Below are 55,151 nucleotides of genomic sequence, written 5' to 3'. Positions count from 1 at the left end.
CCAGTCGAAGCAGGACAGGTGCATTCCGACGGCGGTGTTCGGAGCGTACTTGTGCGCCATCGAGATCAGGCACTGGGCGAGTCCGGCGGCGCTGTTCTCCTGCGATCCGCAGTCCGTCGGGTCCGCGGCCTTGACCTGTGCGGCGACCTGGTGCGGGTCGCCGAGCGACCGGACGTAGCCCCAGAAGTCGGGCTCGAGGTCGATCATGTCGTGCGAGGTGCCGATCTTCTGGAGGAAGAAGCGGTAGTCGTTCAGGTACCGGGTGAGCAGGTCGGCCCTGTTGATGGCCTGGACCTCGCCCGGACCGTCGCCCTGGCCCGCCGCGTCGCCGAGGTCGCGCAGCGAGTACCAGGTCCAGAGGAACTTCTGCGGGCGCGGCTTGCCCTGGTAGGTCTCCTGAGCGGCCTTGGCGTCCCGCCAGGTCACGTACGTGCCGGGCGCCGTGGTGCTGCCGTTCCAGCAGCCCCACCAGCCCGTCCACCCGTCCTGGCAGCGGGCCGCCGTGTAGTAGTCCGAGGAGGGCGCGGGCTGGCTGTGCACGTAGGCGTACTGCACGTCGAACGGCGCGGCGTTCGCCGATGCGTCGGACATCGAGCCGCCGATGAGCACCGTGTTGCTGCCCATGAAACTCTTCGCCGAGTTGTTGCCGCCGCCGGCCGGAGCCGCCGGCGGTGCCGACGCCGGGTGGTTACCGCTCGGGGCCTGGCTCGTCGGAGCGCTGCCGCCCGGCGTGGCGGGTTTGGCGGGCGTGGCGCTGCTGCCGGAGCCCCCCGTGTTCCCGGGGCCTCCGGCGGTGCCTCCGGCGCTGCCGACCGGGACGAGCTGCCACTGCTGGTTGGCGCCGTTCCAGTCGTGGTACTGGGCGATCTGGCCCCCGTCGGTCTTGGAGCCGAGCGGGACCTCGACGGCCTTGCCGTTGAAGGTGTTGATCAGACGGACGTAGCCGTCCGACGACTTTTCCAGGTGGAACTGCTGGTTGGTGCCGTTCAGGTCACGCCACTGCCTCACCTGGGAGCCTTCGGCCTTCGACCAGCCGTAGTCGTCCAGCACCTTTCCGGAGTACCGGTTCTGCAGCCGGTAGTTCCCGTCACCCGCGTCGAGGAACTTCCACTGCTGGTTCGCCTCGCCGGTGCGGCTCCACTGCACCACCGGGGCGCCGTCGTACGCGCCGTAGCCGTAGTCGTCCAGCACCTGGCCGGTGCTGCGGTTGACCAGCAGGTACCAGGGGTTCGTGTCCACGGACACGGTGCCCGCCGAGGCCGTGTTGACCACGGCCACGGAGGCGCCCACGACCGCCAGGCCGACAGCCGCCCAGAAACCCCGGCGCTGGTACAGCCGGCGGGCGCGATGCGACGGACGGCCTCCGCGCCCGTGGCCGCCCGCCCGTGCGACGCCACTGACGACGTCGGGTGGGCGAGGGACATCTCTGTGCTCTCGTTCAGGGGACACGTCTGTGCTCTCTTTCAGCCGTCGCATCTGACCGAACCACTTGGCCGGACACCACTGAGTGGCCGCGGAGGCCGGAAAGGTTGCCGCGAAGAGCCGGAAGTACGTCACGTACCCGTGTCGGGAAGGAGGAAGGTGACCGTCCGCCGTTCCGTCGGCACCAAACGGCACGAAAATGCCTTCGAAGCGAGCTGCTTCGAGGGCATCGTGCCTGTTCAGGCGATGTGGCCAGGGCCGGGGTCGAACCGGCGACCTTCCGCTTTTCAGGCCAAGCCGGGGCGGTGGAATGCCCCGGTTTGAGCGCTTCCGCCGTCTGCAGAAGTGCGGCTTCGGACGTCATCGTGCACGCCGGTTGGCGTCAGCGTCGGCGTCAAGCGGCGGAGCTTCGCAGGTGCTGGGTGTGCTCAGCAGGGGAGCAGGCCGGTCGTGATCAGCTCGAAGTCGAACGGCTCCGGGATGTGGACGGTCTCGCCGAACGCGATGTCCTCGCGGCGGTGGTACTTCGTGCCGTCGGGTCGGCTGAAGAGGGTGACCGCCTTCTCCCTTGCGTCGATCACGAGGCGGAGAGGGATCCTCATGAGCGGGTAGTCCCGTCCTTCCCCACCCAGTCGTTCTCCGGGTTGGACGGTGAGACCAGTTCGACGGCGATCGCCGCAACCTCGGCAGGAACCTGGTTGTCCCTGGTCGTGAGTGCATCCTCCGGCAGGTACGTCAGGTCGGGATTGCGGCTCTTGCCGACATTGGGCGAGCCGCAGCGGAAGGGGCCCGGGTTTCAAACCTCTGGTCCCGTCCCCGCCGGCGGCTCGCTACGCTTGGTGCGGTGAAAGCAGCACGAAGCCTTGCGATCTGGCTGGCCGACCGTACTCCTGCGCAGCTGACGGAATTGCTGGAGCAGCGAGAACTTCCCCACGCGGCCAGGGTGGCGAGCCTGACCGACCTGGCCGTCCACCTGCTGACGGACGCCTCGACGGCCCTGGGGCTGAGCGAGATCAGCCTCGGGGACCTTCAACTGCTGTTCTCTGTGGCGACCTTGGCCGAACGGTTGCACGGTCCGCTACCGGCCGTCCCGTCTGCTCATCACCTGTTCATGGGCTACGGCGGCCGTTCACCGCGGCTCGACGAACCTGCGGTCGACCCCGCTGACCGGTCCGTGACCCGGGACCAGCTCTTCCGATTCCTGCACCTCGACGGCGCGGGTCGGTCCGCGGCTGAGGCCGCGCTGTCCCGGCTGACCGAGCGGGCCCTGGTGCTGCCCTCGTCCGGAAGTAGGTTCACCGTTCCGATCCTGGTCCACCGTCAGGCGGGCGAAGGCGGCGGTTACGGCCGGCCCGCCGAACAACTGCTCACCGAGGCCTTCAACGCTCCGGAGATCCACCGCATCGCGCAGGGGCTGGAGCTCGCGAAGGCGCGGACTCGAGACGAGGCGCAGCGGCAGATCGTGGACGTGCTCAGGGATGCGAAGCGCGTGCGCGCCATGGCCGCCGAGGCGCCGCCCGCGGCCTTGGACCTGCTGGACAAACTGGTTCCGGGCCCGCCACTGCTGCGCACGCACTGCTTCGTCTCCCGGTACGGCGGCGGCTTCTACCCGGGCTCCGCAGGAAAGTTCACCTTCCGGGAAGGCGGATCGGGAGATCCCGGCACGGACTGGCTGGCCGCTCGCGGCCTGGTCGTTCCGGTGGATGAGGACCTGGTGGAACTGCCGCGCGAGGTGGCCGACGCGTTGCGCGACCACGACCGCGCGCCGAGCTACCAGCCTGCCCCGCCCCCGGTCGAGGGCACGGTGGAGATCCCGGGTGGTGCAGCCGAGGGCCAGGCGCAGGCGGCGTTGGCCGAGGCGGCCTCCCGGGTCGAACTGATGCTCCGCCAGATCGCTGTGCAGCCGCTCGCTGTGCGCAAGGCGGGCGGGATAGCAGTCCGGGACACCCGCCGACTGGCGAAGGCGGCCGGCATGCCGGAGGAACAAGCCCGGTTGTGGCTCGACCTGGCGAACAACGCGGACCTGATCACCCCTTGCGCCGAGGAACCGGAGGCCCCGGCGAGAGGGCGGGGCCGCGCGCGTCGGCCGGAACCCCAGCCACCTGCCCGGATGCTGCCCACCGAGCGGTACGACGAGTGGCTGGCGGCTCCACCCGCTCAGCGGCTGCTGCCTCTCGTCGCCACCTGGGCGGTGGTGCCCGAGGTGTTCAGCTACTGGCCGGACGAGAACGGCACCCCGGTCGCGCTGGTCACGCCGGAGGACGGAGAGGCTGTCGATCTGCGCTATGCCGTGCTGGAGGCTCTGGCCACCCTCCCGGCCGGGCGCGGAGTCGCCACCGGCAAGTCCGCTCACGCGCGGGCGACCGCTCTCGCCGGTCTCATCGCCACGGCGGCCTGGTTCCGTCCGACTGCCCTCGCCCAAGGTTCGTGGGAGGCGGAGCGGGTCGAGGCGACTCTGACGGAGGCAGAGCTGCTCGGGGTCGTCGCCCACGGAGCGCTGACTCCGCTCGGGCACGCCGTGCTCGGGCTCCTGAGGGCGGGTGCACACCGCCACTTCCCAGCCGTTCCGGGCGCCGGGCCGGCGCTGCGCGACCGTCCTGCTCTGGACGACGCGGTTCGGCAGTTGTCCGCGGCCCTGGACGCGCTGCTGCCCGCGCCGCAGACCACCGCCCGGTTCCAGGCGGATCTTACGGCCGTGGTCGCCGGAGCTGCCGCAGCGGAGCTGACCGACCTGCTGGCCGCCTGTGCGGACCGGGAGTCGGAGGGCCATGCCGTGGTGTGGCGGATCACCCCTGCGGCGGTCCGCCGGGCGCTGGACTCCGGATGGGACGCCGCCGACCTGCTGGCTCGGCTGGCCGACGTTTCCGAGGGCGGGCGGCCGCTTCCGCAGCCCCTGGAGTACCTGATCAAGGACACCGCGCGGACCCACGGCCGGATGCGAGTGGTGCGCTCAGCCTGCTGCATCCGCTCCGACGACGAGGCACTGGTGCTGGAGCTTTCCAAGGCCCGTGCGCTGGCCAAGCTCGGGTTGCGGAGGATCGCGCCGACCGTGCTGATCAGCACGGGTGAGCCCGAAGCAACCCTTGCCGCGCTCCGGGCTGCCGGCTACGCCCCCGTGCTGGAGGCGGAGACCGGGACGACGGTCGTCGAGAAGGCCCGCCAGGACCGCGGTCCCAAGCGCATGCCGTCACTGTCCGGAGCGCGACCGCGCCACGGCAAGGGACCGAGCACCGCATCGGCGTTGGCGAGCGCGCTGCTGGCCGACCGCTGACCCAACGAGCGTGGTCCGGTCGAGGCGGTCGCCGCCCCCGAAGGTGTGTCAGGTCGGGCTGCGGCACCCGGTGACTGCACGTGCCGTCAGTTGATCACTTCGATGACGCACCGCACACCGGAGCCTCGCTGTAGCTTGGCGTCGCCGGTGACCAGCGGCACACCCAAGTGCTCGGCAAGAGTGATGTAGGCGGCATCGTACGCGGTGAAGTTGCCTCGCAGTTCCCAGATTCGCGGCAGGAGTTCCGTGTGTTGGGCGCGCTGGATCGGCACTGACGGCAACAGTCGGAGGGCGCGATCCGCGTCGGCGGGCTCGACCTTCCGGCCGAGCAGCAGTCCGCGGATCGCGCTCGCGGCCTCGACGTCGATCAGCGCGGGGGCGGCGAGGCGCTCTCCGGAGATCCGGCTCGCGCAGGCCTTGCCGACAGGGCCCCGATCCACCAGCGCTGCCACGAGTACCGAGTTGTCGACGACGATCACTCGCCCCGGCCCTCCCGCTGTGCGGCGAGGATGTCTGCCATCGAGACGCTGCTCGACAGGTTCTCCCGGGCGGCAGCCAGCACTTCCTCGACAGTGGGCTGCGCGGCTTCCTCCTCGAGTCGGAGCCGCAGATACTCCTGTAGCGATCGTCCCGACTCGTCCGCGCGCCGACGCAGTATCGCGTAGGCCTCGTCGTTCAGGTTTCTGATCTGGACTGTAGCCATGCATGCATAGTAGCGCTGATGAGCTTGAAACTCGGCGCTATGGATCCCTGGGGAGTGACCGTCCGCCGCGCCGTGGGCGTCAAACGGCACGAAAATGCCCCCGAAGCGAGCTGCTTCGAGGGCATCGTGCCTGTTCAGGCGATGTGGCCAGGGCCGGGGTCGAACCGGCGACCTTCCGCTTTTCAGGCCAAGCCAGGGCGTCGGGATGCCCCGCTTTGGGCCCTTCTGCCGTCCGTAGAAGGCTGCCGTCGGGCGCCATCGTTCCGGACGGTTGGCGTCAGCGTTGGCGTCAACCGGGGGCCAGTCCGAGGCCTGGTGGCCGGTAGGACGGAGGCTCGAGGTGCCTCTACGAGTCCTTCTGCGAAAACAGCCAGGTCTCGAAGCCGGACAGGAACTCACCCATCGCCCCGAGCGATGACGGGTCTGCCTCGTACTGGATCGACAGGTTGACCTCGTACAGCTTGTACGCGGGCCGTGCGTCGCGCGCTGCTGCAGCGGCGGCTGCCAGCGCACGGACCGCGTCGTCGCGCCGGCCGGCCTCGACTGACTCGACGAGCTCGGGCCAGAGGTTGTCTCCGATGTGGTCGAAGAGCTCCATCAGGTGCAGGCCGGCCTTGTGGGCACGGTTACGGATGGCTTCCTGCTCGGCCCTCCAGTGCTCCTCAGCCCATTGGTCATCCTGCTCGTCCGGCTCCGACCAGTCGGCCATCTCGTTCTGGAACTGGCGGTCGAGGTCCTCCTGGGTCAGCCGCGGGTGCTCGAAGGCAGGCGTTTCCTCGGCCTTGAACAGCTCGGTCGGCACCGAGAGGTCGGGGGTGGGTGTGCCCTCCAGGAGCGCGGTCAGCAGCAAGACCGCGTCGATCTTGGGAAGGATCTCAGCGACGTTCACGAGGCCCCCGAGGGTTCCAACCGCCTGCTCGACAGCCGAGTAATCGTGCTCGGCGATCTGGTTGTCGAGGTCGAAATGGAGGTCGAGGATCTCACTGCCAATGCTGTGAAGTTCGTCCAGATGGTCGGCGATCTCGGTCTCCACACGCTCGACGGTTCGCCGAAGCTCGCGAGCCTCGGCGGCCTGCTCCTCGAGTTCGGCTACCGCTTTGGCGATCTCACTCACACTGTGCCCCCTGGCCCGTAAAGCTCCGACTCAACTTCCTGGACTGGCAACCCTATTACCAGCCGCGGACCTTGCGTCCGTACTCGGTCTCGGGGTGCAGCAGGGCGTCGGCGACCCGACCGCCGGCGTCCTTGGCGCCTCCTCCGAAGTTCAGGACGCCAGCGGCATTCGCGCTGGCAGCGATGCCGTCCCAGAAACGGGCGTCCCGTTCCCAGCGCACGGAATCCAGCAGGCCGGTCAGCTGGTCCTCGGTGAGCCGCTGACCGGAGGCGGCCCAGCTGGTGGCCTGGTGAGCGGCGACGCCGAGGCCGGCCAGGACGGCCGGGGCGGACACAGCGCTGCGGGCGGCGAAGTGCGGGTAGAGGCGGGCGATGAGCCGCGAGAGCAGCGGAACGAGCTGCTGCTCGATGTGCTCGGTGGTGACGCCCTCGGGCAGGGCGTCCTCATGCACGGTCGCGGACGACAGGCCGAGCCCCCGCCGCCCGTGCAGGCTGGTGATCACCAGCGCTCGGAGGGCGGAGAGGGTCACGACCTCCGGATCGGTCTTCGTCAGCTGCCGCTTGCGGGCCTGAACAAGCTTGGCGAACGGAATGATCTTCCCGTCGTGCTCGATCTTGACGGCGCTCGCGACGCGGTGGGCGAGCTGGGTGCCGATGTCGCGCTGGTCCATGGACATGGCCAGGTTCTTGGCGACGGGGACGCCCTCGACGTTGCGGTCGTAGAAGATCTGCCGGGCGTCCTCGACGCTCAGGCCGAAGTACATCTCGAACGGCACCCGGACAGCGCTCAGCTTCTGGTACGTAGTTCCGAAGCGCTCCGGGTTGTCATACAGCTCGTGCCAGGCGGTGACCTGGGTTTCGCCGTCGATGGCAACGACGGGGGAACCCGGGAGGACGGTGACGGTGCGGATGCCACTGCCGGGCACCAACTCTTCGCTCACGGCTCCGGGGTGCCCGTCCAGCCACAGGGTGATGGGCGGGGTCGACCAGGCGCAGCCGTGGTCACCGTTGATCCCGGAGGCGATGTAGGAGGCGTACGAGACGACGTTCCGGCCCTTCTGGGACGCCTTCAGCATCCGCTGGACCAGTGCGCGCACCTCAGCGTGCCGGCGCAGGGTGCCGGAGGCGTACTTCAGGGCCCGCGTGTCCTCCTCGGCCTTCGGGGAGGGCACGAGCTGCAGGAGGGTCGGCAGTGCCATCGTGCCGATCACCGCATCCGGGCGGAACGGGGTCACGGTCAGCTGGATGCCTTCAACGGTGGCGGTCGGCATGGTCAGGCTCATGGGGGCGGCTTCCTCTCGGTGCGACAGGCGGTGGGGCACAGCGGGGTCCGCGGTGCTGGTCCGAACGACGAGTGGTGCGATCCGAGAGTGACGATGCCGGCCTGACTTAAACCAGTTGGTGCTTGATAACCAGGGTTATCAGCCAAACAAGCAGAACCGTCCAGGGGGGCGTCCTAGAGTGGCCGCATCCGAAGCACCGAGAGTCGGCGAACGGCTCAACCCCAGGCCGCTTCGCGACCAGCCGAGAGAGGAGATCAGTGCCATGTCCGCCGAGTCGTTAATGCCCGGCACCGCGATGGTGAATGGCAGTGTGCTGCTGGTCTCCATGGCTGAGATCGCGGAACTGGCACAGGTCAAGCGGCCCGTGGTCTCCACCTGGCGTCGGAGATACGCCGACTTCCCGGCGCCCGCTGCCCACGACGCCGGCCACCCGCTGTTCGATGGTCAGCAGGTGGTCGGGTGGCTCATCGCCACCGGTCTGGGCAACACCAGGCCGGGGCAGCTGCACGCAGAGATCGTCCTCCACGGCATCGCCGCCCAGGCCGACCGAACCGACCCTTTGCGCACTGTCGAGACCCTCGGTGCCCTGCTTTGTCTGCGCCACCTGGACGAGCGGCCGCTCGCCGACGATGCGACGGTGAGCACGCCCGAGGAAGCCCGCGTTGCTCTCCTGCGCCGGGCCGAGCGTATGGACCCGGAGGATGAGTTCGTCCTTCGCGAGCTGCGGGCGGCCGGTGCCGACGTAGTCCGGCTCGCCCACCTCGCCGAAGGCATCGTCGAGGCCGCCTATGGAGAGCGAGGAGCGCATGAGTGGCTGCTCGCCTCACGTTCCCGGCTCCGCCTGCCCGCGCTGACCGCCGATGCCCTGACCGCCGAGCTCCAGAGTCTCCTCGTCGATCTCACCGACCTGCGAGGCCGCCTCGACCGACAAGGCTCGGTCACGCTTGCCGATCCGCATGCCGGCGCGGGCGATCTGCTTGTCGCCCTGATCCGCGAGGCCGATGCGCCCGACGCCATCACGGCCCTGGCCGCCGACCCGGACGAGCGGCTGGCCCGTATCGCCCGGCGCCGCCTGCTGCTGGCCGGCATCGACGAATTCTCGCTCGACGTCCAGGTCGGCCAAGCTCTTGAGGAAAGCCTCGCGGATCCTGACCTGATCGTCACCCAGCTTCCCTTCCAGCCCGGCGAAGACCGGTCGGTGCTCGCCGCTCTGGAGGGCATCGAGCGCGTCGCCGACCTGCTCGGTCCTGGTTGTACTGCCCTTGCCCTGGGCCCGGCTGACGCACTCATCGACGCTCTGCCCGGTACAGCGGAGTCCCAGCTGCGCTCCGCCCTTCTGCGAAGCAAGGTCGTGGAGGCTGTGGTCGCCCTGCCCGGCGGCGTGCTGCCCTACCGGCCCGGCTACCGCGCGGCGCTGTGGGTCCTCACCCGCGGCCAGGTCTCGACGGCGGAGGGCAACGTGCTGCTCGCCGACATCAGTGCCGAGCCCCTGTCCGAGGCGGTACGGATGCGGCTGGCCGAAGACATCCTTCTGTGGCGTGCCGAAGGCTTCCGTGCCCTTGACGGCCACGACCCTCGCTACGGTCGCGCGGTGCGCGTCGTCGAGCTGGACCGCGCCTTCGGCGGCCCGCTCACCCCGCCGGGTCCGCCTGCCTCTCAGATCCTGGCCCGCACGGTTACCGAGCGTCCCGCCCTCATCGGCGAGGCCGAGGGCAGCCTGGAGCGCGCTGCCAAGGCGGCCAGGTCGTACGACGACGAGTACGGCCCCTACCGGGGTGGTGTCGTCCGCCGCACCGGCCCGCGTCCGCGGCGCACCACCCTCGGCGCGATGATTGCCGAGGGCCGGGTCGCCAAGATCAAGGGCCACCGCCTCGAACAGCGGCACTTGACCGGAGGCGGCCACCATGTCGTGCTCGGACCCGAGGAGGTCACCGGACGCAGGGCCGTCGGGGCCCGGTGCATCGACCGGCTGGTGCTGGCGACGGCGTACGAGCACGTAGCGCTCACCGAACCGGGGGATCTCGTCTACACCCTGGCACCCGAACTCGGTCTGTTCATCAACCACGACGGGTTCAGCGTTGCCGCCTTCCCGGCGCGCGTGCTGCGCGTCAACCCGCACGCCGAGCGCCCGCTTACCCCGCGCGTGCTGGCCGCCTTACTTGGAGCAGCCCGAGGCACCGGTCGCAGCCCCAGCGCCGTACGCCCCGCCCACCGCATCGAGGAGTACGAGCTTCCCGATCTCGACCGCGACGACGTGGAATGCTTCGACGCGTTGCTGGCCGAGGGCGAGCGTCGGGAGCGGATGCTGCGTACACAGACCGATGCGCTCGCCGAGGCACGACGACTGACCGTCGCGGGCTTGGCCGACGGCACCCTCACCTTCGGTGATACCCGGCACGTACCACCGTGTTCCCTGCCAGACTGACCCATCGAACCCACGGACCAGGAAGAAGGAACGATGCCCCCGCGCAAGCGAGCCACCACAGCCCAGGGTGAACTGCCCGGCGTCTCCAGCACCAAGGAGATTCAGGACATTCTGTGGAAGGCCGCGGACAAGCTCCGTGGCTCCATGGACGCCGCCCAGTACAAGGAGTTCGTCCTGGGCCTGGTGTTCTTGAAGTACGTCTCCGACGCCTTCGCCGAGCGCCGCGCGGAACTGGCCGCCGATCCCGAGCTCGCCGAGATTCCCGAGCACCGGCGGTCTGCATTCCTGGAGGAGAAGGACGAATACACCGAGAAGAACGTCTTCTGGGTGCCGCCCACCGCCCGCTGGGACTACATCGCGGAGAACGCGACCAGCGCGGAGGGCGGCGTCGGCAAGCTCCTCGACGACGCCATGGACGAGGTTATGAAGGCCAACAAGGCCCTCACCGGCGTCCTTCCGAAGATCTTCAACCGCGACAATGTCGACCGGAAGCGCCTGAAGGAGCTCGTCGACCTCATCAGCGATGCCCGCTTCACCGGGCACGGCGACCGTCCGGCTCAGGACGTGCTCGGCGAGGTCTACGAGTATTTTTTGGAGAAGTTCGCGAGGGCTGAGGGCAAGCGCGCCGGCGAGTTCTACACCCCCGCGAGCGTGGTACGGCTGCTCGTCGAGGTGCTGGAGCCGTACGAGGGGCGTGTCTACGACCCGGCCTGCGGCTCGGGCGGCATGTTCGTTCAGGCGGAGAAGTTTGTGCTGCGGCACCGAGGGCGCGACCACAGCCACGACATCGCCGTGTACGGCCAGGAGGCCAACGAACGCACCTGGCGCCTGGCCAAGATGAACCTCGCCATCCACGGCATCGACCCCAAGGGCGTCGGCGACCGCTGGGCCGACACATTCGCCGACGACAAACTGCCCGACCTCAAGGCCGACTTCATCATGGCCAACCCTCCGTTCAACATGTCCGACTGGGCGCGTAGGACGGATGACCCGCGGTGGGCGTACGGCGTCCCGCCGCAGTCGAACGCCAACTATGCCTGGCTCCAGCACATCGTCTCTAAGCTGGGGGACCGAGGCAGCGCCGGTGTGGTCCTGTCCAACGGCTCGATGTCTTCCAAGCAGTCGGGCGAGGGTGAGATCCGCGCGGCGCTCGTCGAGTCCGACCTGGTCGCCTGCATGATTGCCCTCCCGGGCAACCTGTTCCGTACGACAGCTATCCCGGCATGCCTGTGGTTCCTCACCCGAGACAAGACCCCGCAGGGCGCCAAGGCGCTGACCGACCGGCGCGGCGAGGTGCTGTTCATCGATGCCCGGGCGATGGGCACCATGATCGATCGTACCGAGCGCATCCTCACTCCTGAGGATCTGGAGAAGATCTCCGACACTTACCACGCGTGGCGCGGCACCGAATCGGCGAAGAAGAAGGGGATCACATACCAAGACGTCCCCGGATTCTGCTCCAGCGCCACGCTGCAGGAGATCGCCAAGCACGACCACGTGCTCACGCCGGGGCGGTACGTCGGTGCGGCTGAGGTCGAGGACGACCCGGATGCCGAGCCGGTGGAAGAGCGCGTCGCACGCCTGACAAAGGAACTCTTCGCGCAACTTGATGAGTCGGCACGTCTGGATATGGTAGTGCGTGAGCAGTTGGGGAGGATTGGATGAGTAATCACACGCTAGAAGATCTCTGCGCACTCATTGTTGACTGCAAGAACCGCACGCCTCCTGAGGCGCCGCACGGGAAGGGCGTTGCCTTCGCTATCGGAACTCCGAACATTATCGATGGGCGCATTCGACTGCAGGGCGCTAAGCCGGTTACTCAGGAAACCTTCGAGACTTGGACGGCTCGTGCAGTTCCGCGTGTAGATGACATCGTGCTGACGAGAGAAGCCCCTGTAGGTCGAGTGGGCAGAGTCGAGGAAGGCATGGAGGTTTGCCTCGGGCAGAGGACGATGCTCCTGCGCGCCGACTCGAGTGTTGCCGATGCGCGATTTTTGCATTATCTCCTCCTTGGCGATGTCGTACAGTCGACCCTTCATTCCCACGCCTCAGGCTCCACGGTCCCGCACCTGCGAGTGGCTCAGGTGCGCTCGCTTCCAATCCCTGCGATTCCTGCACTGGGTGCTCAGCGGGCCATCGGGGCAGTGCTCGGGGCGCTTGACGACAAGATCGCAATCAACGAGCGCGTCGCAGCCACAGCTGACCGGCTTGCCGACTCGATCTTTGAGCAGCGCACACGAGGGCTTCGGTTGGCTCCCATGTCGGCGTTCATGTCGCCTGTCCTTGGTGGGACTCCCGATCGCAAGGTTGGTTCGTACTGGGGCCCTGGAGTTCCCTGGGCTTCGGCTAAGGATGTGGCTAGCGCCAAAGCGGGCGTTGTTGCGGATACCGAAGAAGAAATCACGGAAGAAGCTGCCGCTAGCACGCGCGCCAAGCCGCTTCCGAAGCAGTCAGTCATTTTGACTGCCCGCGGCACTGTCGGTGCCGTAGCGCGTGTTATGCGCCCGACGGCGATCAATCAGTCGTGCTACGCATTTCCTCCCGGCGAGATCTCTTCGGCAGTTCTATTTCATCTGGTTCGAGCAGGGTCAGAGCGTATGCTGAGTGTCGCTCACGGGACAGTTTTCTCGACAGTAAACATGAAGACATTTGATCACGTTGTGATTCCGGCGGTAGAGGCTGAGCTGAGATCAGCTCTTGAGGAAGTCCTTTCCCCGCTACACAGGCAGATTGAGGCCCGTATCGAGGAATCCGGAACCCTCGCTGCCCTGCGCGACACCCTGCTTCCCCAGCTCATGGCTGGCAAGCTGCGCGTCCGCGACGCGGAGCGCATCGTGGAGGACGCCCTATGACCAGCGACAGCGCCGGGTACGACGGCAAGATGACCGAGTCCACGTGGGAGGCCCTCGCCATGGACGAGCTCGCCGAGCTCGCCTGGCAGCCCCTGCCCGGTAAGGACATCGCTCCTGGTTCCGGGCACCGCATGGACTGGGACGACCTGATCCTGCACGATGAGCTCAAGTCGGCGATCGAACGGCTGAACCCGGACCTTCCGCCCACCGCCGTCCGCGAGGCCCTCCGCATCGCGACCGACCCCGCGTCCCGTGAGGCGTACCCGGAGAACAAGCAGGCGCACGCCCACCTCATCTCTGGTATCCGCCTCACCTACACCGACGACTTCGGGGCCGAGCAGGCGCCCACCGTGCGCCTACTCGACGTCAACTCCCCGGATGCGAACACGTACCACGCCATCAACCAGGTCATCCTGATGGACGGCGACCACCATCGCCGCTTCGATGCCGTGCTCTACGTCAACGGCCTGCCGCTCGCCGTGATCGAGCTGAAGAGCGCCGCAGCCGAGTACGCGACGCTCAAGGACGCACACGCGCAGCTGCAGACCTACGTCGCCGAGTTTCCGATTGCGTTCCGTTACAACGTCCTCTGTCTCGTCTCCGACGGCATCACCGCCAAGTACGGCACAGCGTTCACCCCGTACGAGCACTTCGCGCCGTGGAACGTGGACGAGGACGGCGACCGCGTCGATACCAACGCGCCCGACTACGACGGCGCAGAGGCGCTGAGCCTCGCCCTCCACGGGCTGTTCAACCAGCCCCGCTTCCTCTCCCTCACCGCGAACTTCGTCAACTTCACCTCTACCGGCAAGCGGATTGCCAAGCCGCACCAGTACTTCGCGGTCACGAAAGCTGTGGACGCCATCGTCAAGGCGTCCCGCAGCCACGGGCAGGCCGGTGTGGTCTGGCACACCCAGGGCGCTGGCAAGTCCGAGGAGATGGTGGAAACCTCCGCGCTGGTCTCCCGCCATCCCGCCCTGAACAATCCCACCATCGTCGTGATCACCGACCGCAACGACCTCGACGACCAGCTCTACGACACCTTCCAGGACAGCCAGATGCTCCTGGGGCAGGCACCCCTCCAGGTCGCCACCCGGGATGAGCTGCGCACTGAACTGCTCAACCGCCGCACTGGCGGAATCGTCTTCACCACCCTGCAGAAGTTCGGTCTCACCCAAGATGAGAAGGCCGCCGGCGCAGCCCACCCGTTGCTGTCCGAACGCCGCAACATCCTGGTCATCGTCGACGAGGCGCACCGCTCGCACTACGACAGCCTCGACGGGTACGCCCGCCACCTGCGCGACGCGCTCCCGTCCGCCACGCTGATCGCCTTCACCGGCACCCCGATCTCGAAGGCCGAGGCCGACACCCGGGCCGTCTTCGGCGAGTACATCGACATCTATGACCTAAAGCGCGCCGTGGACGACGACGCGACCGTCCGCGTCTACCACGAACCGCGGGTCATCGACGTGTCGCTCCCACCGGGCATCGACCCGGACGCCATCGACGAGCAGGCCAACGCCCTCACCGAGGGCATGGACGACGCCGAGCGCCGCCGCGCCGTGCAGTACGCAGCGACCATGAACACCGTCTATGGCGCACCCGACCGCATAGCTACCCTCGCCGACGACCTGGTATCCCACTGGGACCAGCGCCGCGAGCTGATGAAGCCGCAGATCGGCGGGCCGGGCAAGGCGATGATCGTGTGCGCCACGCGGGAGATCTGCGTCCGGCTGTACGACGCGCTGGCGGAACGCCGCCGGCAGTGGGCGAGCGACGATGTCGACAAGGGCGTCATGAAGATCGTCTTCCACGGCGACCGTACCGACCCCGAGCACCTGCGCAAGCACGCCCTGCGCAAGTCCCAGCAGAAGGTCGTCCAGGCCCGTGCGAAGAACCCCGACGACGAACTCGAACTGCTCATCGTCCATTCGATGCTGCTCACCGGCTACGACGCGCCGCCCATCCACACCATCTACATGGACCGGCCCATGCGCGGCGCCAACCTGATGCAGGCCCTGGCCCGCGTCAACCGCCGCTTCCGCGGCAAGCAGGACGGCCTCCTCGTCGGGTACGCACCGCTGACCGACAACCTCACCAAGGCGCTGGCGGAGTACTCGCCCAACGACCAGCAGGACAAGACCCTAGGCGCCGACATCGAGCGCGCCATCACCGAGGTAAAGAACGAACTCACCACTATCAAGGGCCTGCTGGCGGGAACCCACTGGAAGGAGCTGCTTGCCGACACTGCCCACCCTAAGCCGCGCACGCGCGCTCTGCGGCTGGTCTCCAACTACTTGCGTGACCCGCTGACTACCGGCAACAAGGTCGACCCCGGCGTCAAGCCGCTCTCCACCCGCTTCAAGGAGAGCGCCGCCCGCCTGGAACGCTTCTACCGGCTGTGCTCAATGAGCCGGGATATCACCGAGCGCTGCGCGGACCTGGAGGACTGGCGCCGCGACATCGCGTTCTTCACCGAGGTGCGGGCCTGGATGGTCAAGCTCGACGCCGCGGACCGCGAGGCTACCGGCCAGCCGCTGACCGCTGAGGTCCGGCTGTACCTCGAACAGCTCGCCGCCTCCGTCGTCGACGCCGACGACATCACCGACCTGTACGCCGAGGCCGGCATCGGCAGGCTCGACATCACGCGCCTGAACGAGGCACAGCTGCGGAAGCTGGAAAACTCCGAGACCCCGCACCTGGTTGCCGAGGCCCTGCGCCGCATGATCCAGCAGAAGATGCGCGAGGTCACCAAGCACAATATCGTCCGTCACGAGAGCTTCTCCGAGCGCCTGGACGACCTGATGAAGCGCTACATGCTCCAGCAGCTCACCAGCGCCCAGGTGATCGCCGAACTCGCCGCTATGGCTCAGGAGGTGTCGGCTGAGGCCCGCCGTGGTGAGCGCTTCGACCCGCCCCTCAACCACGCTGAGCTCGCCTTTTACGACGCCGTCGCCCATCGTGACATGGCCGAGCTCATGGCAGGCGGCGACGAGACGCTGGCGGAGATCGCCCGTGCCCTGGTCGCCGACATCCGCAAGAACCTGTCCGTCGACTGGCTCTCCCGCGAACCGGTCCGTGCCAAGCTCCGCAGTCGTATCCGCCGGGTCCTCGCGAAGTTCGACTACCCGCCGGAGGAGGAGCGCGAGGCTGTCGACCTCGTCCTCAAGCAGATGGAGACGTTCGCGCAGGAATGGGCCCCCAAGGCCAAGGAGTGAAGGCACTCCCCCTTGCAGGAAACGGTCATGGCGCGGCCCTTATGGACGGGTCGCGCCATGCTCCAGGTAAAGGGTTACCGACTGCGTCCTGGCGGTGCAGGCGGCGTGGACGCGGCGGGCGAGGCGCGGGATGAGGAGTGCGTCGAGCTGGTCGGTGGTGTGGAAGGCGTATTCGCCGATCTCGACCTGGTCGACCGTGATGTTGTCGAGCTCGTCGGCAGGGAGGACGCCGCCGTCGAAGACGAAGAGGAGCTTGTCGCCCTCGGTGGGGTGGGGTGCCCAGTCGGCCACGAGCAGCCGGCCGATCGGCGGGGTGATGCCGAGCTCCTCCTTGACTTCCCGGGCTGCACCCTCGCTCGGGGTCTCACCGGCGTGAAGGTAGCCGCCGGGGATCTCCCAGCCGGGCTTGTAGGTCGGCTTCACGAGGAGGACACGGTCGTCCTCGTCGAAGAAGAGCACCCCGGCGGCGGTACGGGGCTGAGCAGTGACCTCGGATGCGCCAGGGGTGCACTTAGGTTCGGCACTACTCGCGGATTCGGGTTCCTTCGCGTTGGGGCGAGAGCTTCGACGCGCTTCCGCAAGCTCCGGGCGGCCGGACCGCGTGAGCGGCTTGGATGACCGGGCGGGCGGGCCCACTGACTCGGGTGGCGGAGGCGACGACAGCGTGGCAGCCCTCACGACGGCGCGAGGAGGGGGTGCCGCCGGATCACCCAGCACGCGGACCGTCGGATTCCGGTAGCGAACGGCTACGCCGGACGCGGTGGTGAGTTCCACCAGCTCAAGTGCGAGGTCGCACGTCGTGGGGCCGCCGGCCTCGGTCAGGGCACGCTGAAAGTCGGCAACCGTCTTGGCCAGCTCCCAAGAGCTGCTCACGAAGCGGAAGACCCCGAGGGCTGGCTTCTCGGCGAGCTTGAAGTCGATGCTGGTGCTGGGCATGGGGCCTCGACCGGACTTCGCCGCCAGCCTGCGTTCCTCGATGCTTTCTGGACACCCACACGGCTTGCCGGCATCCGCCTCCGGCGCGAGCAACCGGGTGCCGTCGCAGTCGTGGAGTACGTGGCCTTTGTAGCCGAAGAGCAGCATGCGGGCCTGGACGGCGGATGGTCCTTCAACGATGATCCGCACCGTGTCGTAGTCGGTCAGCACCTCCAAGGAGTCCTCGGCCGTCGTCTCCCACTTCGTGGGCTCACCACCGAGCAGACTCGCGACACCTGCGGCAACGTCCGGGACAGCCATGGTCACGCGCCACGCGTCCAGCGCCTGCGGTCGGTTGTTCACCAGCCGCCCTGCCCGAAAGCGGCCGACGTAGTCCGACTGGCTCTCCGAGCCGCTGCCGGAATCTTGTCTTCTGCTTGCCACAGCAGCAGCCCTTTCTCACGCAAGCGACGAACCGTCAGGTTGGACGTCGAACCTCCCAGCCCGTGATGAGCGTATTCCGGGAAGGGGCAGCCTTGATGCGATGCGCTATTGGGCCCCGACCGTATGTCCCCTCCTCACATGCATGCTGCTGCTCGTCTCGTAGCGTCAGCCCACGCGCCGGCGAGCTGGGCGCGGAGGTGGGCCTGGCGGGCGTGGTGGTGCTGCCGCTCCAGCCGCCAGGCGCAGAGGTGGCAGGCCGCGAGTGTGACGGTCTCGCCTTCGACGGTGAGTGTGCCCAACTCGGCGACCTGGGTCACTTCCTCACACTTGAAGCAGAACCCCGTTGTCCAGGCGAAGCGGAGTCGGAACTCGGCCGGAGGGTTCCGGTCACGTCGGGGTCTCACGTCCTGTCGCTCCAGCTCGACCGCGGTAGGGGGAGAGAGTTGGAAGAGGCGACGTCGCGGCGGTGGATCTCGCGCTCGATGACGAAGGCGACCTCGGGCCACGGCAGGGCCATCGGTGAGGTGAGGCTCCAGAACCCGTGGCTCGCCCGGACCAGGGCGCTGACCCCGAGCGGTGCGGCGTCGGCGGGAACGCCGGCAAGGATACGACGGAGTATCCCGCCGGCCCCTCGTGCCGCAGGGGCGATGCCGTTACCGACGAGCAGCGTCGCGGTTCGAACGGCGTCGAGCACGTCGGCGTCCATACCGGCCGTCGCGAAGCGGCCGAAGGCCAGCTCCCACCACGGGCGACGAGTGCGAGCCCAGGCCAGGCGCTCAAGGCCGGAGCCTAGGTCCACCGCCATGCAGCTGGGATCCGCAGCATTCCAGAGCAGGACGATGTCACCGATGGGAAGGTCCAGGTGTCGGAAGTGCACTGTGAGGCCGCGGACTTCGCGGCGTTGCCAGATGGCGTTGCGGCCTTGGATGGTGAGATGTCTGGCGTGGAGCCCGATGCCGGACAGCACTGTGAGCCAGTGATCGAAGATTTCGGTGAACTCGGCCGTCCGAGTGACGGGTTCGATGCGCGATATGTTGACGAACGAGGTGAGGAACCCCTCCCTCAGAGCACCGACATGGTCCCGCTCACCGGTCAGTCGGACAACCGGCTGGGGAAGGTAGCCACGGCGGAAGACGTACGGCTTGCCGTCCTTGAGGAGGGGGTCGAGCGCTTGGACGGCGGAGATCGTCAGCTCGGTGTCCCAGCCCCACCGCATGGGCAGCGGCCTCGCACGGGCGACGCCCGCCGCACGGAAGCCACTCTCCAACTGCTGCAGCAGATCAGCCCACTGGAGCGGTCGACTGGCCGGACGGTACGGCGTCCCCCGGTCGCGGTGGCGGATCTCGAAGCGGCTGTTGGCGTCGTGCTCGATCTCCCACTGCGTGCCGAGCCCGAGGCGGTCGCTCAGGAGATCGAGCGGCCTCGACGGTGGGTCCGCGGTCAGCACGGCCTGGTCGCCAGGGCGCGGAAGTGTCGCTCGGGGTCGAACCGGTTCAGGCCGATGTCCTGCACGGTCGGCGCGTCCAGTTCCAGGCACCGCTCGATCGCAGCGGCAAGCACCAGGGCCGCGTCCTCGTCGTCGTGCTCAGGATCGACTCTGGCAACGGCTCCGGTGGTCTCGCAGAGAGCCGCCTCCGCACAGGTGCCGTCTCGCCAGCAGAGCGCAGCGACGGGCGTGCCGGCACGCAGGGACTCCCCGAACACGGCGGCGCCGGCCTCCACGTAGCTTCGTGAGCAGGTGTAGACGTAGACCGACGCGTCGGAGAACGCGGCCGTCTTGGCCGCCCCTCCGACTTCGCCGACCCAGCTGACGTGATCAGCCGCGAAGAGTGCCTGGTGACGGCGCACGTAGTCGTTGTCGAAGACAGGTCCGACGATGTGTATCCGCCGACCAAGCAGTTGGGCCGCGCGCACCGCGAGGTGCGGCGACTTCTCCTCGTCGATCCGGCCGAGCCAGACGAGGTCGCGGCCGTGCCGGGCGGGAGGTTCGGCTTCACCGAGCCCGAGGTGGACCGCGTGCTCCAGCACTGGTGCGTGGGCGGCGTACAGCCCCGCCATCTCGGGCGAGTAGCAGTAAAGCCGGGAGCGGTTCGCGTCGAAGGCGTCGGCGGCGTGCCGGAAGACCGGCGAGTGCTGGAAGGTCGCGACATCGCAGTTGAGATCGGCCCAGACCCGGCGCCACCCGGGGAGCGACGGGTACTCGTGTCCGACCACGAGCAGGTCGTAGCCGGTGGAACGCAGGTCACGAGTCTGCCGGGTACCCGGCTGGAGGTCCTCCAGGCGGACCGGGCGCAACGCCCAGTTGTCTGCGAGGTCGGTCCTCCAGCCGGGGCCGAGGAGGTGTACGTCGGCGCTTGCGGCTCGGGCGCCTTCCGCCACTGCCCAGAGCCAGCGTTCGATCCCGCCGTAGCCGACGGGCGGGAAGGTGTAGCTGCTGGGGAAGTCGCAGATGCCGACTAACACTTATGCCTCCGTTGTTCCGTCCGCCGAGATCCGGCGGAATCCGAGATAGGGCACCAGTGCCTCGGGCAGGACGATGGAGCCGTCCTGCTGCTGGCACTGTTCGAGAAGGGCAGCCAGGGTGCGGCCGATGGGCAGCCCGGAGCCGTTGAGGGTGGCGACGGGCTTGGTCTTGCCGTGTTCGTCCCGGGTGCGGATGCCCGCGCGGCGGGCCTGGAAGGAGCCGCAGTCCGAGACGGAGGAGATCTCGCGGTAGGTCTGCTGGCTGGGCAGCCAGACCTCGATGTCATAGGTGATCTGGGCGGAGAAGCCGAGGTCGCCAGCGGCGAGCTGGACGACCCGGTAGGCCAGTCCCAGCTCCTTGAGGCAGGCTTCGGCGTGGCTGAGCATCTTCTCCAGCTCGGCCTGGGAGTCCTCGGGGTCGCAGATGCGGACCATCTCGACCTTGGAGAACTGGTGCTGGCGCAAGATGCCGCGGGTGTCGCGGCCGTAGGAGCCGGCCTCCGAGCGGAAGCACGGGGTGTACGCGGTGAGCGCCAGGGGGAGTTCGGCGGGCGGGATGATCTCGTCCGCGTAGAGGTTGGTGAGCGGGACCTCGGCGGTCGGGATCAGGAAGAGCTCGCGTTCCCCCATGCCCGTGGCGAAGAGGTCCTCCTCGAACTTCGGGAGCTGGCCGGTCCCGGTCATGGTCTGCCGGGTGACGAGGTACGGGATGGCGTGCTCGACGTAGCCGTGCCGCTTGGTGTGCAGGTCCAGGAAGAGCGTCGCCAGGGCACGCTCGATGGCGGCGCCGGCACCGCGAGAGACGCTGAACCGGGAGCCGGAGAGCTTGCTGGCGCGGGCGAAGTCGAGGATGCCAAGGGCCTCGCCGAGGTCCACGTGGTCCTTCGGCTCGAAGGAGAAGGACGGCGGCGCGCCGAAGCGACGGATCTCGACGGCGTGCTCGTCCGAGTTGCCCTCGGGGGTGATGTCGAGCGGCAGGTTGGGAATGGTCAGCAGGAAGTCGCGCAACTCCTGCTGTGCCTGCTCCTGCTTCGCCTCGGCCGACCGGATCTCTTCCTTGAGCTCGCGGGCTCGGTCCTTCAGCGTCTCGGTGTCGCCGCCCTGGCGGGCCGCCTGCTGGACCTCCTGGGCGACCCGCTTCGACTCGGCCCGCAGCTCGTCCACGTGAGTGATGAGCTGGGATCGGCTGGACTGAAGAGACTCCAACGCAGAGAGATCCAGGGTGTAGCCGCGGCGGGCGAGGCGGCGGACCGCCTCGGAGCCCATCTCGATGAGGGCGCGGGGATCATGCATGGGAGTTCGTCTCCTCCAGCTGGACAGATGGTCCATCGAAGGTAGCAAGGGTGCGCTGGTCTTCTGGCCGCGATGACCATCCGCCCGCTGCGGCGGTCTCTTGTTCCTCCGCAGCCAGGACTTCGAGCAGGGTCGCGGTGAGGTCTCCGAGTTCGCCGTCCTCGATCCTGACCAGGTACAGGCAGGGCACCTCGTCGAAGAAGATCGGCATGGCCTGCCTGGGGGCGTCGCGCCAGGTCCGTCTGTGCCACCGCAGCACGGAGGCCAGCAGGCCGTGCGCGACGACCGTCCGAGGCGAGGGCAGCTGGAGTGCGCTCCGGAGGCCGGCAAGCATTCTGCGGATGGCTACGCGTTGGGACTCGCCGGCCCCGGGCGGGTTCTCCCATGGTCCGGCGGCGACGAGCCAGCGCGCGTACTCCGTGAAGAGGCCGCCTTCGAACTGCCCGTAGTCGACTTCGTTCAGGGCGGGCTCGACCCTGACGGGCTGATCGGCATCGCCCATCAGCAGCCGGGCCGTCTCACCCGTCCGGGCGAACGCCGAGGTGAGCCAGATCTTCGGTTGAACGGCAGCGAGCACGCTGCTACCGGTCCGGCAGGCGGCGCGTCCCGCCGGATCCAGTGGAAGATCGACAGTCGGGTCGCCGTTGACCCGGTGAGCCGCGCTGTAGTGGGTGCTGGAATGGCGCAGGAGGTAGGTGGTCACGTCTGGCGGCCCTTCTCCAGTACCGCAGTGAGATCGAGGTCGCCGGCGAGCCCTGCGATCACCCGCTCCATCACAGAGGCGCGGTGGTCTCCCACCTCGCGGTAGTAGAGGAGCCCGTCCACGCAAAGTGCGAGGCTCCAGTGCCGTAGCCGCCGCGGATCGAGGCCGGCGGTGGTGACGGCGATCTCGAAGCGGTCCCGCGTGTCGGCGCCGAGGTTGTAGTAGACGGTCCAGAACGCCCAGTCGAAGACCTCGTCGCCGACCATCGGCAGGGGGTCCGCCAGGACCGGCGCCTGGCGGTCGTCGAAGAGGACGTTCTCGCGGTAGACGTCCGCGTGAAGGACCGATGCCCGTGCCGCGTCCGGGTGCAGTCCGGTGACCAAGCGCTCGCCGAGCCTCGCCCAGTCAACCTCCAACTGGGGGCGTTGTGCCGCCAGGCGTCGGTGCACTCGCGGGACCAACTCGCATTCGAGGAAGTCGTGGAGGCTGGGAAGTGCTGCGGCGGCAGTGTTCGCGCCCCGGCCGAGGCGATGTAGTTGCCGCAGAGCGGTGGCCACCGCCTCGTACTCGTGCATCTCCGGTCCGACGGAACCGCCGGGTACGGCTGCCACCATCTCCAGGGAGGCGACGCCGAGGTCGTCCGCGTGCTCGAGCACCCTGACGGCCGGCCCGGCCGCCCAGATCCCCAGCGCGATCATCTCGTTGCGGTAGCGGCTGTGGTCGGGCCATGCCTTCAACAGGACCTCGCGCCCGCTGGTTCGCTCGCGCGCCACCATCAACAGGGAAGCGTGGCCGGCGTCGTGGTAGCTGTCGAGGGTCAACTGCCAGCGGCGTGCGGCTTCGTTGAAGACCTCAGGGGCGCGGGCCAGCCACCCGTGCACCCCCGGACCGTAGTGCTCCCGGAGCCGCTGCCAAGCGCTGCGCGGGGGCAGGAGCGTGGGCGATCCGGTGTGCATCAGCTGAGCCGGACGCCGTGGTGGACCAGCTCGGCGGTGAGCTCCGGGAAGCCCCCGAGGGCCAGGGCGACCTGGGCCTGTACCTTCTCGATCTCCGGGTCCTCGGCCGCGAGCCGGACCAAGACCTTCCAGGGCTGGTCGAGCCGCTGGCCGGTCGCGCTGACCAGGTGCACCTCGGCGTAGCTCCCGGTCTCGTCGTACAGGCGCTGGGCGAGCCGGGTGGCCGCCAGGTTGTAGAGCTTCCCGACGTGGTAGACGGGGTTCTTGCCGCTGGCGCCTTCCAGGTTCATCGGGCGCAGCGGGGTGATCAGGCCGTTGACCCGGTTTCCGCGGCCGACGACGCCTTCGTCGCCGGACTCGATGGAGCTGCCGGTGTAGGTCAGGTAGAGCTCGTCCTTCTCGGGGACGTCGCGGGCGTTGAGGAGGAAGGTGATCTCGACGCCGGGGAGGTGCTGCTCGGCGAACCGGGCGCACTCGGCCAGGACCTCCTCCTTGTTGGCGAGGTATGCGGCCCGGTCGGGCACGTGCTCGGACTTCTGCGGGACGCACAGGATGGCCTCGGCCTTGGCGCCGTCGAAGTGCCCCATCAGCTTCACGTCGGAGCCGCACCAGGGGTTCGCCAGGGTGAACTCGCTGACGCCGGAGAGGTGGTTGACGAGCGCGTGGGCGAACTGCTCGAACGGGGCCATCGGGGCCCAGCCGGTGCCGAGCGAGGTGTCGTTGGCGAGCAGGGTGTGGCGCTCGCGCAGGTCGTCCACCGAGCGGGGGGCGAACCAGCGCGAGCGGTCGGTGCCGCTCTCGTCGGTGACCACCGCGCCGGGGCTGGGGTTGCTGGTGATGTTGAAGACCAGGTCGAGGTGACCGGCGAGCTCGGGCAGCCGGTCGTGGAAGAAGGCCATGACGGCCTGCTCGACCAGCTCCCGTACCGGGATGTCCTCGCCGCCGCAGGCGTACGCGGCCCGACCGTTGACCAGCACCCTCACCGGAGCCGTCATCCGGCCGGCGCCGTAACGGACTTCGCAGGAGCCGCCGAGCAGGGCGAGCTTGTCGAAGTTGTGGTGGAGCACGGCGCCGAAGCGGTCGAGCGTGTAGCGGCTGTACGCGCGGGAGAGCTCCTCGGCCAAGTGGTCGGCGAGGGTGTCGGGGTGGCCGAGTCCCTTGCGCTCCAGCAGGACGAGGTCGGTGGGGAGCGGACGCCCGGTCTCGATGGTGATGCTGCTGTTCTGCACGGTCGTGCTGACTCGCTGCATGGCGATCTCCTCTTCCGTCGGTCCGGCTACGGCGGGCAGGTATGTGCCTTCGTCGCGCGCTGATGTGGCGAACACCTGCACGTCAGACCCGTAGCGGTGTGTAATGGGCGCTGAGCGCTCGGAAACATTCAGCCCTGCCGGTGAGCCGCCCGACCAGTACCGGCAATCCGACAGCGACCGCTGTCCACAAGAGACGCCCTGGGGGATCACATGCCGCGACCGCTCAAGCCTCTGGACCCCACTCGTTCCGCGGCCCACTGGTTCGGCGCGGAACTTCAGTACTGGCGGAAGCTCAGAGGGCTGAGCCAGGACAAGCTCGGGCAGTTGGTCCACTTGAGTGGGGACCTGATCAGCAAGATCGAGCGGGCGGAGCGGCCCTGCAAGCTCCACCACGCCCAGGCGTTAGACACGGTCTTGGACACCGGCGGAGTGCTCGCGCGAAGCGTCGTGCTGGCCGCGGCTGAATTGGACAACCGCTCAGGGGTAATGGACAAACGGCGCAACGGGGCCGTCAAGCCTCCCCGAAGGGAGGTGCTCGGGGGCACGCTGGAAGTGCCACCGCCAGCCTCCGAGTGGAATGAGTCCGACCCCGTGGAACGACGCAGCTTCCTTGCCGTGACGAGTGCAGCTCTCGCTGCTGGCCCTCTGGCCCAGTTCCTGACCTCCACCCCGGCCACCGCAGTACCCGCAGTGATTCGGCCCGCCGATGTCGAGCAAATCCGCACTGCAGCGACCACACTGCGCAGCTGGGACAACCTCTACGGCGGGGCTGGCGTCGTCCGTGACACGGCGCTCGCCCAACTGCGCTGGGCCGCCGGTCTCCTGAACAGTCGCTGCCCCACTCCGCTGCGGGCCGAACTCTTCGGAGCCGTCAGCCGTCTGGCGACCGTGGTCGGCGCATCGGCCTTCGACGCCTTCGCCCACGAAGACGCCCAACGGCTCTTCGCCTTCGCCACGTCGTGCGCCGAGGAAGTGGACAACTGGCCGCTACGCGCCATCTCGTACAACCTCCGCTCCCGCCAAGCCATCTGGCTTGGAGATCCCGACGCCGGTCTCACCTTCGCCGAGCTCGGCCTGGCCCGCGCCGACCGACTCTCCCCCGCCGAACAGTCCATGCTCCACAACGCCCGTGCGCGGGCCCTGGCGAAGATGGGGCGAGCCCAGCAGACCCTGGCCGCGATCGGCGCGTCCGACGACTCATTCACCTCGATCACCCCGGCCGCCGAGGGACCATGGATGGCGTATTACGACGGCGCCCAGCACCACGGCGACACCGGACACGCGCTGTTCGACCTCGCCCTCGCCGGCCACCCGCCCCAGGAAGCCCTTCGGCGACTCCAGGCCGCGGTCGACGGCCACGGCGACGGCTTCGCCAGATCCCGCGCCTTCTCCCGCACCAAGCTCGCCACACTCCAGATGGCTACCGGTGACCCCGAGCAGGCGTTGGCCGAGGGCCGCAGCGCCCTCGCGGAAGTCGGCGACCTCCGCTCGTTGCGTGCCAACCACGAGCTGGCTGAACTCGGTCGGGTCACCCATCGCCACCGTAACCTCGGCGACATCCGGGACCTGCGGGAACAGATCGCCGCTACGGTGGCAGCGTGAGCGACAACGAGGACTCCCACTCCCTACTGCTCAAGGCGTGTGCGACGGTCGGCCTGTCCGCAGCGGGAGCCGAACCGATTCGGATCGGGGAGAACGCGCTGTGGCGTTTGCCGCTGGGGATCGTGGCTCGCATCAGCCGACCGGGGCAGTCGGCTGCCGCCGGGCGCGAACTGGCGGTCGCACGCTGGCTGCGCGACTGCGGGGTTCCTGCGGTTCGCCCGCTCGAGCACCTGAGGGCGCCGGTGGATGTCGACGACAACCCCGTGACCTTCTGGCACGAGCTGCCCCCGCACCGGCCAGGAACCGCTGCCGACATCGCGCCGCTCCTGCGGCGTGTCCACGAACTTGCCGTTCCTGACTTCCCGTTGGGTCAGCTTGACCCGTTCGTTCGGCTGGCCGTCAGGATCGACGGGGCCGCCACCATCGACAACACGCAGCGGCAGTGGCTGCGTGACCGCTTGGCAGAGCTCCAGGCGGCGTGGCTGAGCCTCCCACCAGGCCTGCCTGCGAGCGTCATTCACGGTGATGCGTGGGGCGGCAACGTGGCGGTCACACCGACCACCACCTACCTGCTCGACTTCGAACGAACCTCCCTGGGGCCTCCCGAGTGGGACCTGACGGCTACCGCCGTCGGCTTCGGCACCTTCGGCACCGTTTCGGACAGCGAGTACACCGCCTTCTGCGAGGCGTACGGTGCCGACGTGATGACTTGGGCCGGCTACCCGGTGCTGCGGAGTATCCGTGAGCTCCGGGTCACCTGCTTCGCTCTCCAGCACGCGGCGGCTGATCCGGCTCGGCACCGGGCGGAAGCTCACTACCGTCTCTCCTGCCTGCAGGGGCAGAACGGTCCACGCCCATGGGGCTGGACAGCTGTCAGCTGAGATGTCGATCAGAGAGACGAGCCCGACCGTGATGACTGCACCCGTGATCCGCAGCGGCACCCCCGGCTCGTTCGCCCGGGATGTCTTCCATGAGCGGCACCCGAAGCTCGTCCAGCAGGTGCTCGATGCACTGCCGTACGGGCCGAGCGAGCGAGCCGCGATCGAGGAGCTCCTCGCCGAGAGCATCGACGGGGTGCTGCAGCCGCTCAGCATCAGTGCCCACGATCATCAGCAGTGGCTGGAGTGGGGTGAGGGCCTGTTCGGACGGCCGTGGGGCGAGGCGCCGTTCCTGTGGGCCGAGAGCTACTTCTACCGCAGGCTGCTCGAAGCCACCGGCTACTTCCGGCCAGGGGCTTGGCAGGGTATCGACCCGTTCGCTCCGTTCAAGGACGCCGAACTCGCCGGCCCGGCCGTCGACGCCGAGCTGGCGGCCCTCGGCGACCTGCCCTCGGATTTCACCGACAAGCGAGCCGCCGCGCTTCTCTCCTCGGCGCTCTGGGGCAACCGCGCCGACCTGAGCTTCCGGATCACGGCGGAGGCCGGAGGGGCGATCGCGTCCGACCTGGTGGCCGACGACAGCGGGTCGCTCTGGGCCGAGCTGGAGCGTGCCGAAGGCGGGCGTGTCTGCCTCGTCGCGGACAACGCCGGCCGGGAGCTCCTGCCGGACCTGGTGCTGGTCGACCATCTCCTGGCTTCCGGCCTGGCGGCGCAGGTCGTCGTGTACGTGAAGCCGCAGCCGTACTACGTGTCGGACGCGACGATGGCCGATGTCCTCGCCACCGTCCAGCGCCTGCGCACCGCGACCACGGCGGCTGCCGGGACGATCGGCGAACGGCTGTGGCGGGCGATGGACAGCGGCGCGCTCGTGATCCGCACGCACCCGTTCTTCTGCGCGCCGCTGCCGTTCCACGTCATGCCTGCCGACCTCCGGTCCGAGTTCGTCGGCGCCGCGATGACGATCCTCAAGGGTGACCTCAACTACCGTCGGCTGGTGGGCGATCAGCTGTGGCCGTCTACCACTGCGTTCACCGAGGTGGCCAGCCACTTCTCCTCAGCTGTCACGGCGCTGCGGACGCTGAAGTCGGACGTGATCGTCGGGGTCGACGCTGCGGTCGTCGCTCAGCTCGACAGCGCCGGGACGCCGTGGCGTACCAACGGCCGCCACGCCGTCATCCAGGTCGACCTCCGCCGGTAGTCGAAGCGCCCGCCCGTATGCCCCGCTGTCCTCGCTCGTCTGGGCGTCACGCGACAAGCGTGGAACATGAACAGCGGCGGGTGCGGCGTGGACGTCAGTCCAGGTTCCAGGTCGTTCCGGCGAGGAGTCCGTCGAAGGCGAGGGCTCTCATGGCGGTGTCGAAGTCGTCCCATTCATGCTCGGGTTCGACGTAGTGCCGGTCGAAGTCGGCCCGGGTGAGGTCGGGCTCGGGCCATTCGTGGGCGCAGCGGCAGCGGACGAAGATCTGGTCGCGGACGGCGAGGAGGAGCCAATCGCGGCGGGCGCCGCAGCCGGTGCAGGTGATGGTGATGCCGCGGGGGTTGAGCTCGGCGGGGTGTGGGACGGCGCGGATGATGGCACGCGCGGGTTCGGGGGCAGGGTTGTAGAAGTCGTGGTCGTAGTCGGTCATGCGGTCCCTTCGGGTCGGCGGCGGGGCAGCAAGGGACCATACGACGTGCGCTGCCGGAATGGATCCCTCCCAGCGCGAAGGACTTCGAATCGACACCGTCGCCTTGCTGCAGGGTAGTTGTGGCGCTCCGGCCGCCGGGTTTCCTCGGGAAGTCCCGGCGGTCTGGTTCGTTGGCTGGGTCCTGCCTTCGGCGGCGGCTGATGGGTGGCGTCCGTGCTGGGTGGGATTGGTGGGTGGGGGGCTGGTGGGCGGGTGCGGGGGCTCCGTACCCGCCCACCTAGGTTGGTCAGCGCGTCCGGCGCACCTGGTCGGGTGTGACCGGCGCCGGCGGTGTGATGACCGTGGTGGCGGGTGTGCCGGTGGTGCGGCTGGTCGTGCGGGCCCGGGCTGCCCTGGTGCGCAGTTCGTCGGGGGTTGCGGCCGGTGCGGGGGTGGGGAGGTTGGCGTCGCGGCGGATGCGCCAGGTGAGGACGGCGGCGGGTGAGTCGGCGGTGGCGAGTTCGCGGCGCCCGGCGGCGTTGGTGAGGAGGGTGGTCGGGTTGTGGCCGGCGGCTTCGGCCTGGGCGAGGGTGGCGGCGAGGGCTGCCCAGTTCTCCTCGGCGAGGAGCCGGGTGGCCTGGTCGGAGGGCAGGGTGCGGCGGACGGCGTCGGCCTGCCGGTCGTGGTCGGGCTTCGGGAGGAGTCGGCCTTCGAGGGTGAGGTGGGCGATCGGCTGGGCCGCGTGCCGGGTGTAGGCGGCGCGAAGGTGGTCCGCCGCCGTGCGGGCGGCGTCGGCCTGGTGCCGGTGGCCTTGGGCGGCGTGCCACTTGGCGATCACGACGGCGAGCAGGACGAGGCTGGTCAGGACCGTGGCGGCGGCCGTGCCGTCCTCGCCCCGGCCGGTGGCGGGTCCGGCGTGGAGGAGTTCTCGGGCGGTGGACCGCATCGCGCGCAGGTCGGCGCCGGCTGCGCGGGTGTGAGCGGTGCGGGTGTACTCCAGGGCTCGCGCGGCCTGGTGGAGTTCCTTCCTGCTGAGGGTCGGGCTGGTGGCGGCGAGCGTGTCGAGGACTTCGAGGCCGCCACGGATCACCGCCTCCGCGCGCGCGGCGTCCTGGTCGTTGTCGAAGGCCGGGTAGGCGCGTTCGATGGTGGTGCTGGCCTGGTGGCGGCCGTCAGCGGGCCAGGTGCGGGGGGCGGGCGTGGGGAAGGCGGGTTCGTCGACGCCGAGGGCGAAGCGTGCCTGGATCTTCGGCTGGGTGAGGTCGGAGGCGAGCTTGCTGCCGGAGAACCAGATCGGTCCGCTCTCGTCGCCGGTGGGGAGGGCGAACTTGTAGCCGGTCACGTCGCCGGAGGGCGCGCGGCGCACGGCGAGGAGCACGCCCTTCGCGGCGAGCCGGGCGGTGAACTCCTCCTCGTCGGCGGCTCCGGCGAGGGCCTGGCGTACGGCGGTTCGCAGGCGGTCGCGGTCGGTGCCCTCCCGGCCGAGGCGCTGGGCCTTGTGCAGCTCCTTGCCCTTGGCGCGCTTGGGGATCGCATCCCGGTACTCGCGGGTGCGGGTGTCGGAGAGGTCCTTGAGCTTGTACTCGCGTTCGATCTCTGTGAGTTCGTCCTCGACGCGGTACTGGTCACCGCGCAGGCGGGCCTGTGTGAGGTCGGCGCGCACGGTGGTGGCGAGGATGTGGATGTGGTCGTCGGCGTGGCGCACGGCGATCCAGCGGCAGCCGTTCGGGTCGCCGTCCGGTGCGATGCCGGCGGCAGCCACGATCCGGCGGGCGATGGTGCCCCACTCCTCGTCGCTGAGGATGCGGTCGGTCGGGTCGGCGCGCACCGGGCGGTGGTAGACGTGCTTGGTGACCGGCTTGCCGTAGCGGACGATGTGCAGGTCGAGCGCGTCGCGCAGTTGGACGAGGATGGCGCCGGGGTCGCCGGGGTCGCGGCCAGGGTTGGGGGTGAAGCCGTCCCAGGAGGCGACGATGTGCGGGTCGGTGTGTTCGTTGGCCTTGCCGGGGCCGAAGAGGTACTTGAGCGCGCCGAGTGTCTTGGACCCGCGCAGGGGCTTGCTGATCACCGGCGCTTCGCCTTCGCCAGGCGCATCGCCGACGCGTCGACCTCCGCGACGGCCGCGCGGACCTCGGCGACCAGGGCCAGGGCCCTGTCGAGGACGGCCCCCGCAGGACCCGGCTCTATGCCGACGCCGATGTTGAGCTGGTAGGCGATCTGGTTGGCGTTGTTGCCGACAGGTGCCAGCTGGCCGCGTGCCGCGTCGAGTGCCACGATGGCCCGCTCCAACTGCTCGTCGCGGGTAGCGATGCCGGCGTGGTCATCGGCCAGCGCTTTGCGCTCCAGGTAGTCGGCCACGTTCAGTTCGGCTGCGGCGGCCAGCTGTTTGATGCGCGTCTTCTGGTCTTCGGTGCAGCGGAAGCCGACCTTCTTCGTCAGGGGGTTCTCGGGGTCACGGCGGCGGCGCTTCGGGGCGCGCTGTGCGCGGCTGGCGGCGCTCGCGGAAGGGCTGGCGACGAGGGGCGTCAGCACGTCGGCGATGGGCTCGGGCGGCGTGTTGGTGGGCTTCTCCTTCTTCGCCGCGCCCTCGCGGTGAAGGTTCGGTGCTGCCGCCCTCGGCAGCTCCGGCTCGTCCACGCCCTCCTGGGCGGGGGCGTCCGCGTGCGTGGCCCCGTAGGGGCCTCGCACGCACTCGCTTGCTCCGCCAGGGGCAGGGAGGTGGTCAACTCCGTTGCGGTCCTGGGAGCTTACAGGCTTCCCGAGCAGGCTGTGCAGGGTTCGTCGGACGGCGTTCACGCGTGTCGTTCCTCGGTGGCGGCTAGCGATTCGGGCTGGTGGGTGTGTGGGTGGGCAGTGTCCGGGCGGTTGCCGGTTTGGCCATGCCGGAATTCGCAGGTATGGGCGACGTGTCAGGCGCGGCCTTCTCGGGACCGAACGCCACATGGGACTGGTGTCCGCGGTGCGAGTCGAGTCCGGCCGGGTGCAGTGACCCGGCGGCGGTGGCCTTCTGCCGAGTGCGGCGGTGGGTCGGCAGAAGTCGGTGTCCGGCTGACCGACCGGGCCGGCCAGCCGGACACCAGGGCTGGTCAGTCGGCCTCGGGGTGCGGAGGGTTCTGTTCGTCGGCTTGCTCCTCGCGGAGCTTTCGCATCAGCTCGGTGAGGCGGGTACTGCCGAGCGGAAGGCCGGCGTTGCGGACGGCCTGTTCGACGATCGCGCGGGTGAGACGGCCCTCGGCGGCGACCGCCGCGCGGCCCACCTCCAGCAGCCGTTCCATCGGCGCGCCCGGCGGACGCCCGATCGGCTTGTTCTCCGCCCCGGCGGCTTCGGCCTGGGGGCCCGGGTCATCGGCCGGTTGGTCGTCGGCTTCTGCCGGTTCGGGATCGGGCAGCGCGTCGCGCCACTCTGCGGGCAGAAGTCCGGCGGCGGACATGAGCGTCAGGAGCGCGTTCTCGTCGCTGCGGTCCTCCGCTCGTTCCGGCCGGAGCTCCGGTTCAGGGTTGGCGGTCACCGGGTCGGCAGAAGTCTCGGTGTGCGGAGGGGGGTTCTGCTCGGCGGGCACGGTCGCGGTGTCGTGGCCGTGGCGGGCGATGAGGATGTAGAGGTGGACGGCGCCGCCGAGGGCGAGCGGGGCGAGGGTGGACAGGGCGCCGACGACGGTGTCGGTGAGCCTCAGCCCGCTGCTGGTGGTGGGCAGTTGGTTGAGGCGCACGGCGTGCAGGGCGTTGGCCCAGACGCTGGTGGCGGTCGCTCCGGCGAAGAGCATCCAGGCGTAGGCGCGGGCGGGCCAGCGGGCGTCGCGCAGGACGAGCAGGGCTCGGACGCCGTAGGCGATGAAGCCGTCGATGATGATCGGGAACAGGTAGGTGAGCGGGCCGCGCACGTGGGTCGCGCCAGCCATCTGCCGCAGGGCGTCGTAGGACAGGACGAAACCGAGGACGCCGAGCAGGGCGACGGCGAGGCGGTCCCAGAGGGTGACCCGGGCGGACGGGGTGCGGGCAGGGGGTATCGCGATGGTGGTCAAGAGCGGTGCTCCAGGGGTGGCCTCGCCGCAGGCGGGCGTGGCAAAGCGGCGAGGCGATGGTGGGGTGAAGTTCGGGGAGGCCAGCGCACCGGCGCACCGGCCGGGGTGCGCTGGGCGCCGACGCCGGTCAGGCGGCGCGTAGCCTGCGGCGGTCAGTGCCGGTGAGAATGGCGCGTTCGCACATCTCGGCGAGGCGTGAGGCGGTGCGGTCGCCGAGGGCGTTCTTGATGTCGCCGGGCGCCAGGTTGGTGGTGAAGATCGTCGGGAGCAGGTGCTCGTAACGGTGATCGACCAGCCGCAACGTGAGCTCCTCGGTCCACTCGGACGCCTTGGCGGCGCCGAGGTCGTCGAGGACCAGCAGCGGGCTGGTCATCAGGTCGCGCATCTCCCGCTCGGTGTCGGTGCCCTGGCGGGGCCGCTGGGAGGCGTGCAGCTCGGTGGCGGTGAGCTTGGTCCAGCGCAGGCGCACACCGGCCTTGAGCAGGCTGCGGATCGCCCCGTACGCCTGGTGGGTCTTGCCCGAGCCGGTGGTGCCGGCGATCAGGAGCGAGGGCCCCTGGGCAATCCCCGGGGTGCCGCCGGGGCCGGGACGGCAGGCCAGGGTGACCTGCTGGACCCAGGTGGTGACCTCCGGGTGGTCGGCTTCGGCGAGGCGGTAGCGCGGCGGGATGCGGCGGTCGGCGAGCTCCAGCGCCGTCGAGGGCTGGTCGGTGTCGGGCAGCGGCCGGTCGGGGTCGATGCCCTTGGCGGCCAGCATCCGCTCCAGGCGCAGGACGGCGCCGGAGGCCGGCTGCGGCTCGCGACGCTCGTCCGTGCGGCGGGGGTTGGGCAGGCTGGTCACAGGTCCCCCTCGTAGTAGTCGCGGGCGTCGGCCGGGTTGGCGAAGGGGCGGTACGGGGACCGGGCGGCGCTCTGCCCGGCGCGGGATGCCCCGGTGGGCTGGGCGTTGATCGCCTCGTGGACCATGCTCGGCAGCACGCTCGGGCTCATCGGCTTCGCCGCGTACAGCCGCAGCCCGGCACGGATGTCGTCGTCGCTGGTACCGCCGTCGAGCATGTCCTTGATGACCTTGCCGAGGTGCCCCCGCACCTTGGCCGGGACCAACTTCGGGCAGCCGGCGACGTACTCGGCCACCAGGTCGCCCGCGTTCACCGACTGCTTGCCGGCGGGCGCGGCGACCAGGACCGGGCCGTCCCGGTCAGGTGCTGCCGACGAGGGTGCCGGGGTGGGCGCGGCGAAGCCGCCCCCTTTAGGGGTAGATCCATGGTCCAAGGTCCATGGTCCAGGCACGACGTTCTCCGGAGCCCTCCGGAGAGACTCCGGAGAAGCGGTCTGACCTGCACTTTCGCTCGGAGCTGCCGCAGCTGGCGCCGGCAGGGCTGCTGCGGGGGTGGACTCGGAGTCGGCCGAGAAGGGCCGCTGGGCGGGGAGGGTCTCCGCGAGGGGCGCGAGCGGTTCCGGAAGGCTCCGGAAGTTCTCCGGAGCCGGGCGCGCGCAGCCCTGGCCCTTGGCCTTGCACTTGCCGCACCAGCCCGCGGGCTCGTGGACGGGGCAGGAGGGCAGGCGCGAGGGAGTGGGGTGGGAGATCTTCTGGTGCTCGTGCCACTTGGCGATGTGCAGGTACTGGCGCCCGTCGCAGCCGGTGTACCGGCAGATCAGGCCGGTCTCGGCGAGCTGGCGAAGCTCGTCCTCGGTGTCGAGCGCCGTGTGCTCGGGCCGCAGCGACCACAGGGCGCCGTTGAGGACGGCCGCGTTGTCGCGCTGGCGCCCCTCGTCATCGGCCTGGGTGAGCAGGCAGACGAACGTGCGCTCGGCGGTCAGGGAGACCGAGGCGAGGTCCTCCGAGACGGGGTACTCGGGCTTGATGGTGCGGATGCGCGCCATGGCCTACCACCCCGCCTTCGGGGAGGAGGCGTGCGAGACAAGGCGTGCGCTGGCGGCACGCGGCGTCGTACGCTTGGGCACGGAGATTCCTTCCCCGGTGACATTTCGGACGGCAATCCGGTCACCGCGGTCGATCGTCGTGGATGGGCGGTTAGGGGATCCGTGGAGGCCCTCGGTGTTGGTAGCACCGAGGGCCTCGGTGTAGGTGGGCGGCCCCTTCGATGGAGCCGGTAGGTATGGTCAACTGCCAGCCGTGCAGAGGGCGTTGAAGCGACCGTCCGCTTGGCGGCGCGAGCTCGACACTATGTCGAGCCCCCTCGAAGATCCAACGCGAAGTGGCCCCATCCGCTCACGGCAGACAGGGCGGTCCGCCCGGTGTCGCGAGGCTGCTCGACACGATCTCCCGGCAGCGCTTGGGCGCGAGCTCGCTCGGCCTACGCGCCGGCGCGACGGAAGGCGCCACCGCGCGAAGGTCTGGGGAGCTCGGCTTCGGCTTGCAACACAGCAGGCCGGTCTTCCTGTGTACTCATGGGCTCACCTCGTCCGGCAGGTCGGGAAATCGGTGCCCCAATCCCTACCACGGACTTGCGGCGACACACAATCGGAGATAATTTTGCATCCATGACACAGACCGACTGGCCGTCCAAGGTGACAGCCCGCGTTGCCGATGCTCTTCGGGCTCGGCGCAAGGAGCTCGGCCTGAGCGCCCAGGACGTCACCGACGCTTGCGCCGCGCTCGGGTACCCGATCCCGCGCACCGTGATCGCCAACCTCGAGAGCGGCCGGCGGGCGAGTGTCGATGTTGCCGAGCTCCTCGTCCTTGCGGAGGTCCTCGGAGTGCCCCCGATCACCATGCTCTTCCCCCTCGGCACCGCGCCCACCATCGAGGTGCTGCCGGGGCGGGAAGTGTCGATGTGGGACGCGGTGGCCTGGGTGACTGGTGAGTCGCGGGAGGAGGCGATGAAGGCGCCCACGCAGACCGTGCTCAACATGTTCCGCGAACACGGCATCCTCGTCTCGGTCGCGATGCTCAGCCGCGAGCTGGGCGAGGAGAAGCGCCGCGAGGCGGCCCTGGCCAGAGATCCCGAGCACCGGGCGAAGTTCCTCGACATGGTCGCCGAGCTCGACAGGATTCACGCGCGAGACATCCAGTCGCTCCGCAACTGGCGTGCTCGCATGCGCGAACTGGAGGTCGTGCCCCCCGCGCTGCCTGATGAATTCGCCTACCTGGAGTCCTCGGAGACCGCCCAGTAACCAGCCCGTTCCGGGCCGACCGCCCGAGCGCCCCTCGGCCGTTGCCGTGCCATTTGGTGCGGCCGGAATCCAGAGCTACTGTCACACCCCACTGCGGCTACCAACCGCGTGAAACGCCCATCCACGACGATCAACCACGGTGCTGGGTTGCCGCCCACCAACCACCGGGGAAGGAACCGCGTGCTGTCCACGCGTCGCCATGCCGTCGGCCAGACTGCCACTGGCCCCGCGCGGGCCGAGGTCATTCTCGGCCGCCTCGCCGTACCTGCCATGCCCGCCGCAAGCGCGGCCCACAGACCGATCTGACGGTCCATCCACGCTGTCGCCGGTGACCACGTCCCGGTGCCGCCTGCGGGCCGACAGCTTCTTCCCAGTCACCCGCCGCCCCGCACCGAGGCCGGTCGGGACTTCTCTTCTGTTCCCGGCAGAGGCGTCCAGTCGCCAAACCTTCGCCCCTGCCGGGCCAGATCCCTCCGCACCTGGGCGCTCGCGCGCCCGCCAACTGAAGGGTCCTGTCCCTAGCATGGCACTCTCGATCGTTGCTACGCCGAAGGTCCCGGCGCCGCCGTCGCTCACCTCCGCCGAAGCCGCCGGCTCGCTCGGCGGTCCGGTCCTCGTCTCCGCACCTGTCGCCGCTCCGGCCGGGGCGGCCGACCCTATGGCCCCTCACGAGCAGCTCCTGCTCACCATCCCGGACGTCATGGCCCAGCTCCAGCTCGGCCGCTCCACCGTCTACGACCTCATCCGCACCCGCCGCCTTCCCTCGGTCACCATCGGCCGCTCCCGCCGCGTCCCGGCCGCCGCCGTCCGTATGTTCGTCGCCGAGCTCGCGGAGGTGGCGGCCTGATGGCCAAGCGCAACCCCAACGGCGCGGGCAGCATCACCCTGCGCAAGGACGGCCGCTACCACGGCCGTGCGTACGTGATCACCACCTCCGGCCTCCGCAAGCGGGTCTCCATCTACGGCAAGACCTGGGACGAGGTCCACAACGCCCTCGTCGAGCTGCAGGCCGACGCCATCAACGGCATTCCGCTGCCCGACACCGACTCCAACGTCGGTCAGTACCTCAACTACTGGCTTGCCGAGGAGGTCCTGCCCAACCGTCGGCCCAAGACCTACCAGGGCTACGAGAGCGTGGTCCGCGTCCATCTCATACCCGGCCTCGGTACCAAGCGGCTGCGCGACCTGCGGGCCCAGGAGGTCCGGGTCTGGCTGAACCGGGTGCGCGCCGAGTGCCAGTGCTGCAAGGGCGGCTGGGACGCGCAGCGGCCCAAGCCGATCTGCTGTGCCGCAGGCGAGTGCTGCAAGCGGCTGCTGTCCGCGCGGATGATTCAGTCCGTGCACGCCGTGCTCCGCAACGCCCTGGAGCACGCCGTCCGAGAGGAGCTGATCCACAAGAACGTGGCCAAGCTCGTGAAGGTCCCCGCGCCCGACTACCGGATCGGCAAGGGCCTGACCACCACTCAGGCCAAGCTCGTGCTCAAGGAGCTGAGCGGCCACCGCCTGCACACCCTCTACGTGCTCGCGCTGATGCTCGGCATGCGCCGGGGCGAGCTGCTCGGCCTTCGCTGGAGCTCCATCGACCTGGAGCGCGGCACCCTCACGGTGAGCACCAACCTCCAGCGCGTCGACGGTGAGCTGCGGCTCGTCCTGCCCAAGACGCTGTCCTCCGAGCGCACCCTGCCGCTGCCCGCGCCGGTCCTCGCCGCCCTGGTGGACCACCGGGAGCGTCAGGCTGTCGAGCGGGCCGCCGCCGGAATGGACTGGCAGGAGAACGACCTCGTCTTCCCCTCCCGGATCGGCACCCCGTACGAGCCGGACAACCTGCGCCGCAGCTGGCACGCGGTCCGCGGGCGCCTCGGCCTGGACGACCTCCGCTTCCACGACCTCCGGCACACCTGCATCACCCTGCTGCTAGACCTCGGCGTGCCCCCGCACATCGTCCGGGAGATCGCCGGCCACAGCGACGTCGGCGTGACCATGAAGGTCTACGCGCACGCCTCCCTCGCCGAGCGCCTCAAGGCCCTGAGCCGCCTCGGGGAGGCGCTCTCGTAGGCGCTTGCTCTGGCTCCTCGTCATCTGTCTGGCGCCAGGCTTTTGACGCCCCGCCACACGGTGGGATCATCGCCATTGGCGCGCTCCGAGGCGTGGAGCGGGCGGCCGCCGGCCCGGGGCGGGACGGCACTCTTTCGGAGGCACCATGGATCACACAGACGTACAGCGGCTGCTCACCGAGCAGCAGCCCGACCCGGCCGCACCCTGTCCCCACTGCGGCAAGCCGGTGCGCGAGGACAAGAACGTCTTCGTAGAGCACGGGGTCCCCCGGCTCATCGCCCACTGCGGTGGAAGCGCGTTCGACAATACCGGCGACGGCTGCTTCGAGAAGGTCGCCTGGAGCCCCGACAAGGGTGCGTGGGAGCCCTACTGAGCCTCCCTCACCTGCGTGGGCCCCGTTCGTCCGAGCGGGGCCCACGCAGGTGAGGGCGCCCGCCGTTCCGGGCTGTCGACCGGCTGGGTGGACGGACCAGCCGCCAGCGCTGCGTCGAGGGGAATGCGGTCCTTCAGGGCCCATCCGGGCGGGTGTAGAACACTGGTATGCCCCGATACGAGCAGCCCCAGTATGAGCGGATGACCCCCGCCGAGATCCACGACTACATCCACACCGACCACGGCGACCAGTACCCAGACTTCCCCGACCCGCACGGCTGGACCGACGCGATCGCCACGGTGTCCACAGCCGCCGAGGCCCGCCACCGCGCCGTGCGGGACGACGACTCCTGGGTCTTCGCCAAGGTGTCCGAGGACGTCTTCGGCGTCGTGGAGTTCCTGCGCGACCGAGACCTGCAGATGGAGTGGACTGCGGTTCAGTTCGCCCGGATCGGCGTCGGCGATGCCGACGGCGACACCGCTCTCGCCGACGTCGTCGCCGACTACCTCCGGTGGCGCGACGAGGGCTGAGCCAAGCCCTCCAGGCTCGGGGACACCTCGTCGGCGCTACCCGAGCCTGGACCGGAAGGGAAGTGAATGATCATTATCCTTCCCTTTCTCCCGCCTCTTTGGGGCTCAGCCGATCAGCTTGTGCAGCGCCGGGACGCTGACCCCGGAGGCGGCCAGCCCGGCCAGCACCGCGCTGGCTGCGGGCCCGCCGCCGAGGAAGGTCAGGCCGCCGGCGACCAGGCCGATGAAGGCGGCCGCCAAGAGGACGAGGGTGGTGCGCACCGTCAGGAGCGGGGGAGGGCCGGGCTGGTGCTGCGGAGTCGGGGCTGAGGAACTCATGTGCTTCTCCAATTGGTTGTCGGTGATGTGCTGTCGACGGGCGGTCTGCCGGATGCGTGCTGGGGGGCGTCCCGAGACGGTCGGGACATCCCCCAGCACGCACCTAGCAACCTGCCGCGCGGCGAGCTCAAGGCCCAGAACGCCTATACCAGGACAATCTGGACTGAAAAATGGTAAAAAAATACGCCCCCGAAGCAATCTGCTCCATGGCGCGACCGGAATTGGCGAGGCCGTTTTCAGTGGCTCCCCCCGAAATTCTGCATCACTGCCGCCAAATGCCTCCGATCAACAGCCGGCGGCGAACTATCCTGCATCACTCCTGCCAGGCAGGGCTGGGCAGGTAAGCCCAGCAGCACGGGGCTGGATGCGTACTTCCTGATGGCGCTGGCCGAGGGAGTGGGTGTGGTGAGGCCAAAGTTGTCGACCGCCATACGCTTGCACTTGCGATGGTTGCACACATGTCCTCCTGCTGGTTTGGGTTGTTTTTGGGCATGCAAGAAGGCCGAACTGGAAAATTTGAATAAAAATCCACCGAGGCCCCCTGATGGATTCCGGAAATCATGGGGCGCCCGGCCCTGTTGGGGCCTGGCTGGTGTCTCGGTGGTGCGCGTGGTGCTGGAAGTGCTTGTGAGTAGGGACGGGTGTCCCTCTCGGTGTTGCGAGAACTCTACTCAGAACGAGCGTCCCGTCAAGTCCTCGTCTTGGTAGTAGAACTGACGATCCATCGCCTGACGCATGTTAAGCATCGTGGACCATCCCAGTGCTTGTCAAAGGGCCAGGCTGGGCGGCTGGAGCGTAATTGGCTGGCAGTACTTGCACCCTGCTGAGGGGCTTCCGGTAGCCGTGGAGGACGGAGGGGCAGCTCTCGATGGTGAAGGGATCCGCGCCGGGTACTCCTTGCGGAGCATGCTCCAGGGTGAGCCGCGTCCGGCGCTTGGAGGAGGCTGGTGGGGAGTTCCGGGCGCGCGGCGCCCAGCGCGCTGCACCGTGTCGGGCGTCGGTCTCGCCTGTGATTGGTGCTCACTGACCGTGAGCTCGACTGGTTGCCTTGGCCAACCAGTCCAGGTACCACCCGCTGAAGCTGACGCGGTGGTTGGTGGCGGAGAGCGGCTGGAAGGGCCCGTCGCATGCCCGGAGGTCCTTCCAGAGAGTGCCGCGCTCTGGCCCGGTCATGACGAGCCACGTGTAGTAGCCGCACCCCTCGTGGCTGAGGCATATTGCCCCGGCGGTCATCTCGTCGTTGAGTTTCTCCCACTCGTCGTCCCAGACGCGGTACGCCGCGAGATACGACTGCTCGTCGGAGAAGCTGTCCATGGCGGGCTCGCGAGCGTCCAGTTCCTCTGCCCAGCGAGCCCGCTCCTCCACGGAAGGGAACGGCTTCCCGAGGAGCGCGTTGTGGCTGCGGACCCTGCGGTCCTCCAACCAGTGCCACCCCTGCTCGTCTCGCCGCAGTGGGAAGACTCCGTAGTGGGGACCGGCTCCGCCCGCGCCCACCTCAAGGAGGAAGGCGCGGTAGTCGGGCGGAAGGATGACGCCGAGCTCCTCCTCGGCTTCCGTTAGCTCGGCTTCACTGAGCGGTGGCTCCAGCAGGAAGTCATGCCCGAAACCCTGAAAGCGAGCCCCGAAGACCTTCTCCGCGAACGGGGCGTCCCGCAGGGCCGCTACCCGCTCACGAACCCCCGACCAGTCCACTGCTGAACCGGTGGCCATCAGCTCCCGCGCATCGTTCGTCATGCTCTCTCTTCCTCGCGATCCTTTGCCGAGCCAGGTCCGCCTTGCCGAACTCCGGTACAGGCCACCAGCGAACCGCCGTCAGCGGCGAGGAAGACCACGAAGTGCCACGAGCCGTCCGGACTGTCGACGGACCCTAGCCGTACCGGCCGGCCACCGTAGTGGCTCAGGGCCGCCACGCTTTCCGGCAGTCCAATGGTCTTGATGTCCTTGGCCTGCGTGAGTTCGAGTCGGACGGCGTAGGTGCCGGCCAGCGCGTCGGCGGGCACCGCCCCATCTCCGATCCGGCAAGCGCCGCCTGCGAGCACCGCCTCCCGTGTCGCCCTACAGGCCGGAGTCTGATCCGAAAGGACGCGGAGCAGGGCTTCGGACGGGGGGCCGGTATCCAGCGGATCAAGATCCAGGTCATCCTCCCAGACCCCTGACAGCCCGGTTGCTGTGACGACCAGGTCATCAGCCAGGGCGAGAATCCGAACGCTTCCCGCCGGGAATGTCGCCTGGAAGCCCACTCGGCTGTCGATGGACCGCTGTCGTATGTGCTGGACGGAGACGACCTTGCTGCCTGCGAACGGTGCCAGAGGGAACTCGTCCAGTGCGTCGCCGACCGCGACACGCCCGAGCACGTCCATGTCGTAGGGATTGTGAGGTTCATCGATCCGAAGATCAAGGACGTGGTCCAGCGTGTGAAACCGGACCGGGCCGAGGTCCTCCATGTGCAGCCACATGTGCAACAGCTCGGGCTCGCCGCCGCCGTCGCGGGCGTGGAACCACGAGCACGTCACGCCTTGCACTTGCCGACCGACGAGGTCCTCCGGAGTCACCACCGGGCGATCGTGTCAGCCTCGGCTGGAGGGGATCAACGGGATTCTGCGGGCGCCGGCCATCCCTGCGGGGCAGCATCCTGTGATCGACGTCACGTGCTCCCATCGCCGGGAACAGCCATCGTGGCTGCCCAGAGGCAGGGCCATTCGGAGCCGTTGGCGTCAGCGTTGGCGTCAACCGGCACGAAAATGCCCCCGAAGCGAGCTGCTTCGAGGGCATCGTGCCTGGTCAGGCGATGTGGCCAGGGCCGGGGTCGAACCGGCGACCTTCCGCTTTTCAGGCGGACGCTCGTACCAACTGAGCTACCTGGCCGTACTGCACCGTCTCCTGCGAGACGAGCGATCCCGACGGGACTTGAACCCGCGACCTCCACCTTGACAGGGTGGCGAGCTAACCAACTGCTCCACGGGACCTGGTAGTGGCGAACCACTAAGGTCTTGCGGCAATGCACTTTACTACGGTACTGCGTGCCCCCAACGGGATTCGAACCCGTGCTACCGCCTTGAAAGGGCGGCGTCCTGGGCCACTAGACGATGAGGGCTTGCGGCCCGTCCGGCTGTTTCCAGCGTTCCGGGGACGTCGAGAAGCATATGGGATGCGGGGCGGATCGCCAAAACGGGTTTGGGCCGGGTGGGGGCGGGGGTCAGGACCAGCCGAGTTCGTCGAGCTCGTGGTCGTCGAAGCCGAAGTGGTGGGCGACCTCGTGGATGACGGTGGTGCGGACCTCCTCGACGACCTGCTCGTGGGACTCGCAGTGCCGCAGGGTGGGGCCGCGGTAGATCAGGATCCGGTCGGGCAGGACGCCCGCGTACCACTCGCCGCGCTCGGTGAGCGGGGTGCCCTCGTAGAGGCCGAGGAGTTCGGGGTCGCTCGGATCGGGTTCGTCCTCGACGAAGACGGCGACGTTGTCCATCATGGCCGCGAGCTGCGGGGGGATCTGGTCCAGGGCGTCGCTGACCAGCGTCTCGAACTCTTCCCGGGTCATTTCCACCGGATCATTGTCGGGTCTGGGATGACGGTGTGCCAGGCAGCGGACAGCGGTGTTTGATGGGTCCGTGACGACCTCGGAGGACGCGGTGGAGAGGACGGCGGCGCCGGTGCGCGAACGGCCGTCGGTGCTGCGCGGACAGGGTCCGGCCGTGGCGGTGGTCGCGGTGGGCGGGGCGATCGGCGCGGTGGCGCGGTACGCGGCCGGGCTGGGCTGGGGGACCGGGCCGTCGGCCTTCCCGTGGACGACGCTGCTGATCAACGTGGTCGGCTGCGCGGTGATCGGGGTGTTCCTGGTGGCGATCACCGAGGGGCGCCCGGCGCATCCGCTGCTGCGGCCGTTCTTCGGCACCGGGGTGCTGGGCGGGTTCACCACCTTCTCGACGTACGCGGTGGACCTCCGGCGGCTGCTGGAGGCCGGGCGGCTCGGGCCCGGGCTGGCCTACCTGGGGCTGACCCTGGCGGGCGCGCTCGGCGCGGTGTGGGCGGCGGCGGCGCTGACCCGGCGCGCGATCCACCGCGGCGGTGCCCGGTGAGCCGGCTGAGCGGGCCGGCGCTGCGGCTGACCGTGCTGGTGGGCGAGAGCGACACCTGGCACCACCGCCCGCTGTACAGCGAGATCGTGCACCGGGCGCGGGCGGCCGGGCTGGCCGGGGCGAGCGTGTTCCGGGGGATCGAGGGGTTCGGCGCCTCCTCGCTGGTGCACACGGCGCGGCTGCTGTCGCTGAGCGAGGACCTGCCGGTGGCGGTGGTGGTCGTGGACGAGGAGGACCGGGTTCGGGCGTTCCTGCCGCAGCTGGAGGAACTGGTCGCGGAGGGCCTGGTGCTGCTGGACCACTGCGACGTCGTCCGCTACCGGGGCCGCGGCGCGGGCGGGGGAGCGGAGTGAACTGGCTGCTGGTGGTGGCGGGCGCGGTGGTCGGCGCTCCGCTGCGGTACCTGACCGACCGGGCGGTGCAGTCCCGGCACGACTCGGTGTTCCCGTGGGGCACCTTCACGGTGAACGTGTCCGGCTGCCTGGTGCTCGGCCTGCTGGCCGGGGCGGTGACGGCCGGCGCGGCCTCCTCGCCCGTCCAACTGCTGGTCGGCACGGGCTTCTGCGGGGCGCTGACCACCTACTCGACCTTCTCGTACGAGACGCTGCGGCTGGCCGAGTCCGGCGCCGGGCGGTACGCGCTGGCGAACGTGGCCGGGAGCCTGGTGGCCGGGCTGACGGCGGTGTACGCGGGGGCGGAGCTGGCCTCGGCGATCTGGGGCTGAGGCACCGGACGGGCGTGGAGGTCGCGGGGGGCCTCGGCGTCCCGGGCGGGCGGGAACCGCCGCACCGACCCGTGTCCCGCGGGGCCCGGCGCGCGTTGGGCACCGAAAGCGGCCGCGCGTCAGTGGGCGGCCCGGGTGGGGCGGCAGGAGAGTGAGCGCGGTGGCTTCGGTGCGGGCGGCGGGATCGGGAGCGGCGGTGCGGGAGCCGGCTGCGCTGCGGTCGCGCGCGGTACGGGCGGCGGCGGTGCTGGCGGTGGCCGGGCTGGGGCTGACGGGGTGCATGTCGGTCGGCCCGGGGGCCGAGGAGAAGCACGGCGGGGTGGCGCCGGTCGGGCAGGCCGGTCCGGCCGGGCGGCCGGTGGCGACGGGCGGCCCCTCGGCCTCGCCGGGCGCCGGACACCCGGGGGGCGCCTCGGGGCGCGCGGAGCACCAGGGGGGCCTGCAAGCCGAGAACGCGCCGGCTGGGGCCACGGCCGCCGCGCCGGGCGAGCTCGCGCCCGGCGCGAACGGCACGGTGGCCGGCGTGGTCCCGGTGCCGGGGCCGCCCGCTCCCGAGGGCGCGCCGGGCGGCAACGCCTCGACGGGGGGCGCGAATTCAAGCCCCGCACCGCACCCCGGCGGCACCTCGGGGGGCGCCTCGGGCGGTGGTACGACCGGCCCCGGCGGCACCGGCGAGGGCCGCTCGGGCGGCGGTTCGGGGACGCCGTCGGCCACCCCGAGCGGCCACCCGTCGAGCACCCCCGAACCCGAGCACACCACGCCGGCCGCGACCGTCCCGCCGGGCCCGGAACCCTCCTCGGGCAGCTCCGGTTCCCCGGCCGCGAGCCCTCGTGCGGGTGCGCATTGACGGGCTGGCCTGGGCATTTGCCTCCGATCCCCAGGGTCCTCTATGGTGGTAGATCGTTCGTTTGATCCATTTGACTGGCGCCCTACTCCCAACTGGCGCCCTTGGCGCGTTCCGGCGATCCGTGGCTGACCGCATAGAGGCGGTTGTGAAACAGAACCCCGGACTTTGGCGCGTGCCACTTCCGGAAGGTTTTGCATGTCTCTCGTTGACGACGCCCGCTTCGCCATGCCCGCGAACGAGGCCGCCGCCGATGCCACCGATTCCACCGCTCCGGTCACCGAGGCCGCGCAGCCGGCCGAGGAGATCACCGCCGAGACCGTCGAGGAGACGGTCGAGGCCACCGAGCCCGCCGAGCCCACCATCACCTTCGGCGACCTGGGCCTGCACGACGACGTCGTCCGTGCCCTCGCCAAGCGCGGCGTCACCACCCCGTTCCCGATCCAGGCCGCGACCATCCCGGACGCCCTGGCCGGCAAGGACGTGCTGGGCCGCGGCCGCACCGGCTCCGGCAAGACCCTCAGCTTCGGCCTGCCGCTGCTGACCCGCCTGGCCGACGGCGAGCGCACCCGTGCCAAGCACCCGCGCGGCCTGATCCTGGTCCCGACCCGCGAGCTGGCCATGCAGGTCGCCGACGCCCTGGAGCCCTTCGGCTCGGTGCTCGGCCTGCGCCTCAAGGTCGTCTGCGGCGGCACCTCGATGTCGAACCAGATCTACGCGCTGGAGCGCGGCGTCGACATCCTGGTCGCCACTCCCGGCCGTCTGCGCGACCTGCTGAACCGCGGCGCCGCCAAGCTGGACGACGTCCAGACCGTCGTCCTCGACGAGGCCGACCAGATGGCCGACATGGGCTTCCTGCCCGAGGTCACCGAGATCCTCGACCAGGTGCCGGCCGGCGGCCAGCGCCTGCTGTTCTCCGCCACCCTGGAGAACGAGATCGACACCCTGGTGAAGCGCTACCTGAAGAGCCCGGTCACCCACGAGGTCGACCCGTCGGCCGGCGCCGTCACAACCATGACCCACCACATCCTCGTGGTGAAGCCCAAGGACAAGGCGCCGATCACCAACGCGATCGCCGCCCGCAAGGGCCGCACGATCATCTTCGTCCGCACCCAGATGGGCGCCGACCGCGTCGCCGAGCAGCTGATCGAGGCCGGCGTGAAGGCCGACGCGCTGCACGGCGGCATGACCCAGGGCGCCCGTACCCGCGTCCTCGGCGACTTCAAGGACGGCTACGTCAACGTGGTCGTCGCCACCGACGTCGCCGCCCGCGGCATCCACGTCGACGGCATCGACCTGGTCCTCAACGTGGACCCGGCCGGCGACCACAAGGACTACCTGCACCGCTCCGGCCGCACCGCGCGTGCCGGCCGCTCCGGTGCCGTCGTCACCCTGGTGCTGCCGCACCAGCGCCGCGGCGTCTTCCGCCTGATGGAGGACGCGGGCGTCGACGCCAGCCGTCACATCCTGGACCACGCCTTCGACGCCGAGGTCGCCAAGATCACCGGCGCCCGCTCGCTCACCGAGGTGCAGGCCGAGAGCGCCGCGAACATCGCCGGTGCCGCCGAGCGCGAGCTCGCCGACATGACCCGCCAGCTGGAGCGCGCGCAGCGCCGCGCCACCGAGCTGCGCGAGGAGGCCGACCGCCTGGCCGCCCGTGCGGCGCGCGAGCGGGCCGAGCTGGGCATCGAGGACGAGGCCCCGGCCGCGTCCGCCGAGGCCGGCGAGGAGACCGCCCAGGCCGACGCCCCGGTCGCCGCGGAGGCCCCGGCCGCCGCCGCGCCGCAGGCCGAGGAGCGCGCCCCGTCGTACCGCGAGGCGCGCGGCGAGCGTCCGGCCTTCGGCCGCGACCGCGACCGCGACCGTGACGACCGCCGTTCCGGCGGCTTCGGCGCCGGCCGTGACCGTGACCGTGACCGCGACGACCGCCGTTCCGGCGGCTTCGGTGCCGGTCGTGACCGTGACGACCGTCGTTCGGGCGGCTTCAACCGTGACGACCGCGGCGACCGCGGTGGCTTCAACCGCGACCGTGGTGGCTTCGGTGCCGGTCGTGACCGCGATGACCGTCGTTCGGGCGGCTTCAACCGTGACGACCGCGGCGACCGCGGTGGCTTCAACCGCGACCGTGGTGGCTTCGGTGCCGGCCGTGACCGTGACGACCGTCGTTCGGGCGGCTTCAACCGTGACGACCGCGGCGACCGCGGTGGCTTCAACCGCGACCGCGACGACCGCGGCGGCCGCTCCTTCGGCGACCGTCCGGCCCGCTCCTTCGGCGACCGTCCGTCCTTCGGCCGGGACCGCGACGAGCGCGGCGGCAGCAGCCGTCCGTTCTCGCGCCGCGACGACCACCGTTCCGGCGGCCGTCCGCAGTCCGACCGCGGTGGCTTCAACCGCGACCGCGGCGGCTTCGACCGTGACCGCGGCGGCTTCAACGGCGGCGGCTTCAACCGCGACGACCGCAAGCCGCGCTGGAAGAACTGACGCCTGACGCACACACGAAGGGCCCGCTCCGTCACCGGAGCGGGCCCTTCGTGTTCCCCCGGGAGTCCCCCGCCTCCCCGAACACCCCGCTGCTGCTCGCCCCCCCGAGGTGTTGTTCTGGAAGTGAGAATAACCTGTGGCGCGCGATGCCGGTAGTCCCGTAGCGTCGCGGACATGAGCAGCAGACTGCACGACGTGGCACGGGTGAACGAGGAGATCGCCGCGCGGGGGAGCTACCGGACGGCCGGGGGCGAACTCGTGCAGGTGGGGGAGCAGTTGGCGGCAGCCAGGGCCGGGACGGTGTCGTACGCGCCGGCGGACCTCGACGCGTTGCTGGCGGCGGGGGAGCGCGGGCCGGGGCCCGCGGGAGGGCGGATCGAGGTGACGGCAGAGGGGAGCATGGAGGCTGCCCAGCGGCTGGTCGCGGCCGAAGCCGGGCCGGTCGGGGTGCTGAACTTCGCCTCCGCGCGCAACCCCGGCGGCGGCTACCTGCGCGGCGCCCGCGCCCAGGAGGAGGACCTGTGCCGCAGCGCGCTGCTGTACAGCTGCCTGGTCGAGGCGCCGGACTACTACGAGGCGCACCGGGCCTCGACGGACCTGCGGTACAGCCACCGGGTGATCGTCTCGCCCGCCGTGCCGGTGATCCGCGGCGGCCGGGGAGAGCTCCGGGCCCGGCCGTACCCGGTCACCTTCCTGACCTCGCCCGCGCCCAACGCCGGCCAGCTGGAACGGCGTTCGGCCGGGACGGACGTCCGGCGGGTGCTCGCCGAGCGGGCCGTCCGGGTGCTCGCGGCGGCGGCCCGGCACGAGGTCCGCGCCCTGGTGCTCGGCGCCTGGGGCTGCGGGGTCTTCCGCAACGACCCGGCCCAGGTCGCCGAGGCCTTCGAGGGCGCGCTGGCCCGGTACGGGGGCGCGTTCGAGCAGGTGGTGTTCGCGGTGTGGGACCGCTCACCGGTCTCGGCGAACCGGGCGGCCTTCGAGGCGCGGTTCGGCGCGGCGGCGGTCCCGGCCCGTCCGGTGCATTAGCGCTTGCGGGCCGACAGCACGGTCGCGGCCGTGGAGGCCGCCGCGACCACCCCGGTGACGGCGAACACGGACGGCCAGGCGCCGATCCGCTTCGCCAGCGGGTGCGAGCCGCCGAAGGCCGCCACGTACAGGCCGGTCAGCGCCGCCGCGGCGGCCGTACCCGAGCTCCGGCGCCACTGCGCGGCCGCTCCGGCCCCGGCCACCGCCAGCACCGCGCCGCCCAGTTCGCGCCGACCGCTCCAGCGGGCCACGCCGTAACCGCCGACCAGACCGCTCGCCGCGGTCAGCGCGGCGGGCGCGGCGGCCGCGAGCGCGTTCGGGACCTTCGCCATCGTCGACTCCACTCGTGGGGCTCGTAGGGACCGCACGTCGCAGGGACCGTACGCCGGTTCCGTACGTCGGCCGTCGGCTTCGCGCGCCGGCTCCGTACGTCGGCTTCCGACCATAACCCGGCGAACGGGGCGGCCCGGGGCGGGTCCCTAGCCGAAGGCCGACGCCGTGGACATCCCCGGCACCGTCCGGGACAGCCGGTGCGCCGCCTCCGCCGGGTCCAGCACCCGCTCCAGCCGCAGGTCTCCCGGGACCTCCTGGATGAAGCGCCCTGCCGACCAGCTGCGCTCGTACGGCAGGGGTTCCAGCACCAGGGTGCGCACCCCGTCCACCACCGGGATGTCACTGGGCGTGCCCTCGTTCCAGAGCCAGGAGCCGTCCGGCGCCACCAGGTTGAAGGCGCCGGTGGCGATCAGCCGGCGGCCGTCCAGGAACTCCGTCCGGGCCAGCGCCACCACCTCCGGGTCCTGCGGGTCGCCGGGCAGGTGACCGCCGCCGATCAGCACGTCGGCGAGCAGGGTGTGCAGCTGGAAGGTGTCGCTCAGGCCGCTCATCCGCAGCAGGTAGCCGGTACCGGTGGGGCGGTCGAGCACCAGCAGCGGTTCGTCGTCGAGCGTCAGCGCCAGGTGGGTCAGGCCCTTGAAGTCGTGCTGCTCGCCCTCGTAGCGGTCGAACAGCTCCAGCAGCACCTCGGTGACGCCCGAGGTGCGGGCATCGGCGCGGACCGAGGCGTGGGCGTACACCGCCCAGGCGGCCTGCTGCCACAGGTGCAGCGTCCACCAGCCGACCACGGCCAGGTGGGCGTTCCACGCGTCGAGGTGCTCGGGGCTCTCGATCCGGGTGTGGGCCTCGGCCGGATCGTCCTGCTCCCGGTCCGGCAGCGGGCCGCCGCCGGTGCGCGCCCAGCCCTCGACCAGCCGCCGGGCGCCGGTCAGTGCCCCGCGCAGGCCGGCCAGCACCGGGCCGGCGCAGGCCACCGGGTCGGCGCCGGACTCCACGCAGGCGCCCACCGCCATCGCCAGGTGCGCCCGGGGGAAGGGCGGGGCGTCCGGCAGCAGTGCGGCCAGGCGGGGCCCGGCGGCCCGCCGGTCGGCCGGCCCGGCCGGGCCGAACAGCCCGCCGACCAGGCCGAGGGCCGGGCCGAAGCGCTCGTCGTCGCCGGCCGCGACCACCGCCTCCAGTTCGGCCACCGCGTCCAGGAGGGTGGGCTGCTGACGCTGCGACGGAAGAGGGCCGGAGGCCGGCTCGGGGCTCTGCTCGGCGTTCTGCTCGGTGGACATTCGCCGCAGCATAGGCGGCGCGGTCGGTCCACCGGAAACGACCCCCGGCGTCTTTCCGCGCCGGCCGGGTCGGCGCGGTGGCCGCGGTGCTGGTCGTGGTCTTCGGCTACGAGGCGGTGCGCCGGGCCCCGGCGCAGGACCCGGCCGTCGACGAGTGACGTCGGGGCCCGGTGTCAGAGCCCGGTGGGAGACTGCGGGCATGACTGAAAGCGTGGGGGGCAGGCCGGACCGGGCCGTGACCGACGGCCGCTACCGGATCCGCAACGTCGGCAGCGGCCTGCTGCTGGAGGTGGCCGAGGCCTCCCGGCGCAGTGGCGCCCGCATCCGGGTCGGCGCGGACGACGGCTCCGACGCCCAGCTCTGGCAGCTCGCCGCCGTCCACCCCGGGGGTGCGCTGTTCCACATCGAGAACGTCGGCAGCGGCAAGCGACTCGACGTCACCGGCGCCTCCCCGGAGGACGGCGTCCCGGTCCAGCAGTGGTCCGCCAACGCCTTCGGCGCCCAGGAATGGCTGCTGGAGGCCCATGTCGACGCCCCGGGGACGTACACCGTCACCAGCTTCATCAGCGGCAAGCCGCTGACCGCCCCCGAGGCCCCGGACGCGGGTGTCCAGCAGTGGGAGGACGTCGACTCGCCCACCCAGTGGTGGCGCTTCGAGCGCCAGGGGTAGGGCCCGGGGTCCGACCGCTCAGACCGAGAGGTTGGCCCGCAGGGCGTCCAGGTCGGTGTCGGTGACGCCGTGGGTGCGGAGGTAGCCGGGGACGGTGCCGTGGTGGGTGCGGATCCAGTCGAGGGAGGAGGCGATGTGTTCGGCGCCGACCGGGCGGGAGAGGCGCTCGCTGCCGGTCTCGTCGATGTACGGGGTCGGGCCCTTGTCGAGGCCGAGGCCGAGGTTGGAGAGCAGGAAGTCGGCGGTGATGTCGGCGTCCGAGGCGCCCAGCAGTGACTGCAGGACGGCGACGGTGAGACCGGTGCGGTCCTTGCCGACCGCGCAGTGCACGACCACCGGCACGGCCTCCGGGGCGGCCAGCCGGCGGATGATCGCGCTGAGCGAGGGGCCGGCGGTCTCCGGCATGAAGGTGTAGAGGGCTGCCTGGTCCTCGGGCCAGGGGCGGCCGAGGTCGCTGCGGTCGGCGGGCAGGGTGGGCAGGTGGAGGGACTCGTGGTCGAGGCCGTGCCGCTGGTCCGGCCAGGTCTCCAGCTCGAACGGGCTGCGCAGGTCGACCACCGTCCGCAGGCCGAGGTCCTTGAGCTTCCGGGCGCCCTCCTCGGTGAGCGTGTGGAGGGAGCCGGAGCGGTACAGCACGCCCCGGCGCAGGGCGCCGATCCCCCCGGCGTCACGGAAGTTGCGCACGCCGGGGATGTCGATGAAGGCAGCGGTCATGGCCACCACCGTACGGGCGCGGACGGAGCGCGGGGAAGGAAACCGGAGAGGACCGTTCGGCGTCCGGTGGACGCCGAACAGGGTTCTCAGCGCCCGCCGGAGACGTCCAGGAACGCCCCCGTGGTGTACGAGGCGGCCGGCGACAGCAGGAACAGGATCGCCTCGGCGACCTCCTCCGGCTCCCCACCGTGCCGCATCGGCAGGTTCGGCGCGACCCGGTCGACCCGGCCCGGCTCGCCGCCGAGCGCGTGGATGCCGGTGTGGATCAGGCCCGGGCGCACGCAGTTGACCCGGATGCCCTCGTCGGCGACCTCCAGCGCCAGTCCGCGGGTCATCGAGTCCACCGCGCCCTTGGCGGCCGCGTAGTCGACGTACTCGTTCGGCGAACCGATCCGGGAGGCCGCCGAGCCGACGTTGACGATCGCGCCGCCGCGCCCGCCGTGCCGGGTGGACATCCGGCGGACGGCCTGGGCCGCGCACAGGAACGGGCCGGTGATGTTGGCGGCCCAGATCCGGTTCAGCCGGTCCTCGTCGATCTCCTCCAGCCGGCACTGCCGCTCCAGCGTGCCCGCGTTGTTCACCAGCCCGGTGAGCGGACCGAGTTCGGCGTCCACGGTGGTGAACAGCCGCTCCACGTCGGCGCTGCGGCTGACGTCGGCCCGGACGGCGATCGCGGTCCCCCCGGTGGCCCGGACGGCGTCCACGACGGCGGTGGCCGAGGCCTCGTCCGTACGGTAGTTGACGCACACCCGGTAGCCGCGACGGGCGGCCAGCCGGGCGGTGGCGGCGCCGATGCCGCGGCCGGCGCCGGTGACGATCAGGACCTCGTCGGTGGTGGTGGTCGACATGGGCCGTACGCTACCCGGCCCGCCGTTACCCGGCCCGCCGCTGCGCGGACGCGGTCGCCCGCAGCGCGGCGATCTTCGGGGCGCGGCTCCTCGGCGAGTCGAGACTGAAGCCGCGGGCGTCGCCGAGCTCGTCCCGGACGAACGCCTCGGTGCGGGCCACCGCCTCGCGCAGCGCGTCGTCCGGCGGGACGAAGGACTGGTGGACGATCTCGGCCCGCTCGGTGTCGTACTCCCACAGGCCGACGATCCGGCCGCGATCCAGCACCAGGTGGGTCTGCGGGTCGGCCTCGCCGCCGAAGGTGCGCCCGGCCCGGCCGGCGGGCAGCGGGCGGGCGGCGTCGGCCGGGTCAAGCAGTCGGGGCAGGTCGCGGTGCAGCAGGTGGATGCCGTCGATGCCGGCCAGCAGGGTGTAGTGCGGCTCGGTGGGTGCCTCGAACTCGGCGAACTCCTGGGCGAGTTCGGGCAGCATCAGCAGGTCGGAGCCGGGTTCGAGCGGCGCCGCCCCGGCCTCGGCGACGGCCCGGCGGGCGGTGGCGGCGGTGAAGCCGGAGAACCAGCGGAAGTGCCCGAGGGTGGCCGGCCCGGCCCAGGAGAAGTAGCGTCGGGCGAGGTCGACGGCGTCCCCCGCGACCGGCTGGTCCCAGCCGACGTAGCCGTAACGCTGCTGGTCCAGGCGGCCGTTGACCGGCACTCGGCGGATCCGGCCGCGCGACTGCATCAGCCCGAGGGCGAGCGGCAGGGTGGTCGACAGGCCGCGCTTGCGGCCCGCCTCGCCGAGCGGCCGGACGGCGTCGCCGACCGCCTCCCGGATCGTCGTCGGATCCAACGGGCCGCTGTCGGACAGTGCCCGCTCGATGGCCAGGCAGAGCTGCTCCACCTCGTCCCGGCCGACCCCCAGGTGCTTCGCCGCGGCGGCCAGTTCGCCCTCCGGGGCGGCCGCGCCGACCGCCAGGCCGAGCGCGAAGTCGGCGGCCGGCAGCACGTAGGTGCAGCCGCGGGCGGCCGGCAGCTCGTGCACCTCCAGCGCGGCCACCGCCGCGTCCACCTCCGCCCGCCCGAGCCCGGCCCGCGCGAACAGGCCCAGGTACGGGGCCGCGCCGCCGACCGAACGGGCCCAGCCGGTGGCGGCCAGCACCTCGGCGGCGGACGCCCCGGTGTGCGGGCGGTCCAGCCACTGCCGGTGGGACCACCAGGCCCGCACCTTCTCGACGCCGACGGTTTCCGGGAGGGGATCGTGCTGCATGGGGCCAGTATCGACGGCCGGGCGGGCGCCGGTCCGGAAATCGCTCGCCCGGCGCGGCCCGCCCGGGGGAGGATGCGTGCTCCGGCCGCCCGTTCGGGACCAGCCCCTTCGGGAGCAGCCCGTCCGAGAGGAGCACCGTCCATGCCCACCGCCCCCGGCACCGTGCTGATCTCCGGCATCGTCGGCTCCACCGCGTACGGCTTCGCCCACGCAGGCTCCGACGTCGACCGGCTGGGCCTGTTCGCCGTTCCCACCGAGGAGTTGCACGGCCTGCACCGCCCCGCCGAGTCGCACGTCACCACCGCGCCCGACGTCACCCTGCACGAGGCCGCGAAGTGGTGCCGGCTGGCGCTGTCCTGCAACCCGACCGCCTCCGAACTCGTCTGGCTGCCGGAGGACCTGTACGAGACCGTCACCCCGCTCGGCCGCGAACTGGTCGGGATGCGGTCGAGCTTCCTCAGTGCACCGGCCGTCCGCAAGGCCTACCTCGGCTACGCGGACCAGCAGTTCCGCAAGCTGCTGACCCGCGACGCCGGCTCCCCCGCCACCCGCGCCCGGGCGGCCAAGCACGCCCGGCACCTCGTCCGGCTGGTCGAGCAGGCCGTCCGCCTGCACCGCACCGGCCACAACCTGATCCGGCTGCCCGACCCGGAAAGAATCCGTGAGCTGGGCGAACGCATCGCCGACCGCCCCGCCACCGCCGAACGCCTGCTCGCCGACGCCGCCGACCACCTCTCCCGCCCCGGGGTCCTGCCCGACGCCCCCGACCCCCGCCCCGCCGAGGCCTGGCTGCGCCGCGTCCGCGCCGCGCACTACAGCCCGCCCCGGGCTCCCGTGCCCGGCGCGCCCACCCAATCCACTGGCGGAGCCCTGGGGCCCACCGGGTAGGATCGCCGTGGCCCTCCCCACCCGGGACCAGCCCGCTACGGAGAGCCGCGGGGCATTAGCTCAATTGGCAGAGCTGCGGACTTTTAATCCGTAGGTTCAGGGTTCGAGCCCCTGATGCCCCACCTGCAGCGCAGCACCCCGGCCGACACGATCGGCCGGGGTGCTGCCGTGTTTCCGGCTGTTCACCGGCGGGCGCGCCAGAGGCCGTAGAGACCGACGCCGGCCCCGGTGATCACCTCGAACCCTCCGCTGCCCGCGGCCAGGTAGACCCCCGTGGCGATGGCGAGCAGGGTGACGAGGGCGATGAGGTCGAGTGTCCGGTGCCGGGCCGCGTCGGGGGCCTGCGGGGTGTGGCCGTCGGAGGACGTGCCGGGGGGCGTGCGGAGGGAGTCGAAGTCTTCGTCGGTCATGGTCCGAGCTGACCAGAGGTTCCGGCGACGGCCCAGGCAGGCGTACGACGCCGCCGGTCCTCGTACGCGGCTGCGGGGGCTCGGATGCCGGGATGCCGATCTCGAACGCCGCGTTCGTCGGCGGGCGTTCAGCAACGTTCGACACCGCGCGCGGTCGTTCGAAGTAGGCTGACCAGCAACTGAGTTGACGAGGGGTCGGGAGGCAGACCGTGGCAGACCGATCGGCAGGGCCCGACCCGGCGGATCTCGCGGCCGCCGCCGCGTACGACGAGCGGTTCGCCGCCTTCGTGGAGGACCTGAACCGGCTGCACATCGAGCACGGCGCGCCCTCGTACGGTGAGATCTGCGGCGCCGCCGACGTGTTCAAGCTGACCAAGGCGGGCCTCGCCGACCTCCTGACCGGCAAACGACTGCCCGCGATGAACTTCCTGTTGGAGTTCGTCCGCGTGGTCAGCAACCCGTTGCCGGTGGACGGGCGGAAGCCGCGCGGCCACAAGGCGCACCCGGAGCTGATCGACCACTGGCGCCGCCGGTGGGTGGACCTCCGGACGCTCAACCGGCAGCTCCAGTCCCCGCTGGGGCGCGTCCGGAACGCCACCAAGCTGCTGGTCGAGACGGCGGAGCGGACGGCGGAGGAGGCGGTCGGCGCGGCGGAGGAACACGCACGGCAGCTGCGCTCCCGAGCCGAGGCGGAGGCGGCCTTCGTGCTGGAGGAGGCACGGCAGCAGGCCGCCCGCCTGGTGGGAGAGGCCGCGGAGCGGGCGGAGGCCGTGCGGGCCGAGG

At 70.5% G+C, this 55,151-nt stretch carries 52 protein-coding genes, 5 tRNA genes and 2 pseudogenes (2 of these 59 running past the window's edge); 24 read left to right on the top strand and 35 right to left on the bottom strand.

All coding sequences use genetic code 11. The features are described from left to right. Both ACFV1W_RS14360 and ACFV1W_RS14355 read right to left on the bottom strand, forming a co-directional pair. A protein-coding gene (locus ACFV1W_RS14360) for an RICIN domain-containing protein (protein WP_380416276.1) crosses the window boundary here: on the bottom strand, positions 1 to 1,290 show its 5' portion. 441 nt of this gene lie to the left of the window's left edge; the window shows 1,290 of its 1,731 coding nt (coding positions 1–1,290); the start codon lies at positions 1,288 to 1,290; its stop codon lies off the left edge, out of view. A gap of 560 nt (positions 1,291 to 1,850) precedes the next feature. Beyond that, a complete protein-coding gene (locus tag ACFV1W_RS14355) occupies positions 1,851 to 2,024 on the bottom strand; it encodes a hypothetical protein (RefSeq protein WP_380416273.1) in 174 nt (57 codons plus the stop codon). A gap of 242 nt (positions 2,025 to 2,266) precedes the next feature. Between ACFV1W_RS14355 and ACFV1W_RS14350 the strand changes: the two genes are divergently transcribed. Further along, positions 2,267 to 4,693 carry a helicase-associated domain-containing protein gene (locus ACFV1W_RS14350; protein ID WP_380416270.1) on the top strand — a complete coding sequence of 809 codons (2,427 nt, stop codon included), beginning with the start codon at positions 2,267 to 2,269 and terminating at the stop codon, positions 4,691 to 4,693. Positions 4,694 to 4,779: 86 nt separating this feature from the next. Here the strand turns inward: ACFV1W_RS14350 and ACFV1W_RS14345 are convergent, their stop codons facing one another. The 5 genes from ACFV1W_RS14345 to ACFV1W_RS14325 form a co-directional block, all read right to left on the bottom strand. After that, entirely contained in the window at positions 4,780 to 5,172 is a 393-nt protein-coding gene (locus ACFV1W_RS14345) for a type II toxin-antitoxin system VapC family toxin (protein WP_380416267.1), read from the bottom strand. After that, a complete protein-coding gene (locus ACFV1W_RS14340) occupies positions 5,169 to 5,396 on the bottom strand; it encodes an antitoxin (RefSeq protein ID WP_380416266.1) in 228 nt (75 codons plus the stop codon). Before ACFV1W_RS14340 ends, ACFV1W_RS14345 begins: the two co-directional genes overlap by 4 nt. A 144-nt stretch (positions 5,397 to 5,540) precedes the next feature. Further along, a tRNA-Phe gene (locus tag ACFV1W_RS14335) sits at positions 5,541 to 5,618 on the bottom strand. Between the two features lie 124 nt (positions 5,619 to 5,742). Further along, positions 5,743 to 6,510: a hypothetical protein gene (locus ACFV1W_RS14330; protein WP_380416264.1), complete on the bottom strand. Its 768-nt coding sequence runs from the start codon at positions 6,508 to 6,510 to the stop codon at positions 5,743 to 5,745. 55 nt (positions 6,511 to 6,565) lie between these two features. After that, positions 6,566 to 7,792: a hypothetical protein gene (locus tag ACFV1W_RS14325; protein ID WP_380416262.1), complete on the bottom strand. Its 1,227-nt coding sequence runs from the start codon at positions 7,790 to 7,792 to the stop codon at positions 6,566 to 6,568. Between the two features lie 262 nt (positions 7,793 to 8,054). On the opposite strand from ACFV1W_RS14325, the gene ACFV1W_RS14320 reads away from it, so the two are divergent. From ACFV1W_RS14320 to ACFV1W_RS14305, 4 genes are read left to right on the top strand one after another with little or no spacing between them, the layout of a single operon-like run. Continuing rightward, positions 8,055 to 10,217: a hypothetical protein gene (locus tag ACFV1W_RS14320; RefSeq protein ID WP_380416260.1), complete on the top strand. Its 2,163-nt coding sequence runs from the start codon at positions 8,055 to 8,057 to the stop codon at positions 10,215 to 10,217. A gap of 33 nt (positions 10,218 to 10,250) precedes the next feature. Continuing rightward, a complete protein-coding gene (locus tag ACFV1W_RS14315; RefSeq protein WP_380416258.1) occupies positions 10,251 to 11,882 on the top strand; it encodes a type I restriction-modification system subunit M in 1,632 nt (543 codons plus the stop codon). Continuing rightward, positions 11,879 to 13,069: a restriction endonuclease subunit S gene (locus ACFV1W_RS14310; protein ID WP_380416256.1), complete on the top strand. Its 1,191-nt coding sequence runs from the start codon at positions 11,879 to 11,881 to the stop codon at positions 13,067 to 13,069. The genes ACFV1W_RS14315 and ACFV1W_RS14310 overlap by 4 nt, the downstream gene beginning before the upstream one ends. Next, positions 13,066 to 16,287, top strand: a complete 3,222-nt coding sequence (locus tag ACFV1W_RS14305) for a type I restriction endonuclease subunit R (RefSeq protein ID WP_380416253.1) — start codon at positions 13,066 to 13,068, stop codon at positions 16,285 to 16,287. The genes ACFV1W_RS14310 and ACFV1W_RS14305 overlap by 4 nt, the downstream gene beginning before the upstream one ends. 39 nt (positions 16,288 to 16,326) lie before the next feature. On the opposite strand, the gene ACFV1W_RS14300 is transcribed toward ACFV1W_RS14305, so the two are convergent. The 9 genes and pseudogenes from ACFV1W_RS14300 to ACFV1W_RS14260 form a co-directional block, all read right to left on the bottom strand. After that, complete coding sequence (locus tag ACFV1W_RS14300) at positions 16,327 to 16,746, bottom strand: NUDIX domain-containing protein (RefSeq protein ID WP_380416303.1); 420 nt, start codon at positions 16,744 to 16,746, stop codon at positions 16,327 to 16,329. Positions 16,747 to 17,070: 324 nt separating this feature from the next. Continuing rightward, positions 17,071 to 17,646: pseudogene (locus ACFV1W_RS14295) on the bottom strand (hypothetical protein); the annotation flags it as partial. Between the two features lie 134 nt (positions 17,647 to 17,780). Beyond that, positions 17,781 to 17,963, bottom strand: a complete 183-nt coding sequence (locus tag ACFV1W_RS14290) for a hypothetical protein (protein WP_380416251.1) — start codon at positions 17,961 to 17,963, stop codon at positions 17,781 to 17,783. Between the two features lie 83 nt (positions 17,964 to 18,046). After that, positions 18,047 to 19,093, bottom strand: a complete 1,047-nt coding sequence (locus ACFV1W_RS14285) for a hypothetical protein (protein WP_380416249.1) — start codon at positions 19,091 to 19,093, stop codon at positions 18,047 to 18,049. Continuing rightward, on the bottom strand, positions 19,087 to 20,109 hold the full coding sequence (locus ACFV1W_RS14280; RefSeq protein WP_380416247.1) for a glycosyltransferase: 1,023 nt from the start codon (positions 20,107 to 20,109) through the stop codon (positions 19,087 to 19,089). The genes ACFV1W_RS14285 and ACFV1W_RS14280 overlap by 7 nt, the downstream gene beginning before the upstream one ends. Beyond that, positions 20,110 to 21,402, bottom strand: coding sequence for a serine--tRNA ligase (gene serS / locus ACFV1W_RS14275; RefSeq protein WP_380416246.1), 1,293 nt, complete (start codon positions 21,400 to 21,402; stop codon positions 20,110 to 20,112). Further along, positions 21,395 to 22,105 carry a histidine phosphatase family protein gene (locus tag ACFV1W_RS14270; protein WP_380416244.1) on the bottom strand — a complete coding sequence of 237 codons (711 nt, stop codon included), beginning with the start codon at positions 22,103 to 22,105 and terminating at the stop codon, positions 21,395 to 21,397. The genes serS and ACFV1W_RS14270 overlap by 8 nt, the downstream gene beginning before the upstream one ends. Further along, a complete protein-coding gene (locus ACFV1W_RS14265; RefSeq protein ID WP_380416241.1) occupies positions 22,102 to 22,986 on the bottom strand; it encodes an aminoglycoside phosphotransferase family protein in 885 nt (294 codons plus the stop codon). The genes ACFV1W_RS14270 and ACFV1W_RS14265 overlap by 4 nt, the downstream gene beginning before the upstream one ends. Positions 22,987 to 23,060: 74 nt before the next feature. Then, positions 23,061 to 24,311: a methionine adenosyltransferase gene (locus ACFV1W_RS14260; RefSeq protein WP_380416239.1), complete on the bottom strand. Its 1,251-nt coding sequence runs from the start codon at positions 24,309 to 24,311 to the stop codon at positions 23,061 to 23,063. 210 nt (positions 24,312 to 24,521) lie between these two features. Between ACFV1W_RS14260 and ACFV1W_RS14255 the strand changes: the two are divergent. The 4 genes and pseudogenes from ACFV1W_RS14255 to ACFV1W_RS14240 form a co-directional block, all read left to right on the top strand. Continuing rightward, a pseudogene (locus tag ACFV1W_RS14255) lies at positions 24,522 to 24,737 on the top strand (helix-turn-helix domain-containing protein); the annotation flags it as partial. Between the two features lie 189 nt (positions 24,738 to 24,926). After that, positions 24,927 to 25,913 carry a hypothetical protein gene (locus ACFV1W_RS14250; protein WP_380416301.1) on the top strand — a complete coding sequence of 329 codons (987 nt, stop codon included), beginning with the start codon at positions 24,927 to 24,929 and terminating at the stop codon, positions 25,911 to 25,913. Further along, positions 25,910 to 26,794, top strand: a complete 885-nt coding sequence (locus ACFV1W_RS14245) for a phosphotransferase family protein (protein ID WP_380416237.1) — start codon at positions 25,910 to 25,912, stop codon at positions 26,792 to 26,794. Before ACFV1W_RS14250 ends, ACFV1W_RS14245 begins: the two co-directional genes overlap by 4 nt. Positions 26,795 to 26,825: 31 nt before the next feature. Further along, positions 26,826 to 27,989, top strand: coding sequence for a damage-control phosphatase ARMT1 family protein (locus ACFV1W_RS14240; RefSeq protein WP_380416235.1), 1,164 nt, complete (start codon positions 26,826 to 26,828; stop codon positions 27,987 to 27,989). Positions 27,990 to 28,083: 94 nt separating this feature from the next. Here ACFV1W_RS14240 and ACFV1W_RS14235 read toward each other — a convergent pair whose 3' ends face one another. The 6 genes from ACFV1W_RS14235 to ACFV1W_RS14210 all read right to left on the bottom strand — a co-directional run bounded on the left by ACFV1W_RS14235 (position 28,084) and on the right by ACFV1W_RS14210 (position 34,304). Next, a complete protein-coding gene (locus ACFV1W_RS14235; RefSeq protein ID WP_380416233.1) occupies positions 28,084 to 28,419 on the bottom strand; it encodes a hypothetical protein in 336 nt (111 codons plus the stop codon). 286 nt (positions 28,420 to 28,705) lie between these two features. Beyond that, positions 28,706 to 30,466, bottom strand: a complete 1,761-nt coding sequence (locus tag ACFV1W_RS14230; RefSeq protein WP_380416232.1) for a relaxase/mobilization nuclease domain-containing protein — start codon at positions 30,464 to 30,466, stop codon at positions 28,706 to 28,708. Then, on the bottom strand, positions 30,463 to 31,035 hold the full coding sequence (locus ACFV1W_RS14225) for a plasmid mobilization protein (RefSeq protein ID WP_380416229.1): 573 nt from the start codon (positions 31,033 to 31,035) through the stop codon (positions 30,463 to 30,465). The genes ACFV1W_RS14230 and ACFV1W_RS14225 overlap by 4 nt, the downstream gene beginning before the upstream one ends. A gap of 449 nt (positions 31,036 to 31,484) precedes the next feature. Further along, a complete protein-coding gene (locus ACFV1W_RS14220; protein WP_380416227.1) occupies positions 31,485 to 32,420 on the bottom strand; it encodes a DUF2637 domain-containing protein in 936 nt (311 codons plus the stop codon). A 127-nt stretch (positions 32,421 to 32,547) separates the two neighbouring features. Further along, positions 32,548 to 33,177 carry an ATP-binding protein gene (locus ACFV1W_RS14215; protein WP_380416300.1) on the bottom strand — a complete coding sequence of 210 codons (630 nt, stop codon included), beginning with the start codon at positions 33,175 to 33,177 and terminating at the stop codon, positions 32,548 to 32,550. 80 nt (positions 33,178 to 33,257) lie between these two features. After that, complete coding sequence (locus ACFV1W_RS14210; RefSeq protein WP_380416225.1) at positions 33,258 to 34,304, bottom strand: hypothetical protein; 1,047 nt, start codon at positions 34,302 to 34,304, stop codon at positions 33,258 to 33,260. 621 nt (positions 34,305 to 34,925) lie between these two features. On the opposite strand from ACFV1W_RS14210, the gene ACFV1W_RS14205 reads away from it, so the two are divergent. The 5 genes from ACFV1W_RS14205 (at position 34,926) to ACFV1W_RS14185 (ending at position 38,516) form a co-directional block, all read left to right on the top strand. After that, positions 34,926 to 35,558, top strand: a complete 633-nt coding sequence (locus tag ACFV1W_RS14205) for a helix-turn-helix domain-containing protein (protein WP_037600953.1) — start codon at positions 34,926 to 34,928, stop codon at positions 35,556 to 35,558. Positions 35,559 to 36,216: 658 nt separating this feature from the next. Next, positions 36,217 to 36,405 (top strand): helix-turn-helix domain-containing protein, encoded by a 189-nt coding sequence (locus tag ACFV1W_RS14200; RefSeq protein WP_380416298.1) that lies wholly within the window; start codon positions 36,217 to 36,219, stop codon positions 36,403 to 36,405. Next, positions 36,405 to 37,613, top strand: a complete 1,209-nt coding sequence (locus tag ACFV1W_RS14195; RefSeq protein ID WP_380416224.1) for a tyrosine-type recombinase/integrase — start codon at positions 36,405 to 36,407, stop codon at positions 37,611 to 37,613. The genes ACFV1W_RS14200 and ACFV1W_RS14195 overlap by 1 nt, the downstream gene beginning before the upstream one ends. 145 nt (positions 37,614 to 37,758) lie before the next feature. Beyond that, positions 37,759 to 37,986: a hypothetical protein gene (locus ACFV1W_RS14190; RefSeq protein WP_380416223.1), complete on the top strand. Its 228-nt coding sequence runs from the start codon at positions 37,759 to 37,761 to the stop codon at positions 37,984 to 37,986. Positions 37,987 to 38,153: 167 nt separating this feature from the next. After that, the gene (locus tag ACFV1W_RS14185; protein ID WP_380416221.1) at positions 38,154 to 38,516 is read left to right on the top strand and encodes a hypothetical protein; all 363 of its coding nucleotides are present in this window, start codon (positions 38,154 to 38,156) and stop codon (positions 38,514 to 38,516) included. Between the two features lie 105 nt (positions 38,517 to 38,621). On the opposite strand, the gene ACFV1W_RS14180 is transcribed toward ACFV1W_RS14185, so the two are convergent. From ACFV1W_RS14180 to ACFV1W_RS14150, 7 genes are all read right to left on the bottom strand, one after another. Further along, entirely contained in the window at positions 38,622 to 38,834 is a 213-nt protein-coding gene (locus tag ACFV1W_RS14180; protein ID WP_380416218.1) for a hypothetical protein, read from the bottom strand. 1,020 nt (positions 38,835 to 39,854) lie between these two features. Further along, entirely contained in the window at positions 39,855 to 40,568 is a 714-nt protein-coding gene (locus ACFV1W_RS14175) for an SMI1/KNR4 family protein (protein ID WP_380416215.1), read from the bottom strand. Then, positions 40,565 to 41,389, bottom strand: coding sequence for a hypothetical protein (locus tag ACFV1W_RS14170; protein ID WP_380416212.1), 825 nt, complete (start codon positions 41,387 to 41,389; stop codon positions 40,565 to 40,567). Before ACFV1W_RS14170 ends, ACFV1W_RS14175 begins: the two co-directional genes overlap by 4 nt. Before the next feature lie 236 nt (positions 41,390 to 41,625). Then, positions 41,626 to 41,699 (bottom strand) — tRNA-Phe (locus ACFV1W_RS14165). A 27-nt stretch (positions 41,700 to 41,726) separates the two neighbouring features. Further along, positions 41,727 to 41,800 (bottom strand) — tRNA-Asp (locus ACFV1W_RS14160). A gap of 55 nt (positions 41,801 to 41,855) precedes the next feature. After that, positions 41,856 to 41,928 (bottom strand) — tRNA-Glu (locus tag ACFV1W_RS14155). 102 nt (positions 41,929 to 42,030) lie between these two features. After that, positions 42,031 to 42,372, bottom strand: a complete 342-nt coding sequence (locus tag ACFV1W_RS14150; protein ID WP_380416209.1) for a metallopeptidase family protein — start codon at positions 42,370 to 42,372, stop codon at positions 42,031 to 42,033. A 70-nt stretch (positions 42,373 to 42,442) separates the two neighbouring features. Here ACFV1W_RS14150 and crcB (ACFV1W_RS14145) point away from each other — a divergent pair, with 70 nt between their 5' ends. The 6 genes from crcB (ACFV1W_RS14145) to ACFV1W_RS14120 all read left to right on the top strand — a co-directional run bounded on the left by crcB (ACFV1W_RS14145) (position 42,443) and on the right by ACFV1W_RS14120 (position 47,985). After that, entirely contained in the window at positions 42,443 to 42,910 is a 468-nt protein-coding gene (gene crcB, locus ACFV1W_RS14145) for a fluoride efflux transporter CrcB (protein ID WP_380416206.1), read from the top strand. Continuing rightward, complete coding sequence (locus ACFV1W_RS14140) at positions 42,907 to 43,263, top strand: DUF190 domain-containing protein (protein ID WP_380416203.1); 357 nt, start codon at positions 42,907 to 42,909, stop codon at positions 43,261 to 43,263. The genes crcB (ACFV1W_RS14145) and ACFV1W_RS14140 overlap by 4 nt, the downstream gene beginning before the upstream one ends. Beyond that, positions 43,260 to 43,634, top strand: a complete 375-nt coding sequence (gene crcB / locus ACFV1W_RS14135) for a fluoride efflux transporter CrcB (protein ID WP_380416201.1) — start codon at positions 43,260 to 43,262, stop codon at positions 43,632 to 43,634. The genes ACFV1W_RS14140 and crcB (ACFV1W_RS14135) overlap by 4 nt, the downstream gene beginning before the upstream one ends. A gap of 196 nt (positions 43,635 to 43,830) precedes the next feature. Then, positions 43,831 to 44,481 carry a hypothetical protein gene (locus ACFV1W_RS14130; RefSeq protein ID WP_380416198.1) on the top strand — a complete coding sequence of 217 codons (651 nt, stop codon included), beginning with the start codon at positions 43,831 to 43,833 and terminating at the stop codon, positions 44,479 to 44,481. A 195-nt stretch (positions 44,482 to 44,676) separates the two neighbouring features. Beyond that, positions 44,677 to 46,959, top strand: coding sequence for a DEAD/DEAH box helicase (locus tag ACFV1W_RS14125; protein WP_380416196.1), 2,283 nt, complete (start codon positions 44,677 to 44,679; stop codon positions 46,957 to 46,959). Positions 46,960 to 47,133: 174 nt separating this feature from the next. Next, on the top strand, positions 47,134 to 47,985 hold the full coding sequence (locus ACFV1W_RS14120) for a TIGR02452 family protein (RefSeq protein WP_380416193.1): 852 nt from the start codon (positions 47,134 to 47,136) through the stop codon (positions 47,983 to 47,985). Here ACFV1W_RS14120 and ACFV1W_RS14115 read toward each other — a convergent pair. Next, positions 47,982 to 48,317, bottom strand: a complete 336-nt coding sequence (locus ACFV1W_RS14115) for a hypothetical protein (protein ID WP_350507592.1) — start codon at positions 48,315 to 48,317, stop codon at positions 47,982 to 47,984. The two genes, ACFV1W_RS14120 and ACFV1W_RS14115, sit on opposite strands and share 4 nt — an antisense overlap. A gap of 147 nt (positions 48,318 to 48,464) precedes the next feature. Next, positions 48,465 to 49,595, bottom strand: a complete 1,131-nt coding sequence (locus ACFV1W_RS14110; protein ID WP_380416191.1) for a hypothetical protein — start codon at positions 49,593 to 49,595, stop codon at positions 48,465 to 48,467. Positions 49,596 to 49,794: 199 nt separating this feature from the next. On the opposite strand from ACFV1W_RS14110, the gene ACFV1W_RS14105 reads away from it, so the two are divergent. Next, positions 49,795 to 50,265, top strand: a complete 471-nt coding sequence (locus ACFV1W_RS14105) for an RICIN domain-containing protein (RefSeq protein WP_380416189.1) — start codon at positions 49,795 to 49,797, stop codon at positions 50,263 to 50,265. A gap of 18 nt (positions 50,266 to 50,283) precedes the next feature. On the opposite strand, the gene ACFV1W_RS14100 is transcribed toward ACFV1W_RS14105, so the two are convergent. The 3 genes from ACFV1W_RS14100 to ACFV1W_RS14090 form a co-directional block, all read right to left on the bottom strand. Further along, on the bottom strand, positions 50,284 to 50,979 hold the full coding sequence (locus ACFV1W_RS14100; RefSeq protein WP_380416187.1) for a tyrosine-protein phosphatase: 696 nt from the start codon (positions 50,977 to 50,979) through the stop codon (positions 50,284 to 50,286). 86 nt (positions 50,980 to 51,065) lie between these two features. Beyond that, a complete protein-coding gene (locus ACFV1W_RS14095) occupies positions 51,066 to 51,827 on the bottom strand; it encodes an SDR family oxidoreductase (protein WP_380416185.1) in 762 nt (253 codons plus the stop codon). Positions 51,828 to 51,852: 25 nt separating this feature from the next. Continuing rightward, a complete protein-coding gene (locus tag ACFV1W_RS14090; protein ID WP_380416183.1) occupies positions 51,853 to 53,070 on the bottom strand; it encodes a DNA glycosylase AlkZ-like family protein in 1,218 nt (405 codons plus the stop codon). 141 nt (positions 53,071 to 53,211) lie between these two features. Between ACFV1W_RS14090 and ACFV1W_RS14085 the strand changes: the two genes are divergently transcribed. Next, on the top strand, positions 53,212 to 53,958 hold the full coding sequence (locus ACFV1W_RS14085; protein ID WP_380416180.1) for a DNA polymerase beta superfamily protein: 747 nt from the start codon (positions 53,212 to 53,214) through the stop codon (positions 53,956 to 53,958). 49 nt (positions 53,959 to 54,007) lie between these two features. Next, positions 54,008 to 54,080 (top strand) — tRNA-Lys (locus tag ACFV1W_RS14080). Positions 54,081 to 54,140: 60 nt separating this feature from the next. On the opposite strand, the gene ACFV1W_RS14075 is transcribed toward ACFV1W_RS14080, so the two are convergent. Then, positions 54,141 to 54,368, bottom strand: a complete 228-nt coding sequence (locus ACFV1W_RS14075) for a hypothetical protein (RefSeq protein ID WP_380416178.1) — start codon at positions 54,366 to 54,368, stop codon at positions 54,141 to 54,143. A gap of 209 nt (positions 54,369 to 54,577) precedes the next feature. Between ACFV1W_RS14075 and ACFV1W_RS14070 the strand changes: the two genes are divergently transcribed. Next, on the top strand, positions 54,578 to 55,151 hold the beginning of the coding sequence (locus ACFV1W_RS14070) for an ATP-binding protein (protein WP_380416176.1). 1,070 nt of this gene lie beyond the right edge of the window; only the first 574 of its 1,644 coding nucleotides appear in the window; it begins with the start codon at positions 54,578 to 54,580; its stop codon lies off the right edge, out of view.

Origin of the sequence: Kitasatospora sp. NPDC059648, assembly GCF_042734825.1 — a bacterium.
Taxonomy (GTDB): domain Bacteria; phylum Actinomycetota; class Actinomycetes; order Streptomycetales; family Streptomycetaceae; genus Kitasatospora.
Note: the sequence above shows the minus strand (reverse complement) of the source record. Positions and strands in the feature narration are given on the sequence as shown.

What these genes read in the sequence shown, in the direction of transcription:
- ACFV1W_RS14185 (WP_380416221.1), top strand. Translation starts at nt 38,154, where the DNA reads ATGCCCCGATACGAGCAGCCCCAGTATGAGCGGATGACCCCCGCCGAG.
- ACFV1W_RS14180 (WP_380416218.1), bottom strand. Translation starts at nt 38,834, where the DNA reads ATGAGTTCCTCAGCCCCGACTCCGCAGCACCAGCCCGGCCCTCCCCCG.
- ACFV1W_RS14085 (WP_380416180.1), top strand. Translation starts at nt 53,212, where the DNA reads ATGCCCACCGCCCCCGGCACCGTGCTGATCTCCGGCATCGTCGGCTCC.
- ACFV1W_RS14260 (WP_380416239.1), bottom strand. Translation starts at nt 24,311, where the DNA reads ATGCAGCGAGTCAGCACGACCGTGCAGAACAGCAGCATCACCATCGAG.
- serS (WP_380416246.1), bottom strand. Translation starts at nt 21,402, where the DNA reads ATGCATGATCCCCGCGCCCTCATCGAGATGGGCTCCGAGGCGGTCCGC.
- ACFV1W_RS14210 (WP_380416225.1), bottom strand. Translation starts at nt 34,304, where the DNA reads ATGGCGCGCATCCGCACCATCAAGCCCGAGTACCCCGTCTCGGAGGAC.
- ACFV1W_RS14075 (WP_380416178.1), bottom strand. Translation starts at nt 54,368, where the DNA reads ATGACCGACGAAGACTTCGACTCCCTCCGCACGCCCCCCGGCACGTCC.
- ACFV1W_RS14150 (WP_380416209.1), bottom strand. Translation starts at nt 42,372, where the DNA reads ATGACCCGGGAAGAGTTCGAGACGCTGGTCAGCGACGCCCTGGACCAG.
- ACFV1W_RS14305 (WP_380416253.1), top strand. Translation starts at nt 13,066, where the DNA reads ATGACCAGCGACAGCGCCGGGTACGACGGCAAGATGACCGAGTCCACG.
- ACFV1W_RS14355 (WP_380416273.1), bottom strand. Translation starts at nt 2,024, where the DNA reads ATGAGGATCCCTCTCCGCCTCGTGATCGACGCAAGGGAGAAGGCGGTC.
- ACFV1W_RS14090 (WP_380416183.1), bottom strand. Translation starts at nt 53,070, where the DNA reads ATGCAGCACGATCCCCTCCCGGAAACCGTCGGCGTCGAGAAGGTGCGG.
- ACFV1W_RS14200 (WP_380416298.1), top strand. Translation starts at nt 36,217, where the DNA reads ATGGCCCCTCACGAGCAGCTCCTGCTCACCATCCCGGACGTCATGGCC.
- ACFV1W_RS14310 (WP_380416256.1), top strand. Translation starts at nt 11,879, where the DNA reads ATGAGTAATCACACGCTAGAAGATCTCTGCGCACTCATTGTTGACTGC.
- ACFV1W_RS14205 (WP_037600953.1), top strand. Translation starts at nt 34,926, where the DNA reads ATGACACAGACCGACTGGCCGTCCAAGGTGACAGCCCGCGTTGCCGAT.
- ACFV1W_RS14120 (WP_380416193.1), top strand. Translation starts at nt 47,134, where the DNA reads ATGAGCAGCAGACTGCACGACGTGGCACGGGTGAACGAGGAGATCGCC.
- ACFV1W_RS14110 (WP_380416191.1), bottom strand. Translation starts at nt 49,595, where the DNA reads ATGTCCACCGAGCAGAACGCCGAGCAGAGCCCCGAGCCGGCCTCCGGC.
- ACFV1W_RS14175 (WP_380416215.1), bottom strand. Translation starts at nt 40,568, where the DNA reads ATGACGAACGATGCGCGGGAGCTGATGGCCACCGGTTCAGCAGTGGAC.
- ACFV1W_RS14190 (WP_380416223.1), top strand. Translation starts at nt 37,759, where the DNA reads ATGGATCACACAGACGTACAGCGGCTGCTCACCGAGCAGCAGCCCGAC.
- ACFV1W_RS14240 (WP_380416235.1), top strand. Translation starts at nt 26,826, where the DNA reads ATGACTGCACCCGTGATCCGCAGCGGCACCCCCGGCTCGTTCGCCCGG.
- ACFV1W_RS14315 (WP_380416258.1), top strand. Translation starts at nt 10,251, where the DNA reads ATGCCCCCGCGCAAGCGAGCCACCACAGCCCAGGGTGAACTGCCCGGC.
- ACFV1W_RS14340 (WP_380416266.1), bottom strand. Translation starts at nt 5,396, where the DNA reads ATGGCTACAGTCCAGATCAGAAACCTGAACGACGAGGCCTACGCGATA.
- ACFV1W_RS14125 (WP_380416196.1), top strand. Translation starts at nt 44,677, where the DNA reads ATGTCTCTCGTTGACGACGCCCGCTTCGCCATGCCCGCGAACGAGGCC.
- ACFV1W_RS14115 (WP_350507592.1), bottom strand. Translation starts at nt 48,317, where the DNA reads ATGGCGAAGGTCCCGAACGCGCTCGCGGCCGCCGCGCCCGCCGCGCTG.
- ACFV1W_RS14235 (WP_380416233.1), bottom strand. Translation starts at nt 28,419, where the DNA reads ATGACCGACTACGACCACGACTTCTACAACCCTGCCCCCGAACCCGCG.
- ACFV1W_RS14320 (WP_380416260.1), top strand. Translation starts at nt 8,055, where the DNA reads ATGTCCGCCGAGTCGTTAATGCCCGGCACCGCGATGGTGAATGGCAGT.
- ACFV1W_RS14095 (WP_380416185.1), bottom strand. Translation starts at nt 51,827, where the DNA reads ATGTCGACCACCACCACCGACGAGGTCCTGATCGTCACCGGCGCCGGC.
- ACFV1W_RS14195 (WP_380416224.1), top strand. Translation starts at nt 36,405, where the DNA reads ATGGCCAAGCGCAACCCCAACGGCGCGGGCAGCATCACCCTGCGCAAG.
- ACFV1W_RS14105 (WP_380416189.1), top strand. Translation starts at nt 49,795, where the DNA reads ATGACTGAAAGCGTGGGGGGCAGGCCGGACCGGGCCGTGACCGACGGC.
- ACFV1W_RS14215 (WP_380416300.1), bottom strand. Translation starts at nt 33,177, where the DNA reads ATGCTGGCCGCCAAGGGCATCGACCCCGACCGGCCGCTGCCCGACACC.
- ACFV1W_RS14325 (WP_380416262.1), bottom strand. Translation starts at nt 7,792, where the DNA reads ATGAGCCTGACCATGCCGACCGCCACCGTTGAAGGCATCCAGCTGACC.
- ACFV1W_RS14100 (WP_380416187.1), bottom strand. Translation starts at nt 50,979, where the DNA reads ATGACCGCTGCCTTCATCGACATCCCCGGCGTGCGCAACTTCCGTGAC.